We start from the raw sequence: 53,497 nt of genomic DNA on the forward strand, positions 1-53,497 counted from the left end.
ACAACGTCCACAGCTCTTCCGGCGCCATCCGCTCGACAAGCGCAGCAGTCATCACCCCAGACTGCCGCAAGATCACGCCAACTGAAATGGCGTCTTAGACACCAGTCCTCCGCGGCTTGAAATCGTTTGTACAAGCTGGGAGTTCGCTGTCTTGGCGGTGGGCCAGTGGCAGGAGGATGACCGGCCGGATCGCCCAGGTGATACGGGTGCTGGCCTGGGTGACTGACACTGTGCAGGGTTCTAAGCGCAGCAGGGCTCGTCGGGTTTCGGCGCGGCCGTCGTGGAGCCAGGCCCAGACCTCGTCCGAGGCGTCGGGGTCGAGTGCGGGTGAGATGGTGCGGAGTGCGATGGCGACCCATCTGTCTGCCTGGGGGGCGGAGTAGGTGTCGAAGGACGCCCGGAGTGCCGGCCACCGCGTCCCGTCCGTGAGGTCCTCGGTCCAGCACTCGCACCAGAAACCCCGCCGGGGCTTGTCCATCAGCACGGGTGGCCTCCCCGCTGGGCGTTCACGAAGAGTTCCACGGTGACCGTGTAGCCGCCCTCGGCGCCCTGGACGACAACCCTGTGCGCGAGAGCGCTGACCATGCCCAGCCCCCGGCCGGCGGAAGCGGGCTCTGGCCTCGGCCGGCGTGATCCCCGAGCGGACGCCGGGCCAGTCGTACGCCGAGCCACGCGAGAACGGCATGCATGCCCTCCGCCACTTCTACGTTTCGGTGCTCCTTGACGCCGGAGAGAACGTCAAGGCTCTCGCCGAGTACCTCGGCCATGCGGACCCCGTCCTCACGCTCCGGGTGTACGCGCACCTGATGCCCTCTAGAGATCTTTAACGGTGCGGGTTACGGCGGCTGGATGTGCCTGAGCGCCTCGACGGCGCGGGTGACGCGGTTGGTCTTGGCGTCGAGTGGCGGCTCTGTGCGCTGGTATGTCAGTGGCGCCGGTTATGTTACTGAGCATGACAAGTTGGATCAACTGCGGCGTCATAGCGTGGCTGGAAGAAGACTGGTGTGGGGACGACGAAAGCGTCCTGGTCTACTTCAAGGGGACCGGCCTGGCCGCCATGGCCGAAGGACTGTCCGCGCACCATCGGCCGCCGTTCGCCTACGGCAACGACACGGCACCCGGTGACTGGGGCGTGATCGTTCACCACATGTTCAACCCGTCCCGCGGCGACTTCGACGAGATCGACTACCGCGAGCTGTGCCCCCAAGGCACTGAGCTGATGGTGTTCGTTCCCAACCCGTCCATTGCCCAGGCCCACCGGCCCAAGGCGTACCACTACAAGGACGGCCAGACATCGTCCTGCATCGACTACGAAGGCCCCGACTACGTCGGAGAATACTGGCCCAACAAGATGGCCTCCCTCTTCACGGCGGCCGGTCTGGACTACGAGAACGAGACCTACGAGGAGCATCTGACCCAGCTGATCTGTGACCACCTGGGGCTGCCCGCACTGGATCGCGACACCATCACGGTGGACCGCGACCTGGTGGCCTCCTACTTCTAGGAGATCTTTGCCGTTACGGAGGTTGGAGGTCGAGCGCGGTTGTGGCGATGAGTCCCTCGATGAGGCGCGGGCGGTACTGCATCCGCTTCAGCCGCGTCTTCACCAACGCGGTGAGCTGCTCGAGGCTGTGTTTGGTCAGGTTGGCCAGAGACTTCTTCAGGTGCGACCACACGCCCTCGACGGGGTTGAGTTCGGGAGAGCGCGGCGGCAGTTGGTAGACGGTCAGCCATAATCGGGCGTCGATCAGCTCGTGCATGGTGCGGCTGACGTGCGTGTTCAGGTTGTCCCACACCAAGACGACGGGGCCGCCGAGCTGCTGGTGCGCGGCATCCTGCACGCGGGCGTAGTCGGTCTCGGTGAAGCCCTTGCGGCGGCCCCTGGCGGGACCACGGTCGAGGTGGATGCGGTAGATCAGCCGAGGCCGATGACCGTCTTTGGTGCAGATCAGTGCTGCCATGGAGACGCGTTTGGTGCCTGCGGCGGTGACGCGCACCACCGGGGTGTGGCCCCGGCGGCCCCAGGTGCGGCCCTTGGGTGGCCTCAGGCCCTGGTCGGCTTCGTCCTCGAATCAGACCCAGGCGCCCAAGTCCGCCGCCCTCTTTGTATGACGGGCCACTGCTCGTCCTTCCAGACGGCGATCTTTGCCTCGCTCCGCTCTGTGGCCTTACGAGAGGGGACCTGCACACTCCAGCCGATGCGGTGCAGCAACAAGTCCAGCCCGGCCAGGGTGTACTCCACGTCGAACCGGCGGCGCGCGACCTCGGCGATCCTCGCCAGCGTCCAGCACTGGTCACTCCAGCCGCACGCTGCCGGGCCAGCATCCAACGCCGTCTGCAAAACGCGGAGTTGTTCCGGGGCGAGCTTGCAGCGGGCTCCACCGGGACTCATGGAAGCCAGGGCCTGCCGACCGCCCGAAGCCAACGCCCGCCGCCAGCGATTCGCCGACATCCGGGTCACCCTGAACCGCCGGGCCACCTCCCAGTCACTGGCCCCGGCTTCGATCAGGTCAGCGGCAGCGAGCCGGACTCTCTCACGACGAGCCCGTTCCTCGGCCGTCAATCCACCGCCATCGGGATACCTCGTCCTCCCGGCATAGCGCGGCCCACGACAACCGTCACGCCTCCGCGTAACCCCCACCGTTAAAGATCTCTAGCCAAGAACGGACAAGAAATACAGTCGCTCAAGCGTACGAGGAATTTGCATTGAAGCTCAGAGCAGATCCGAGCTTCAGGCCCAGAAAGTGAGCTTCAGGCCCACATCTACCTGCCTAGGGAGGGAGCTTCCTAGCTAGCAAGGAAAGATGAGGAAACACCGTGAAAGATGCCTGCAGAACCTTGCTCGCGAGGGAGGTTCTCGCAGTTCAACGCCTTGAATGAACCATTCAACGCATGAAATATCTTCCCTAACAGAGGGTCCATCCTGCGACTTTTCTACTGTAGAAGTAGAAATGCCTGCCCTAGCTGCACGTTTGTCCTGTGACGCAGTGGTGTGCGAAAGTCTCAGCACATGAGAATGCCGCCCTGGCAGGGGCGGCATTCGTTTCCATTTCCGCGTTCGGAAACCCTAGCCAGGAACCGACCACAGATGGAGGCCACATGGTCCCACGCGCAGGTGTCACCGTCGACATCCGTCCCCGTGACCTACCGATCACCCTCATCGGCACAGCCGGCGGCGCGCTCGCCCTCTGGGCCCACGCCCCCGCCATGGTCGCCGTCCCGACGGCCCTGCTGATCGCCCTCGACATCCGTGTCCGCCGCTGGCGCCGACGCGTCTGACGGCCCGGTCGTCCGATCCAGCACCTGACGGCCCACAGGCGGCCCCAGGTCACCAAAATGCCCCTCACCCGCAGAGAAACAGCAGGTGAGGGGCTTCTTCGTGCGGGGTTACTTCTTCTTGCCCTGGGTCTGGGGGGCCCGTTTTTCGGCCCTGGTCAGGGGGGTGCTCACCTCAACCGACCTGCGGTTGAGCCGTCGTTGTTGGTCGTTGTTGGTCGACCGCTGTCGACCTCGGAGGGCCCAGAGAGGGCCCGACAGTGTCGCCCTGGGCCCCAGTAACGAAGAAGAGCAGCCTTAAAGGGAGTACAGGAAGGCTCGAACTTCATTCAAGTCAACGTATTCAATATCATCCGAATGAACTACCACCGTCAGTTTGCGCGACACAACACCTTCTCTCGACCGCGCCACGAAAGAGAGAATGATCATCTTGATTAGGCTCTCGTGATCGAGATTATCCACCTTAGCCAGACCCGATCCCAATACCGGGATGGCCACGGGATTCAAATGCCCATATTCAGAAACCGACGCCCACGTCCCATTGAGGCAGTTCCACAGGTTGTCGACGCTAGATTGAGCCGAAAGATTGTTGCTCATGCGAGAATATGCGACACAATAATACCTCACCGACTGGCGGACCAATACAGCAACCGTGCCGATTGGATACCGCTTACGCTTTCCCCGCGATTTCGCGGCATCACTCTCAACGAATGAAACTCGACGACCACGAAGAGCATCATCTAGCGCACTATTTAGATTTCCCTCGTCCCCGCTGAAGACTCTAGAGAGAAATTGAGCCTGCACACTCTTCGGTGATATGATATCCCCGTCACTCACAGACGTATCAAAGACATCAGTAAATCCAACTATGAGATCGGAATTTACGGAAAATAGGTCTCCAACCTTCACCGTGACCGTAAAATTCGGATGCGAGAATTCGCGACTAAATTCTCTTTTCGGCATGGATTTCATGGATGCCCAAAGAGCCGATAGGGCAGAGACAGCGAGAAGAACTCGCCCTCCTTGCAGCATAGCTACGGGCCGGACTGCAAGGACAAGCTGGACGATACCAGCAAGCGCCGTGAAGGCCACAGCGAAATTGGTGGACACTAATGCCCGCCCTCTAGCTGTACACATGACCGACCACAATCGGCGCACGACTGGAATCATATCTACCCCCAGGGAATTCAATAGAGCCTAAAAGGGTGGATGCGAATACACCTCCACTCCCTCTTCCGACAGGAGGTGGATGCCCGTCGAATTGTTAACCGCCGCATCACTCAAGGCCGACTCAAAGCCCTCGATCCTCCTTACTGCTTGAGCGCTCAAAACTACTTCCGTGCCGTATTTGCCGACTTTGGTACCCAATACGACATCAGGGCCCAGAATATCGTCAATTTGACGTACCGCCGTTACAGCGCGGCGCCTCGCGTCGGCGGATACCTCACGAGCGCTGACAATTTGCCTTCGCCAATCAGCAGTAGGCATCTCCCTAGGTTCGTAGACCGGATACTGCGACGAGGTGATACCAAGAGATTCCACTCTCTTTTCCAGGCTTCCGAGACGGGTGCTCTGTTCCCGAACCAGACCTACCAACTCGTTCAAGATTTCCGAAGTGTGACGTTCAGGGAACTGACCCTTGGGCTGCTGCCCCCGAAGCTCTATGAGACCACTCTCTAGATCACTCCAGAATTTATCAAAGATTGTGCGCAAACGTTCCTGATCAACTTTATTCTCACATTTATCATTTATGGATTTAACCATGGCCCACACGTCTTCCTGGCTCGAACTATCGGTAGCCTGAAACTGAGTTAGCGGGCCCGTAAGATCTTTGATCGGCATGTCTAGCAGAAAGGGGACGAGTGAACTTTCACCCAAAACTCGGGAAATGGCACCGGATTCGAAATTGATCCATGGGGCCGATTGATTTTCGCGCGTGACACACACGACACCAAAGGAACACTCTTGCAGTTGAGTAGCGATGGCGTATAGCCCCCGCTCTCCCTTCGAAATGTCCTGCGACGAGACGAACGGAGTGATCTCCTGATTGATAAAGGGGAGCCAATCCCGAAGGATCTCCGCGCATCGCTTGGAGATATCTCCCGACCAACTGATGAAGACTTGCATGTTATCCATCCCCGCCCTGTGTCACTCCAGTGAAAAGACATGATGCCCCAAACGGCCATGTCTTGGTTGCCTTTTGAGGTGGACTGCTCCCAGAGCGCATCCCTAGCGGGTCGACGACTTCGGCTCGGAAGGCTGGATGCCTGCTCGTCCTGGGTTACGCGTCAGGACGAGCAGCACCAAAGCTGGGAAGAGTCAACCAGTGAAGGCGGCATCAGACGCCTTGCTGTCAGGTTGTGCTCCGGCCCGCTTGAGTCGGAACTTCGATGCGTACGTTGTCGCCACCGCGCCTGTTGTCGGGTCCAACAGACAAGAGATGCTCTGGCAACGACAGCTCACCCGCTGTGCGTCGATGAGCTGGACTTCGAGAGCAACACCCTGCACGTGGTGCAGCAACTCAAGCTGAGTCTGAGCAAGGCCGTGTTCGCGCCCCCGAAGGGCGGGAAGCTCCGTGACGTGCCTCTGCCCGATCCTGTGGTGGAAGCCCTCCGGGAGCACATCAAGCGCTTCCCGCCTGTCGAGGTCACGTTGCCGTGGATGCGGGCGACCGGTCAGCCGGTGACCAAGCGGCTCATCTTCAGCGGGCCCAACGGCGGCCACGTCTGGCGTACGTCGCTGAATGAGGACCACTGGAAGCCCTCGCTCGCCAAGGCGGGCGTCATCCCCAAGGCCAAGAGCCGTGAGCGCTGCCGCGCGGGAGCACGGCATGCACGCCCTGAGGCACTTCTACGCGTCGGTTCTGCTGGACGCGGGAGAGAGCATCAAGGCAGTCAGTGAGTACCTGGGGCACTCCGACCCGGGACTGACGCTGAAGGTGTACGCGCACCTCATGCCCAGCAGCCGGGACCGCGCCCGGAATGCCATCGGGAGCGCGCTCCGGCCGCAGGATCCGGGGCACTGAGGGCCCACAGTGGGCCCAGGTCGTGAGAATGCCCCCGCACCGCGCCGTTTGCGCAGGTCGGGGGCATGATCACAAACCCTACTTCTTCTTGCCCTGGTTCTTGACCGCCTCGATGGCTGCGGCTGCCGCGTCCGGGTCGAGGTACTGGCCGCCGGGGGTGAGGGGCTTGAAGTCGGCGTCGAGTTCGTAGGCGAGGGGGATACCGGTCGGGATGTTCAGGCCGGCGATGTCGGCGTCCGAGATGCCGTCGAGGTGCTTGACGAGGGCGCGCAGGCTGTTGCCGTGGGCGGCGACGAGGACCGTGCGGCCGGCCAGGAGGTCGGGGACGATGCCGTCGTACCAGTAGGGAAGCATGCGGACGACGACGTCCTTGAGGCACTCCGTGCGCGGGCGCAGCTCCGGGGGGATGGAGGCGTAGCGGGGGTCGGCCGACTGGGAGAACTCCGAGTCGTCGGCGAGCGGCGGGGGCGGGGTGTCGTACGAGCGGCGCCAGAGCATGAACTGCTCCTCGCCGAACTCGGCCAGCGTCGCCGCCTTGTCCTTGCCCTGGAGGGCGCCGTAGTGGCGCTCGTTCAGGCGCCAGCTGCGGTGGACCGGGATCCAGTGGCGGTCGGCGGCTTCGAGGGCGAGCTGCGCCGTGCGGATCGCCCGCTTCTGGAGGGACGTGTGGACCACGTCGGGGAGCAGGTCGGCGTCCTTCAGGAGCTCACCGCCGCGGACTGCCTCCTTCTCGCCCTTCTCGTTGAGGTTGACGTCCACCCAGCCGGTGAACAGGTTCTTCGCGTTCCACTCGCTCTCGCCATGACGGAGGAGGATCAGCTTGTACGGTGCGTCGGCCATGGGACAGAGCGTAATCCACGGATTCGGGGCGGCGGGCGGGCGCCCGCGGGGCGTCCCAGGGGGCGGACAGTTGACTGCATCTGTTAATTGACTGGCTCAGGCGAGCGGGGGGTGAGTAAGTTCCAGTTGCGGCGGGGGGCACTTACATCCGCTGCGTCCGCACCCGCTCACGCCTGCCCTGGGGGAACCATGCCGTCCGCCGCCCTGCGCCGCGCCGCCCGGGAGACCGTCTCCGGTCTGCCCCGGGAGTTCTGGTGGCTGTGGACCAGCACCCTCGTCAACCGGCTGGGCGCCTTCGTGGCCACCTTCATGGCCCTGTACCTGACCCTCGACCGGGGGTACAGCGCGTCGTACGCCGGACTCGTCGCCTCCCTGCACGGGCTGGGCGGAGTCGTCTCGTCCCTGGCGGGTGGGGTGATGGCCGACCGGCTCGGGCGGCGGCCGACGCTGCTCGTCGCGCAGGGGTCCACCGCCGCGGCCGTCGCGTTGCTCGGGTTCGTCAGCGACCCCGTCGCCATCGCCGCCGTCGCCTTCCTGGTCGGCGTGGCCTCCAACGCCTCCCGGCCGGCCGTGCAGGCGATGATGGCCGACATCGTGCGGCCCGAGGACCGGGTGCGGGCCTTCTCGCTCAACTACTGGGCGATCAACCTGGGCTTCGCGGTGTCGTCCATGGGAGCCGGGTTCATCGCCGAGGTGAGCTACCGCGCCGGGTTCCTGATCGAGGCGGGGATGACCGCCGTCTGCGCCGTCCTCGTCTTCCTGCGGCTGCCCGAGTCGCGACCGCAGAAGGCCGCCGCGGAGGCCGCCGGGGACGACGCGGTCAGCCTGCTGACCGTGGTGCGCGACGGGCGGTACATGGGCGTCGTCGGGCTGTCGTTCCTCGTCGCCCTGATCTTCCAGCAGGGGTCGGTCGGGCTGCCGGTGGCGATGGGGGAGGCCGGGTTCTCGCCCGCCGACTACGGCATGGCCATCGCGGTGAACGGCGTCCTCATCGTGGTGCTCCAGATTCCGGTGACCCGGGTCATCCAGCACCGGGATCCGCGCTCCCTGCTCGTCGTCTCGTCCCTCCTCGCGGGGTACGGGTTCGGGCTCACCGCGTTCGCCGGGTCGGTCGGGGTGTTCGCGCTCACCGTGTGCGTGTGGACGCTCGCCGAGATCGTCAACGCGCCCACCCAGACAGGACTGGTGGTGCAGCTCTCGCCGGTGCACGGGAGGGGCAGGTACCAGGGGATGTACACGCTGTCCTGGTCGGCCGCCGCGCTCATCGCACCGCTGATGTCCGGTGTGGTCATCGACCGGTTCGGGGCGCGGTGGCTGTGGGGGGGTGTGCGCGGTCGTGGGGACGGCGGCGGCTGCCGGGTACGGGCTGCTGATGCGGCGGCTGCCGGCGGAGCGGCCGGTGGCCGCGGGCCTGGCGGGGGCGGAGGCGGAGGCGGGGGCGGAGACGAACACGGGCACGGACGCGGGCACGGACGCGGGGGTGCGGGCGACCTGAGCACGGTCGGGAGCCGCCCCTGCCCTCAGCACGGTCGGGCGCCTGCCCCAGCACGGTCGGGCCCCTGCCCACGCAGGCCGAGGGCAGGCGCCCGACCGCCGGGACGGCTCAGTCCGTGCAGCCCGTGAACGTCAACGGGGCACAGTTCGTCGGGATGTTCCGGGTGATGGTGGAGTCCCTGAGCGTGATCGCGACGTTCGTCCGGACGCCGCCCGGTGCCACCGTGGAGGCGTTGTTGCGGACGGTGCTGTGGTCGAGGGTGACGGTTCCGCCGGTGTTGTAGATGCCGCCGCCCACGGAGCTGCCGCCGCCGTTCGCGCTGTTGCGGAAGACGTCGGTGCTCTTGAGGTAGAGCCTGCCCGAGTTGTAGATGCCGCCGCCCTGGCCCGAGGAGCCACCGACGACGTTGCCGCTGACCTCGGACTTCGTAAGCTTCAGGTTGCCGTTGTTGTAGATCCCGCCGCCCGCGGTGCCCGTGTCGGTATTGTTCGTGATCTTGCTGTCGACGATCTCCGTCAACTGGCTGCCTGCGATGTGGACGCCGCCGCCGCTCGCGGACCCGGCCGCGGTGTTGCGCCGGATCACGCTCGTGCCGATGAAGGTGCTGCCGGTGGCCTGGTAGATCCCGCCGCCGGAAGTCCGGGCGTGGTTGCGGGCGAACTCGGAGTTCTCGACGGTCACGGTCCCCGCGGTGTAGAGGCCGCCGCCGTTGCCCGCGTTGTCGAACGCGACGTAGCTGCTTCTGATGTCCGCCGAGCCGCCCGACTCCACCGCGATGCCGCCGCCGTTGGCCACGGCGGTGTTGTCGACCACGTCGACCTTCGACAGCCTGAGCGCGCCGCCGTTGACGCGGATGCCGGCGCCGTCCCCGGAGGTGGAGGTGGCGGTGAGATATCCGCCGCGGACGGTGAGGTCCTGAAGGCGCAGGTTCCCGTTCGAGTTGATGTCGAAGATCCGGAACGGGGAGGCGGTCGTCCCGTCCCGCAGGATCGTCGCGCCGTTGCCCCGGATCGTGAGGTCCTTGCCGACGGTCGGCAGAGCGGCGCTCAGGAGGTAGGTGCAGTCGCGACGGAGATCAATGGTCTCGCCGTTCCGCGCGGTGGCGATGGCGAGGTTCAGCGCCGTCCCGCTGCACGGAACACGGTCGGAATCCCCGGCACTCGCCGGTCCGCCCGTCAGGCACGTGACGATCGCTGCCGCAACCGCGGCCACACTGCAGACTCTGATGTATCGCATGACTGTCACATGCGACATCCGACCCCGACCGCAACAATTACGATGATCGGATCACTCGGTCACCGAACGGGATTCCTCCGGTCGGGCGAAGAGGCGGATCGGCGGATCACGGATGCATCCGCGCCCCCTTCAGCACCTTGTCCACCCCGTTCCGCGGCCCGTACACCGCGAGCCCCACCAGGTCCAGCTCCGCCGTGGGCACGGCACGGACCGCCGCCCGGTTGTCGCGGTCGTTGCCGGTCGAGAACAGGTCCGCGGTGAAGACGGCCCGGGGCAGGGCGCGGCTCAGCGTCCGCTCGTGGGCGGCCTTCAGGGTCTCCTTGGCGCCCTCGAAGACCAGTACCGGCTGCCGGAACATCGGCAGGTAGGCGACGCCGTCGGCGTCCTCGTACGGCTCCCCGACCACCTCGGGGACTGTCGCGCCCAGGCCGCTGACCAGGAACGCGGTCACGTTCAGGCGCTGCCAGGGCTCCAGGTCGTCCCGCAGCAGCACGGCGATCTTCGTGTCGAAAGTGCTCATGCCCCGAGCCTGCCGGGCGTCCTCCGGCCGGGTCTTGTACGTTCTTTGCATGGCCGCCCGGCAGTCCGTCACACAGGAAGTCACCGCCTGGCGCCCCCGGGTCCCGGGCGTCACCGAGGTCTTCCACGCCCGCTTCACCGAGTACGCCTACCCGATGCACGTCCATGACGCCTGGACGCTGCTCATCGTGGACGCCGGCGCCGTCCGGTACGACCTCGAACGCCACGAGCACGGCACCCCGGCCGACACCGTGTCCCTGCTGCCCCCGCACGTGCCGCACAACGGCTCCCCCGCCACCGCCGACGGCTTCCGCAAGCGCGTGGTCTACCTGGACCAGAGCATCCTCGGACCGGATCTCATCGGGCCCGCCGTCGACGGGCCCGACCTGCGGGACCCGCTGCTGCGGCAACGGGTCGGACTGCTGCACACCGCCCTCGTCCGCCCCGGCGACGAGCTGGAGGCCGAGAGCCGGCTCACCCTCATCGGCGAGCGGCTGCGGGACCTGCTCCGCCCCCGGCCGGCGACCGGACGGCCGCCCGACCCGGCCCTCGCCCGTTCCCTGCGCGAACTCCTCGACGAGCGGACCGCCGACGGACTCGCCCTGGAGGAGGCGGCCCGGCTGCTGCACGCCCACCCCGCCCACCTGGTACGGGCGTTCAGCGGCGCGTACGGCATCGCCCCGCACCAGTACCTGATGTCCCGCCGGGTCGGCCGGGCCCGCCGGCTGCTGCTCGACGGCCTGCCGCCCGGCGAGACGGCCACCGCCACCGGCTTCTACGACCAGGCCCACCTCACCCGGCACTTCAAGCGGCTGGTCGGGGTGACCCCCGGGCGCTACCGGAGCGGCAGCGCGCGCTGAGCCTCGTACAGGTTCGGCGGCCGTACCGCGTCCCAGGTGCCGTACAGCTCCAGGCGGGAGTTCAGGTCGCCGGTGAAGTCCGGTACGTCGATCTGGTCGAAGTCGGTGACCGTGTTGAGGCCGACCGTGGCGGAGCACGGGGCCAGTCCGTCGAGGCGCATCAGGCCCGCGCGGCCGTTGGTCACCCGGACGTTCCAGTGGGTGAAGCGGGCGCCGAACAACGGTCCGGCGTTGGCGTCGCCGCCGTGCCGGCCGTTGTTGTCCACGGTGATGTCGGTGCGGACGTTGGCGAAGGGCAGGCCGCGGTGGGAGTCGAAGGTGCCCATCTGCATCTCGCCGCGTGACCAGACGTTGTGGGAGGAGAGCCCCTCGACGTTGATGCCGTGCAGCTGGGTGTCGGCGGGGGCCGGGACCGTGCGCTGCTCGACGGTGAAGTCCTCGATCAGGTTGTCGTGCGAGCCCTCGCGGCAGAAGTAGGGGTGGTGCTCGCCCCGGCCGCCGACCCGGGTGCGGCGCAGGGTGCAGGCGGAGGCGGCGACCAGGCCGAAGCCGTTGTCGACGTTGCGGACGGTGACGTCGTCCACCCAGCAGTCGTACGCGCATTGCAGGACGACCCCGTTGTAGCCCTTGTCGAGCAGGTGCGGGGACTGCGGGGTCTCCATGACGTCGAGGGTGAGGCCCTCGACGCCGGAGCCGGTCAGCTCGCGGACATGGGTGGTGAACTGGGGGTTCCACTCCGGGCGGAGGTCCAGCGGCAGCGGGCGTTCCAGGGTCACCCGGTGGCCGCGCACCGCGGTGACCCGGACGGGCCACTCGTAGGGGACGTACGACAGCAGCTTGGTCTTGTCCTCCCAGTAGTACGACGCCGGTCCCGGGCCGCCGCCCGACATGTGCTGGAGGAGGGTGTGGGCGGGGTCGTCGGCGACCCGGAGCAGGACCAGGCGGCCGGGGCGGAGGCGGGAGGGGTCGGCGACGGTGACCGTGCGGTCGCCCTGCCGGGCCGGTGCGACGGGCGTCAGCTGCTCCCACTCGTCCCGCTTGTTGCCCGTCCAGCCCTCGAAGGGCCAGGCCTGCGCCCTGATCGCGGCGACCAGGGAGTCCCAACGGGACTTCGGTGCCAGCCAGATGAGCCCGCCGGCCCAGGACCACGCCGACTTCGTGCCGCCGTAGCGGGAGCCGTACGGGCCGATCAGCTCGGTGAGGTTCTTCGTCGCGTACAGGGTGGTACGGCCGCTGCCGGCGCCGCGCAGCACCACGTTGTCGTGGCCGATCAGGATCAGGCCGTCGATGCGGAAGGTGCCGGGCGGGATGGTGACCGTGCCACCGCCGGCCCTGGCGGCAGCGGCGATGGCACGGTTGATCGCGGGGGCGCAGTCGGTGACGCCGTCGGCGACGGCACCGTACGCGCGGACGTCGGCGACGACGGGGAGGCGGCGGATGCGGGCCGCTCCGGCCCGGCCGACGTAGGGGATCTGCGGGTGGGTGAAGGGGGTGCGCCGGAACTCCCGCCAGAGGGAGGGGACCTGGCCGTCGGAGGCGTGCGCCGTGCCGCCCGCCACGGCGGTCGCGGCCACCGCCGTGGCGCCGGCGAGCAGGGCCCGTCTGGTCATGCCGGCGGCCGTACCTGCGCTCATACCTGCGCTCACGCCGTGGTGCGTGCTGCCCATGCCGTACGTCCTTCCCATGGCGGCTTTCATGGTTGTGAACGACGTTCATATGCGCGTCGGGCGTGAGCATGCCACGGCACTCCCGCACCTCGAAAGAGTCGTGCAGGTCTTAATCAGGTATGGACCTGAAGTCAGTCAGCGGGACGCTCGATCAGGTGCGTGAACGCGTCCAGGTTCCGCGTCGACTCGCCCCGGGACACCCGCCACGCGTACTCCTTGCGGATCGCGGCGGCGAAGCCCAGCTCCAGGAGGGTGTTGAAGGCGCCGTCCGCGGCCTCCAGGACCTGGCCGAGGAGCCGGTCGAGGTCGGGGGCGGTGACTGAGGAGAGCGGGAGGCGGGCGGTGACGTAGATGTCGCCGAGCCGGTCGACGGCGTAACTCACGCCGTACAGCTTGAGGTTGCGCTCCAGGAGCCAGCGGTGCACGGCCGGTTCGTTCTCGTCCGGGTGCCGGATGACGAAGGCGTTCAGGGAGAGGGAGTGGCGGCCGGCGATGAGGGAGACGGTCGTCTTCAGCTTGCGGGTGCCGGGGAGCTGCACGACGTAGGTGCCGGACTCGGGGCTCTCCCACTCCAGTTCGGCGTCCTTCAGGACATCCTCGATGACCTGCGCGGCCTGCCGTTCCTGTGCACCATCACCCATGGGCCGAGCGTACGCGACGGCGGTGGGACTGGGTCGCGGCCAGGTAGACGTCGGCGGTGGCGGCGGCGGCCGTGTCCCAGCCGAAGGACTGGGCGTGCCGGGCGGCGGCGCCGCCGAAACGGTCCGCCAGAGTGGCGTCGTCGGCGAAACGGCCCAGCACGCGCGCGTAGTCGGCGGGATCGTGGCCGCGCACCAGGAAGCCGGTCTCGCCGTCCCGCACGGCCACCGGCAGGCCGCCGACGGAGGCCGCGAGGACGGGCGTCCCCGCCGCCTGCGCCTCTATCGCCACCAGGCCGAAGGACTCGCTGTAGGAGGGCATGACCAGGACCGAGGCGGCCCGGAACCAGTCCGCGAGCTGTTCCTGACCGACCGGCGGGCGGAACCGGACGACGTCCGCGACACCGAGCCGCGCGGCCAGCTTCTGGAGGCCCTCCGGCTTGGCGAGACCGCTGCCGCTGGGGCCGCCGACGATCGGCACGAGGATCCGGGAGCGGAGCTCCGGGCGCTCGTCGAGGAGCACGGCCACGGCGCGGAGCAGCACGTCGGGGGCTTTGAGGGGCTGGATGCGGCCCGCGAAGAGCGGTATCAGGGCGTCCTGCGGGAGGTCCAGACGGGCGCGGGCCGCCTTCCGTCCGTCCGCCGGGCGGAACCGGTCGAGGTTCACGCCGGGGTGGACGACGGCGACCTTGCCGGGGTCGGCGCTGTAGTGCCGTACGAGCTCGTCGGCCTCCTCGGCGGTGTTCGCGATGAGGCGGTCGGCGGCGGCGACGATCTGGGTCTCGCCGATGACCCGGGCGGCGGGCTCGGGGGTGTCGCCGTCGGCGAGGCTGGCGTTCTTGACCTTGGCCATGGTGTGCATGGCGTGCACCAGGGGGACGCCCCAGCGCTGGGCGGCGAGCCAGCCGACGTGGCCGGAGAGCCAGTAGTGCGAGTGGACGAGGTCGTAGTGGCCGGGGCGGTGGCCGGCCCAGGCCTGCATCACGCCGTGCGTGAAGGCGCACAGCTGGGCCGGGAGGTCCTCCTTGGCGAGGCCCTCGTACGGTCCCGCGTCGACATGCCGGACGAGGACGCCCGGGGCGAGCTCGACGGTGGGCGGGAGGCCGCCGGAGGTGGCCCGGGTGAAGATCTCGACCTCGATGTCGATCGCGGCGAGGCGCTGCGCGAGCTCGACGATGTAGACGTTCATGCCGCCGGCGTCGCCGGTGCCGGGCTGGTGGAGCGGAGAGGTGTGCACGGAGAGCATGGCGACGCGGCGCGGCCGGCGGGCCCGGCGGAGCCGGGAGGCAGCCGACGGGGAGCGACGCCCGAGCCTGCTGACGTACTGGCTCACGTGGCGGTCCTCTCTCGGTGCGGGCATGCCGTCGGGTGGGCATCGAGTGCCCTCCAACGGGGTGCAACGCGGAGGGAGGGATTCCCATTCCGGGGTGGGCGATTTTGCCGACACATTGCTTGTCGTCGCTCAACCGTTCGAGGGTGGGATGCGTGGGGGCGGTGCGGCCGCGGGGTCGGGTGCGGGTCGGTGGGGGCTGAGCGCGCAGTTCCCCGCGCCCCTACGGGGCGCTTTACTCTCGTAGGCATGAATACCCGCGCCGCTTCCCGCCCCGTGGGGACGGTGACGCGCGGGACCACCAATCCCAATCGGCTGCGGCGGATGGACCGGTGGATCGCCGCCACGCACGGGGGCGTGCTGCGGCGGGCCGTCGATCCCGTTGCCGTCGACCTCGGTTACGGGGCGGCGCCCTGGACCGCGGTCGAACTGCTCGGCAGGCTGCGGACCGTCGCGCCCCGCACGCGTGTCGTCGGGGTGGAGATCGAGCCCGCGCGGGTCACCGCGGCCGGGCCGTACGAGCGCGAGGGGCTCACCTTCCGGCACGGCGGGTTCGAGATCCCGGTCCCCGGGCGGCCGTTGCTCGTCCGCGCGGCCAACGTGCTGCGGCAGTACGACGAGGGCGAGGTCGCCGAGGTGTGGTGGCGGCTGTGCGGGCGGCTCGCGCCGGACGGACTGCTGGTCGAGGGGACCTGCGACGAGATCGGGCGGCGGCACGTGTGGGTCGCGCTCGGGGCGGAGGGGCCGCGGACGGTGACCTTCGCGGCCCGGCTCGGCTCCCTGGACCGCCCGTCCGACCTCGCGGAACGGCTGCCCAAGGCGCTCATCCACCGCAACGTGCCGGGCGAGCCGGTGCACGCGTTCCTGCGGGACTTCGACCGCGCGTGGGCGGCAGCCGCGCCCTACGCGTCGTACGGCGCCCGGCAGCGGTGGATCCGGGCGGTGCGGGACCTGACGGCCGACTGGCCGGTGACGGACTCGGCGGTGCGCTGGCGGCAGGGCGAAGTGACGGTGACGTGGGGGGCCTTGGCGCCCAGGACCTGACGGGCGGGGCCTGACGGGTGGGGCGGGAACGATCTCGGTGAGTCGTTCGTCACAAAGGCGGGGAGATCGTCATGCTCGGGGGGGAAACCGGGGAGGAACCCACCTGCCGTCACCTCTGTCGCTTTGCGGCGCACCGTGGCACGATCCTCCACGTGCCATAAGTTACTGACGGTTAATCAGTTGTGGAGGGTCGGGTCATGGGACCGGACATGCACACCGTCCGGGCGGGCGGGCGCGGGATCCTGGCGACGGCGGTGACCGTGGTCTGCGCGGTCACGGTGCTCGCGGCACCGGGCGCGGCGTTCGCGGCACCCAAGCCGACCCCCTCACCCGGCGCGTCGGCCTCCGCCGGCACCTCCGCCTCCGTGACCGTCGTACCGGACAAGGACCTCGGAGCCGTCCGGGACAAGCTGGACAAGCTCTACCACGACGCGGCCGTCGCCACCGACGCGTACAACGCCGCGGAGGAAGCGGCCCAGAAGCAGTCCGCCGAGATCGTCGGCCTGGCCAAGAAGATCGTCAAGGGTCAGCAGAGGCTCGACGAGCTGAAGGAGCGGGCGGGCCGGGCCGCCGCCGCCCAGTACCGCACCGGCGGACTGCCGGACTCCGCCAAGCTGATGCTGAGCGACAACCCCTCCGAGTTCCTGGACGGGGCCGGGCGGGTGCTCCAGGGCGAGCGTGCGACCAAGGCCCTGATCAGGGAAGTGACCAGGACCCAGCAGGACTTGAAGCAGTACGCGGCGGACGCGGCCGACCAGTGGAACCGGCTGGAGGCGGGCCGCAAGGCGAAGGCCGCCGCCAAGAAGAAGATCACGCAGCGGATCGCCGCCGCCGAGAAGCTCGAGTCGACGCTGGAGAAGAAGCAGAAGGAGCGTCTCGCCGAGCTGGAGCGGGAGTCGGCCTACCAGGCACAGACCGCCTGGCTGGACACCGGGATACTCGACGACATCCACAGCAAGGCCTCCGCGGCGGGGAAGAAGGCGGTCGCGTTCGCCACCGCCCAGCTCGGCAAGCCGTACGTGTGGGGCGCCGAGGGCCCGGACTCGTACGACTGCTCCGGGCTGACCTCGCAGGCCTGGGCGAGCGCCGGGAAGCCGATCCCGCGCACCTCCGAGGAGCAGTGGAAGCAGCTCAGGCACGTCGACGTGAAGGACATGCGCCCCGGCGACCTGATCATCTACTTCGACGACGCCAGCCATGTCGCGATGTACATCGGGGACGGCGCGATCATCCAGGCCCCGCGCCCGGGGCGGACGGTGTCGATCGGCGGCGCGGGGTCGATGCCGATCCTCGGGGTGGTACGGCCGGACGCCTGAGCACCGCCGGAGGTTTCAGGCGTGATGTCCCTTTCGTGAGCCGGGTCATGTGACCCAGTACACCGCAACGCCCGCTCAAACCCGGGCCCCACGTGACCTTCGTCATCCCCGCCGGGCGGCCCGCTTGTCCAACTGCGGTACGGCACGCGGCATATGACACTGGCCTGAGACAGAGCGACGCGGCTCACACCATTCCGTTGCGGTGGCCAGTAACGCTATGGTCCCCGTCTGGTGGGTCGAGGTCCCTCGCCCCGCCATGCCCTCGGGGGGAGGGAAGGAACCCAACACGATGCCCGTACCCGTACCGCGGCAGAGAGCGATCCCGGCCGTGGAGAGTGGTCAGGCGCCGGCCGTCGCGCCCGCACAGGGCGGCGGCCCCCTCAAGGAAGAGGCCAACCGCACGGAAGCCGTCGCCCAGAACGCCGGCGGCACCACTCTCACCCTGCTGCTGATCGAGGACGATCCGGCCGGTTCACCCGTCCTGCCCGAGCTGCAGGACGCCTCCGGCACCTCGATCCGCGTCCGCACCGCCCGCAACCTCACCGAGGCCGAGCGGCTGCTGACCGACGACGTCCACTGCATCCTGCTGGACCTGGCGCTGCCGGCGCCGGGCGGCAAGGGTACGGAGGGCGAGCTCGGCGTGCTCAAGCACGTCCTGGAGCTCGCGCCCCGGCACGCCGTGCTGGCCCTCACCGCCTCCGGTGACGCCGAGCGCGGCACCGAGGCCGTGCGCGTCGGCGCGCAGGACTACCTCTTCCGGGACGAACTGGACGGCCGGCTGCTGAGCCGCGCCATCCGGTACGCCGTCGAGCGCAAACGTTCCCTCACGACCGAGCGCAAGCTCGCGGAGGGGCGGCTGCGCGCGCAGGAGAACCGCCGTCTTGAGCGGGGCCTGCTGCCCACGCCCCTCCTCGACGGCTCCTCGCTGCGCTTCGCCGCCCGCTACCGCCCGGGCCGCTCCCGTGCGCTGCTCGGCGGCGACTTCTACGACACCGTGCGCACGCCCGACGGGACCGTGCACGCGATGATCGGTGACGTCTGCGGGCACGGCCCGGACGAGGCCGCGCTCGGCGTGGAGCTGCGGATCGCCTGGCGGGCGCTGACCCTGGCGGGGCTGTGCGGCGACGAGCTGCTGTCCACGCTGCAGGAGGTGCTGGAGCACGAGCGCTCCGACGAGGAGATCTTCGCGACGCTCTGCACCGTCGACATCACGCCGGACGGACGCCGGGCCGGGCTCTGCCTCGCCGGGCATCCGGCACCGCTGGTGGCCCGGCCCGGGCGGCCGGCCGAGCTGCTGCCGTACGAGAACAACGGCCCGGCGCTGGGGCTGCTGAAGGGTGCGCGGTGGCCGCGGATGCAGGTGGAGCTGGGCGCCGAGTGGAGCCTGATGCTCTACACCGACGGTCTGATCGAGGGCCGGGTGGGCTCGGGCGGGGAGCGGCTGGGGCAGGAGGGGATGGTCGCGATGGTCCGCCGTCAGCTGGCCTCCGGCCTGAGCGGGGAGGCGTTGCTGCGGGCGGCGGTCAATGAGGTGCGGCAGCTCAATGGGGGCGAGCTGACGGATGACGTGGCCGTCGTTCTTCTGGATCGGGGCGTTTGAGAGCGGCTGCTCGCCGTTTCCGGTTCGGTGGTCGGCCGCCCGCGGGTGTGTGGGTGGCTGATCGCGCAGTTCCCCGCGCCCCTTACGGGGCGCTGCCGACGGGGCGCTTCAGCGACCGCCGTTGTACGGGCCGTACGGGCCGTCGCTGCTGCTGCCGCCGCGGCGGCCTCGCCAGCCGCCGCCACCGCCGGACACCTGCTTGACGGCGGGGCGGACGTCGACGAGGTAGACGATGCTCGCCACCAGGCCCGCGATCGGGAGGATGGAGAGGATCGAGAAGAGGTAGCTGACGACCAGGGCGATGGCCAGGATGATCAGCCAGAACATCTTGTTCTGCTTGTCGGCGGCGCGGAACGCGTCCTCGCGCCGGAACACGGCGTCGACCAGCCCGAACGCTGCCAGGGCCATCAGGACGATCTTCAGCAGTCCCAGGAACCCTGCGAATCCCAGCATCAGCATGCCGTCACCACCCGCTCTCTCCCGATCCCTACGCGGCCACCGTACCCGTAGAACGGACCGGGCACCCTCATGGTGCCCGGTCCATACGTTCTGCTGACGCGTGCGCCGGTTACTTGGCCGGCGGAGTGGACTTCCTGGCCGGGGTGGCCTTGCGCGGGGCCGGGGTCTTCTTGGCGGCCGGGGCCTTCTTCGCGGCGGCCGGCTTGGCCTCGGCGGCCTTCGGCTCGTCCGCCTTCTTCCCGTCCTCCTTGACCGCGACCGCCTCGGGCTTGCCCTCGACGGCGATGGCCAGGTCCTCGATCTCGTCGGCGGCCTCGCCACGCCAGGTCTTCACCGCCTGCTCACCGTGCTCGGCGACCTTCTCGTAGGTCTCGCGGGCCTTGACGGCGTACTCGGCGGCCACGCCGACCTGGCGCAGCGCGAAGTCCTGGGCGGACTCGCCGAGCTTCTTGAGGTCGCCGTCGAGGGAGACGATGAAGTCGTTGACCCTGGTCTGGAGGCTGGCCTGCGCCTCCTTGGCCTTGACACCGGCCTCCTTGGCGCGGGCGGCGGCCTTCTCCTGGACGGCCTTCGGGTCGGCCTTGCGGACCGCCTCGATGCGGGCCGGGGCCTCGGCACGCAGCTGCTCGACCAGGCCGGGGACCTTCTTGGCCTGCTGGAGGGCCAGGTCGGCGGTGCCGGCGGCGAAGTAGAGCGGAGTCGGGTCGCTGAGGGTCTTGCGCAGGTCGTCGGTGATGGCCATGGTGATGGTCCTCCCGTATTAAAGTTCGGCTGAGGGTTTTGTGGTCCGCGGCGTGGCGGCCGGCGCGCTTGGCCGGCTCATCCGGCCGTCCGCCGTGGACCGGTCTCACTGTCGTCGCTGTCGTCGCTCTCGCTGCCGACATCGCTGCCGACATCACTGCCGGCGCCGCTGTCGGCGTCGCCGTCCGACCCGAAGCCGTTCTCTTTCCTGAACGACTCGTAGATCTGCAGCAGCACCTGCTTCTGCCGCTCGTCGAGGGTGGGGTCGGCGAGGATGACCGCACGGGTCTCCACCTCGTTCAGATCCCGCTCGGCGTCGAGGATTCCGGCGCGGACGTACAGCGTCTCGGCGGAGATCCGCAGGGCCTTGGCGACCTGCTGGAGCACCTCCGCGCTCGGCTTGCGCAGCCCGCGCTCGATCTGGCTCAGGTACGGATTGGACACCCCGGCGGCATCGGCGAGCTGCCTGAGCGACAGCTGCGCGTTGCGCCGCTGTTCACGCAGATACTCACCGAGATTGCCGACGTTCAGCGATGCCATACCTCCACCCTGCCCCACCCTCGCTAACAATTGCAAGCACCTGCTTGCAAAAGTGTGCCGCGCCATACCCGGATGCCACCCGGACGGCCGAACGGACCCGGCGCCGGCTGTCCGGTCTCGGGCCACCTGCTCCGATCTCACCGAAGCAGGTCCGATCCGGCTCCACGCCCCGCCGAACCTGCGCCCGTATGGACGCGGGCCGTATCCACGGCATGATGCGTGGATGCACGGTGTGGAGGACCGCAGTGGCGGTGAGGGTGCGGAGATCTCGTCGGCGAAGGGGGCCGCGGACGACGCGCTGGTGTTGGCGTTCGGGCGGTTGCAGGGCGCCGCGAACCGGCTGGAGTACATCCTGGGGCGGGCCCTGGAGCAGGAGTGCGGGATCAGCCATCTGATGTTCGAAGTGCTGCTGATCCTGGGGCGGGCCGGTGAACCGGGGCTGTCGATGCGGGCGATCGCCCAGGAGCAGGTGCTGACCACGGGCGGGGCGACTCGACTGGTGGACCGGATGGAGGCGGCCGGGCTGGTCGAGCGGGCCGAGGACCCCGGCGACCGGCGCGGTCGGCTGGTGCGGCTCACCCGGCTCGGCGAGGAGACGACCGTACGGGCGTCCCGGCTGCACGTGGAGAACATCCGGCGCCATTTCCTGGAGCCGCTGCCGCCCGAGCACCGGGAACGGTTCGCCGAGGACCTGCGGATCCTGAGTCACTCCGCGCGGGAAGAGCTGCCCCGCCTGCCCTGACGGCCCCGCCTGCCCTGACGGCTCCTCCCGGGCCGCGGCCGGGCGGGGGTGCGCCGGTGCACCGACCGGTGAAGAGCGGATGTGGCGGCCGTCACATCCGCGGGGAAATATCTGACGAGTCAGTTACTGTTCTGTCAGGTGAATCGCTCGCACCAGGCGGGCACCACACCCCTTGCCGAGGTCTTCGATGCAGCTCGTCTACGTCTTCGACGCCTACTGCGGCTGGTCCCACGGGTTCACCCGGACGCTGCGCGAGGTGGCCGCCCGGCACCCGGACCTGCCCGTCGAGGTGGTCTCCGGCGGCCTGTTCACCGGCCCGCGCCGGGTCCCGATCCGGGAGTTCGGGTACGTGCAGGGCGCCAACGCCCAGATCGCCGAAGTGACCGGCGCCGAGTTCGGTGAGGGCTACGAGCGGCTGATCGCCGACGGCTCGTTCGTGATGGACTCCGAGGCCGCCGCGCGGGGCGTCGCCGCCCTGCGCCAGGCGGCCCCCGACCGTGCCGCCGAGCTGGCCGGCGCCCTTCAGCAGGCCTTCTACGCCGACGGTCTGAGCCTGTCCGACCCCGCGACCTACCGGAAGGTCGCCACCGCGGCCGGACTGGACGCCGACGCCGTGGTGGCCGCCTTCGAGTCCCCCGCGGCCCGCTCCACGGCGGCGGACGACTTCCACCGCGCCGCCGAACTGGGCGTCACCGGCTTCCCCACCCTCCTCGCCGTCCACGGTGACCGGGCCGTCCCCCTGGCCCGCGGTCACGCCACCGCCGACGAGGTCGACCGGCGGCTCGCGACCCTCTCCTGACTCCGTCCTCCTCTCACCCCACCGCAAGGAGCCAACGATGAGCACCCTCTCCTTCAAGGTCCTCGACCTCGACTTCCCGGCCGGCAGCAAGAACAAGACAGCCACCCTGGTCACCGGCGAGAGTGAGGCCCTGCTGGTCGACGCGGCCTTCACCCGCGCCGACGGCCACCGCCTCGCCGCCGAGATCCTCGACTCCGGCAAGACACTGACCACCGTCTTCGTCTCCCACGCCGACCCCGACTTCTACTTCGGTGCCGAGGTGATCGCCGACGCGTTCCCCGACGCGCGGTTCGTCGCCACGCCGATCGTCATCGAGCACATCCAGCACTCCTACGAGGGCAAGCTCAAGGCCTGGGCCGCGCTCGGCCCGAACCTGCCCACCCGCCTGGTCGACATCGAGCCCCTGACCGGCGACCTCACCCTGGAGGGTCACACCTTCCAGCTCAAGGGCGGCCCGGACGCGCTGCCGGACCGCCACTACCTCTGGCAGGCCGAGCACCGCGCCCTGCTCGGCGGCGTCCTGCTCTTCCAGCAGGAGCACGTCTGGGTCGCCGACACCGCCACCCCCGAGGCACGCGCCGCCTGGATCGGGCAACTGGACGAGATGGCCTCCCTGGAGGCGGAACTGGTCGTCCCCGGCCACCGCCTGCCCGGCACCCCCGCCGACAGCTCCGCCATCAGCGCCACCCGCGCATACCTGCTCGCCTTCGAGGAGGAACTGGACAAGGCCGCCGACGGCGCTGCGCTCAACGACGCGCTCGTCAAGCGCTACCCGGACAACGGCATGCTGATCGCCGCCCAGATCGGGGCGAAGGTCGCCAAGGGCGAGATGAAGTGGGGCTGACCATGACCGAGTTCACCACCTCCGCCGCACCCGCCGACGTGGTACGGCGCCAGTACCTGGCCTCCGCCGCCGGTGACCTCACCGCCTTGCGCGCCACTCTCGCCCCGGACGTGGAGTGGACGGAGATGGCCGGCTTCCCCCTCGCCGGCACCTACCGCACCCCCGACGGCGTCACCGCGAACGTGATGGAACAACTCGGCAAGGAGTGGGACGGCTGGACCGCCCACGACGACACCTACGTCGTCGACGGCGAGAACGTCGTCGTCCTCGCCCGCTACACCGCCGTCAACAAGGCCACCCGCAAGCCGATCGACGTCCGCGTCGCCCACCACTTCGTCGTACGCGGCGGACTCATCGTCCGCTTCGAACAGTTCGTCGACACAGCCCTGGTCCGGGACGCCACGAAGCACTGAGCAGCACCCACGGCGAGACGGGAGGATCCGGGTGTACGACTACCAGCCCGAGGCCGCCGCCCTCCTCGGCGCGAGCTAGGTCCAGCACAACCCCGAGGCACAGGACGGGGCGCGCTCCTTCGTCGGCCAGGTGTACTGGCTGCGCGGGCAGTTCCCCGACCTGTGCCTGGTATTCCCGGACCGGGCGCGGCAGGGCCGAGGGCTGTCCTAGAGACCGGCGAGGAATTCCAGCAGCGCCTTGTTGAGCTCCTGCGGCTTCTCGTCCGGAAGCCAGTGGCCGGCGTCGGGGATGACGATCGGCTCGCGCGCCTGCGGGGCGACCTCCGGGAAACGCTCCATTGCCGTGCGTCCCCACAGCGTGGCGATGTCGCGGCCTCCGCCGACGAACAGCGCCGGCACCTGAAGCGGCCTGCCCTCGTAGGGGGCCAGCAGCTCCCAGTCGAGGTCGAGGCAGTGGTAGTAGTTGAGCGGGCCGGTGAAGCCGGTGCGTTCGAACTCGGCGACGTAGAAGTCGATGTCCTCCCGGGTGAGCCAGTCGGGCAGCTTGTCCGGCATCGGCGCCATGCCGTCGCGCATCCCCACCCCCGGCGGCAGGCACACGGCTTCGCGCAGCATTGCGGCCAGCGCCTGGTCGGAGAGCCGGGTGAAGTCGACGGCGACCGCCTCGGGCGGCTGGGGTGCCGAGCCCGAGAAGCTGTAGAGCGCGCCCGTGAGCCAGCCGGCCGGGTCGGCGTGGAACTCGCGGTCGGCGACGCCCGGCGAGGTGAAGTACTCCTGGTACCAGAGCCGGTCGGGCCCGGCGATCTCCCGCTCGACCTCGGAGGGGCGGCGCTCGCCGAACGGGTTGCCCGGCAGGGCCATCAGCCCGCGCCCGCCGAAGGGCACGCTCACTCCCACGACGGCGCGGAAGACGTCGGGCCGCGTCCATGCCGCCGACCAGGCCACGGCGGAGCCCCAGTCGTGGCCGACGATCACGGCCTGCGTCTCGCCGAGCGCGTGCACGACGCCCACGCAGTCCGCGACCAGCTCGGTGATGCGGTAGTCGTGGATTGCCGCGGGCTTGGACGTACGGCCGTAGCCGCGCATGTCGATCGCGACGGCGCGGTAGCCCGCGTCCGCCAGCGCGCGCAGCTGGTGGCGCCAGGAGTACCAGGACTCGGGGAAGCCGTGGGCGAGCAGCACCAGCGGCCCCTGCCCGGCCTCGACCGCGTGGATGCGGATTCCGTTGGCGGACAGCGTGCGCTGCCTGAACCGCTCGTCGTCCAGGGCACCGGAGGTGGACGTTGTGCTCATGGCGTTCTCTTTCCTGGCACCGGCCGTGAGGCCCGGTACCGGCATGGGTGACGTGGGGGCCTCTCGCCCGGCCCCTCGAAAAACTGTAACCATGCCAGTTACACTGTAGTCAAGTTGGTTACACTTTAAGATGGGATGAAGGAGCACACACCCCGCACAGCGACAACCGACGGAAGGAAACCGCAGGTGAGCGCGAACAGCCGGATGAGTCTGGCGGTGCACGTCCTGACCTGGCTGGCCTACGACAGGCGCGGCACCGACGCGGAGATCGGGACGTCGCAGCAGATCGCGACCAGCGTCAACACCAACCCCGTCGTCATCCGGCGCTGCCTGGGCCAGCTGCGGGACGCCGGACTGGTCACCGTCAGCCACGGCAGGAACGGCGGGTGGGACCTGGCCCGGGACGCCGCCTCGATCACCCTGCTGGACGTCTACCAGGCGATCCCGGACGAACCCGTCTTCGGACTGCACTCCTCGGAACCGAACCCCGAGTGCTGCGTCGGCTGCAACATCCAGCCGGTCCTCACCGACGTCTACGACCGCGCGACCGAAGCCCTGCGCAGGTCCCTGGCGCAGACCTCCGTCGCCGACGTACTGCACGACACGCTCGCGCTCCTGCCCTCCGGCAGCACCCCGCGCCTGGCAACCCGGACAACGGCATGAACACGCCGCGACTCGGAGCTCGCTGACTCACCAGGCCAAGTCGCCACGTTCGATTTCGCTCAAACCGCCGGCGCCGCCTCAGTCCCGCGACCGGCCGGGGTCCGGAGCGAGAACGGTGCGGCAGGCGGACCGGGCCGGGCGGCTCAGCAGGGGGCCGAGGCGGGTGAGGAGGGTGAGGAGGGCGGGGCCCCACTGCTCCCGGAAGGACGGGTCGACGCGGGCGAGGTCGAGTTCGTTGGCGGCCGTCAGTTCGGCGAGGTCCCGGCGCGGCCGGGGTCCGGGGACCCGGGCGTCTCCGGTGAAGCGGTCGCGGACGGCCCCGCCGGGGTCGGCCAGCGTCGGGTAGGCGGCCCTGCGGTCGCACGAGGCGTACAGATAGACGATCGCCTCGGCCTCCGTGCCGATCACCGCCGCGAGTTCGGTGCGGCGGTCGAGGGGCAGCAAGGCGGTGGGAAAGCCGTCGGTGCCGTAGAACGCGTGGCACAGGCCCGCGAGCTGGAGCGCGGGGCGGGCGCCCCAGGCCGCGAGTTGCTCCTGGACGCGCAGGAGGTGCACGAGGAGCGTGCCGCCGGGGTGGGCGATCCCGTCGGCACCGAGAGCATGCAGGAGCGCGACGGCCCGGTCGGAGGCGGGTGAGGAAGCGGAGGGGGCGGGGGAAGCGGACACGAGGCGGTTCCTTCCGTCGCTCGGGTCGGCACCCGTCCGTGCCTCCGCCCGGGTCCGGACCCCTGCGAAGGCGCCGGACGGGTTGCCGCCCAGGGCCCTGCATCGATCATCGCGAGAGCCGTAACCCCAGTCAATCCTATGGATTTCTCCGTAACTCCAAGCTGTAGCTTGGAGACATGACTCTGGACGACCTGCGTGTCTTCGTGGCCGTGTGCCGGGCGGGCAGCCTCAGTGCCGTCGCGCGGGAGCTGGCCTGCACCCAGTCCGCGGTCAGCCAGCACGTGAAGCGGCTGGAACGGGAGACGGGCGTGAGCCTCCTGGAGCGCCGGCCCCGAGGCGTCGTACCCACCCACGCCGGACGCGTGCTGTGCGACGCCGCCGCCGACGGCATCGCCGGTCTGGACTCGGCCCTGCGGCGCCTGGGCGATCTCGTCAACGGCGACAGCGGCACGGTACGCGTCACCACGGGCGGGACGACCGTACGGCACTTCATGGCCGAGGCCGTCGTCGCCTTCCGGCAGCGCCACCCGAGGGTGAACCTTGAGTTCCGGACGGAGACCTCCAGCCGCAGCTGCTTCGACGCCCTCGCCGCCGGCCACCTCGACCTCGCCTGGGTCACCCTCGGCGGTCCGGTGCGCGGCATAGAGCAGCGCCGGGTCGTGGACCTGCCCTGGGTACTCGCCGTCCGCACCGACGACCCGCTCGCCCGCAGAGCCCATGTCGAGGTGGCCGATCTGGCCGGCATCCGCCTCATCCGGCTGCCGCAGAACTCCACCTCGGGTGCCCGCCTCGACGCCGCGTTCACCGAACTGGGCGTCCGCAGCAGCTCCGACACGAGCGTCGCCGACTGGGACACCGCCCTCCTGCTGGCGGAACTCGGTCTCGGCCACGCGGTCGTACCCGCGCTGCCCGGCCGCCGTGTCCCCGACGACGACGGCCCCCTGCGGCTCATCCCCGTGCCCAGTCTGCCGCCCCTCTCCGTCGGCTGGGCGGTGCGCCGCTGGGACGCGCTCTCCCCGCTCGCCCGAACCTTCGCCGACACCGTGGCGGATTCGGTCGCGGATTCGGTCGCGGACCCCGTAGCGGATTCCGTCGCCGCGTCCGCCCCGCGGCGCGGGTGAGCGGTCAGCGCTCGACCGCTGCCAGCCAGTCCTCCAGCACCCTGAAGTCCGCCTCCGTCAGGCCGAACTCGTGGTCGACGCGGTGCAGCAGGGCGGGCCGGTGATGGTGGGTGGCGACCCAGGCGCGGTCGGCCTCGGTGATCTCGTCGTCGAGCCAGATGAACGGCCGCTCCCCCGCCCACGCCACCAGTGGCCGGGTCTTCCAGTGCAGCAGGGCCGACGGCTTCTCCTCGTCCGGCCACTCCACGACGGGCAGCGGGGGCAGGCCCAGCCAGGGGGCGACGCAGTCGTTGGCGTCGTCCATCCAGGTGGTGGCCCACACGAGGTCGCAGCGGAGGGCGCCCAGGCGGGGGCCGAGGTCCGGGTCGACGCGGTTCAGCAGCGGATGGGAGGGGGCGATCCCGGTGTCGTAGACCGGGTAGGGGTGGTCGGCGGGGGCGCCGAAGGGGATGAGGGTTCCGTCGATATCCAGGAAGAGGAGCATCGGGGACAGGATCGCAGAGAGCGCCGGGAGAGGTCGGTGAGCGGCTGCGGGTGAGAGGCTGCCGGTCGCGCGATTCCCCGCGCCCCCGCGACCCGCGCCCCGCGCCTTCGCGTCCCCGCGTCCCCGCGGGGCGTGTTGTAGCCGGCCTTCTCAGAAGGGCAGCGGTCGCGCGTGCACCACGTCCAGTCTCGACACCGCTCTTGTCAGGACCACGTACAGCCTGTGCAGACCCCGTTCCTCCCCCTCCGCGACCGCCGCCGGTTCCACGGCCACCACGTGGTCGTACTCCAGGCCCTTGACGACGCTCGCCGGGACCACGGCCACCCGTGCGCCCAGTTCGTCCGGGCCCGCCGGTTCGATGCCGGCGGCGGTCAGCGCCTCGCGTACGGCGGTCACCTGTGCGTCCGCCGCCACGACTCCCACCGAGCCCTCGTGGGCCAGCGCCTCCCGCACCGCGATGACCGTCGTCGCGGGCACGTCCCGGGTCGGACGGACCGTCACCTCGCCGTCGCCGCGGTAGGACGTGGCCGGGGGTACGTCCGTGCCGAGGCGGCGCAGCAACCGGTTGGTCAGCGCCACGACCGCCGCCGGGACCCGGAAACCCGTGGTCAGCGGGATGACGGACGCCTCCGGCTTGCCCAGGTGGCCCAGTACGGCGGCCCAGTTCCGCGCCGACCAGGGCGTGGTGGCCTGGGCCAGGTCGCCGAGGACCGTGAGGGAGCCGAAGACCGCGCGGCGGGCGATCGCCCTGCACTCCATGGGAGACAGGTCCTGGGCCTCGTCGACGACGATGTGGCCGTAGCCCTCGGGGTGTTCGACGAGCCCCGCGACCTCGTCGAGGAGGACCAGGTCGGCGGCCGACCAGCGGGCCGACTTGTACGAGCGCGGCGGCCGGGCCCAGCGCAGCTCCCGCTGTTCGCCGGGGGTGAGGAGCCCTTCGGCGGCGGTCGCCAGTACCTCGGCGTCCGTGAGGAGTTCGGCGACTACTTCCTCCGGGCGCACCTTGGGCCAGACGGTGTCGAGCCAGGCGCTCATCGCCCGGGAGCGTTCCAGGCGCCGGGTCCAGGCGCCGGGCTGCGGGCCCGCCCGCCGTTCGGCCTGAAGCTGTACGGCCCGCATCGCCCGCCCGCGCACCCGTTCCCGTCCGACGGCGTACGGCGGTTCCTCGTCCCGTACCGCCTCGACGATCTTCGTCAGCGTGGCGGCGGAGACCCGCCAGGTGTACGTGCCGTCGGCGAGCGAGAGCGGGCCGACGGCGTCGGTGCGGACGTGGGCGTACAGGGCGCGGCGCAGCACCTCGGCCATCCGCGGGTCGTGCTTGAGCGCGGCGGTGCGGTCCGGGTCGGTGCCGGTGACCGGGTGGCGGCCGATCTCCTCCGGCAGGGTCGTCTGCCGTACGCCGGTCTCGCCCAGGGCCGGGAGGACCTCGGAGATGTAGGAGAGGAAGGTCCGGTTGGGGCCGAGGATCAGCAGGCCGGAGCGGCGGATGCGCTGCGGGTGGGTGTAGAGGAGGAAGGCGGCGCGGTGCAGGCCGACGGCGGTCTTGCCGGTGCCCGGGGCGCCCTGCACGCAGACGGAGTCGGCGAGGCCGGCGCGGACCAGGTCGTCCTGGTCGGGCTGGATGGTGGCGGCGATGTCCCGCATGGGCCCGACGCGCGGCCGTTCGATCTCGTGGGTGAGGATGCTGCTCCCGGTCCCGGGCTCCCCCGTGCTCAGCTGCTCGTCCTCCATCCCCGTGAGGTCGGCGGAGTCGCCGCGGCTGCCGGGCGCCCAGCCGAACCGGCGGCGTACCGCCACGCCCTGCGGGTCGTCGGGGCCTGCCTGGTAGAAGGCGCGGGAGACGGGGGCGCGCCAGTCGACGACGAGGGGCGGGGCGGTCGGCTCCTCGCTGATCCGCAGCCGGCCGATGCGGTAGCTCTGCCCGGCGTGCTCCCCCGCCTCGAAGTCCAGCTTGCCGAAGAACAGCGGGCCCTCGGGCAGCTCGCGCATCTCCTTGGCCCGGCTGCGCAGCCGGTACCCGAGCACTTCGGCGTCGGCACCGGACGCGGAGACGTCCTCCCCGGTGACGACGTGCTCGACGGCGCCTTCGACCATGCGGGCGAGGGCGGCTCGGCAGGTGTCGTGGTAGGCGCGTTCGCGGTCGAGTTCCTGCTGCATGGAGACAGGGTAAGGGAGAAACTGTGACCTGGTTACGTTTTTTACCGTAACTCAAATCATCAGGGCCCGCTCCAGCCGCCCGAACGCCTCCTCCGCCGCCCGCACCGCGTCCTCCCGCACGTCCTCGACCCGTTCCCCGGCCGCGATCCGCCGCCAGTTGTCCTGCGCGAGGATCCGCTGTACGGCGATGATCTGGCCGGCCGCCAGCCTGGCCTCCAGGGTGCCGCCGAGGGCCTCGGCGAGCGCGGCCTCCGACCGCTGGAGGTAGGCGTACTGCCGGGCGACCAGGGTGGGGGTGCTGTTGAGCAGGGTGTGGAAGGCGAGCACCTGGGGATGGTCGTTGAGGCCGGTGACCGGGTCGTTGTGGGCGAGCCCGGAGAGGAAGCGGGCGCGCAGCACGCCGACCGGGGACTCCGCGCCGGAGGCGCCGGATGCGTCCGAGGCGTCCGAGGCGTCCGCGACCAGCCGTGCCGCCTCCGTCTCGTGGTCGGCGATCCGGTGCAGGACCAGGTCCTCCTTGGCCGGGAAGTACCGGAACAGCGTCGGCTTGGAGATCCCGGCCGCGGCGGCCACCTCGGCGACCGACACCGCATCGAACCCCTTCGCCAGGAACAGCCGCACGGCGACGTCCGACACGTCCTCGTACATCCGCCGCTTCTTGCGCTCGCGCAGGCCCATCTCACCCATGGGCCCGAGCCTACGCAGCGCGGGTCACGCCGACGGGACCTGTCGCCACTGCGGGAGCTTCGCGAGGCTCCCCTCCCTGGACCACACGTTCAGGTCGGTCCTAGGCCAGAGCACGGGCAAGATGCGGATTCGCGGTTGCCCGGACCGGCAGGCCCAGGGAAGCGATCGCCGCTGCCAGTGTCATGGGGTACGAGTCGACGGCCCGGCGGACGTTGGGGGCGTCCAGGCTCGCTCCGGTGACCAGCCGGTCCAGGTCGACGTAGGCGGAACGGACGATCTCGATCCACCGGTAGACCCGCCAGTCCTGCTGCCAGGCACGGGTGTAGGCGGCCGGCAGCAGGCGCTCCCAGCGGCGGAACATCCGGTCCCGGATCTCCGGCCGGGTCGGGGTGAGGTGCATGTGCCGGACCAGGTCGTACAGGGGGTCGCCGACGACCGCCATCTCCCAGTCGATGATGGTCAGCGCCATGGCGTCGTCCCGGCGCACCAGGTTCCAGGGATTCAGGTCGCCGTGCAGGAGGATCGGTCTGCGATCAGTCACCTGGTGCCTGGCCAGTATCTGCCGCAGCCGTCCGGCATCCGGCAGGCCGAGTTGCCTGGCGAGTTGCTGCGACTCCTTGGGCAGGTTCTTGACGAGCAGGACGAGTTGTTCGCTCAGATAGCCGTAGAAGCGGTAGCCCGCCTCACCGGCGGCCGGGTCGAGCCCGGTGTAGTCGACGTCCTTCAGCGCGCTGAGCTGGTCGACGAGCCGGTCCGCCTCGTGCGGCAGCAGGCCGTGGACCGGATGGTTGGGCGGCCGGTCGATGTCGAGCGGTCCTTCGTAGGTGTGAATGGAAAAGAGGTCTTTGCGGTACTTCCCGAGGTAGCTCTCCCCGAGAGCCAGGAGTCTTGGTGCCGCCACCGGAACACCCGAATCCTCGATCGCCACGAGCACGGCATGCTCACTGAGAAAGCTGCGTTCGCGGCGGAACACCTTTTCCACCTTGCGCCGCACCACGACAGGGAATTCGATACCGGGAACCCGCACCACGGAATTCAGGTGAGCCGTCCCCTTGAACACCCGACCGGCCGGGGCGGCACCCTCGGCATGAAGTGCTCCGTGTACCGCCAGATAAGAGAAGTCCGGGCGTTCCGGAACACGTCTGTCCGGTGTCCAGGGTGCGGTGCCGAAGCTGGAGAAAAGCCCCTTACGTGCCTTCCCCCGGGAAATCTGCCACCGGAACAGAACGCTCTCGATCTCGGCTTCGTTGGGCAGCTGCCGCAGCCGCAGGGGTGCCTGCGCCACCTCCAGGGCGCGGCGCACCGACGACGTGGCCTCGTCCAGGGCCTTCTGGTCGAACGATTCGTCCAGGGAAGTGGCGGCCCGCATCACATCCGGGTAGACGGACTGCGCCTGCTCGAAGGCGAGGTAGTGACGCAGGTCCTTGCCCACTCCGTTGACGGCTCCGGGCCGGGTCCAGTCCATGGCCCGGGCCCAGGCCTCGACCACCTCGTCCCACTGGTGGCCGGGGTACTGCATGCGCACCAGGTGGGTCGCCAGGTCGTGAAGAGGGTCGCCGTAGGTGGCGAGTTCCCAGTCGACGCAGATGAGCGAGGGATGACCGCCGTAGGTGACGATCAGATTGTCCCGGTGCAGGTCTCCGTGGAGCAGGCTGTACGGCCGTCGGGCCATCACCGGCACCCGCTGCGCGAACTGGGTGAGCGCGTCCTCCGGAATGCCCAACGCGGCGAACAGTCCGCCGAAGTCGCGCAGGTTGGCGCGTCGGATCTGCTGGTCCGCACAGTGCGCCAGCGCCTGCAGGAAACTCTGCCCGTCATGGCCATTGCTGGGCCAGGCGGCCGGCAGAGCAGGGAGCGTGCTTCTGCGCACCTGGGTCATCTGCGCGAGAAGCCAGGCGATTTCCCCGATGAGCAGTGTGTCGACGGGTTTGCCGTTGCCGCAGACGCTGGACAGCGGCACTCCTTCCACATAGCTGTGGATGGCGAAGCCGTCTCCCTCGAAGAGGCATTCCGGAACATTCGGCAGCGCGGCCCGGACGGCCCTGAGGATCTCCGCCTCGTTCTGCCAGGTCCTGATCACCACCGGCAGCGCGTCGGCACGCCGGATGCGCACCGTCGCCGACAGGCCGGGCTCACAGCGCAGCAGCATCGCCATGGGACCGGTCAACGGCAGGACGTAGTTCTTGTTGTGGTGCCCGCTGTGCGCCTTGCCGTGGTCCATGGCATGGCGCATGATCTGCTGGTAGAGCGCACGACCTGCACCGGGTTTGGCGCGTTCCCCAAAAGACATGGAGGGAACAGAAGATGCGCCCACTGGCCGCTCCGGGATTGCTAGCGCTGGCTGGAAAGTACGGCAAACGGTAAACGCGACGGACTGCCCGCACGACCAGAGGCGCAATCGAGTAGCCACAACGGGTGGGTTTGGTACCCCGCTGCGTCAGGTCGTTCTGAGATCGGTGTGCTTGACCATCTCATACGTAGGAACCGGAGCTGTTGCTCAGACAATGCGGGCATGCTAGCGCACGTTGCTTGCTCCGACCTTGGTCGGTCCAGGACCTGCCAGAAGTGCTACTCGGCGAGCAGGTTCCACACCGATTCGAACCAGGTCCGCATCTTCACCACGAAGACCGATCCCGGCGAGTCCGGGTCGACGTCCTCCACGTGGTGCGTCAGCATCGCGCCCAGCCCCAGCACGTCGAGCGCGTCTATCTCCTCGCCCGTGTCCAGGATGATGGGCCGTTCGATGACCTCGTAGAGGCCGTGCAGCACCTCTGTCCTGTTGATGACGTAGAGCTTGAAGGCCGGAGTCAGCCGCACATGCCTGACCTGCACGTCGACGGACGGCACCAACCGCTCTGCCTGAAGGTCCCGCAGCGCGGTGCGCAGCGACTCCGTGTGCCGGTCGGTGATGGCGCGCAGCCGCTCCCGCAGGCGCGGATCGTCCTTGTCCTGCCTGACCACGGGATACGGCAGGTCGAGCTGGGCGTCGGGCAGCAGCAGCCGTACGGCGATGCTGCCGGGGGCGATGGCACCGGCCCGGATCCGCTCGGCCTGGAGCCGGATGTGGGTGTCCAGGGACTCGGAGGTCAACGTGAAGACGTCCAGGGAGACTTCGGGCTGCTCGAACGCCTCGCTTATCAACGGCTGCAACGTCATCGCCTGCCGTGACCTGGTGGCTTTGGCCGTGGTGGACTGCACGCGCTGTACCTTGACGACCCGGGCCGGGCTGCCCTGGCGGGATTCGATCCACCCCTCGTTGCCGAGTTCGCGCACCACCCGTTGGACGGTGTCGCGGGACACCCCGAACTCCTTGGCGAGCCTGCCCTGCGCGGGCAGTTCGGCACCCAGCTGGTACGTCCCGTCCAGCATCCGGGTCCGCAGCGCCTCCGAAACCTGCCGGAACGCCTTGCCACCGCCGTCACGTGCCTGCCTGGCCGCCATACAGCAAACGTTCCTCCCCCGGCCGCCGTGCAAACACGATCCGGTCAGGCAGGAAGCCGGGCGTTCTGCCGGTTAACGGATCAACCTGCCCGGGCATGCCTGATATTGACCGGCAACCAGGCAGGTGGGCCCGGTGCCGCACGGTCGACCGGAGCTTTCAGGGGGCGGACGCCATGGAGTTACGGGTACTCGGCGTGACGATACAGATCGACGTGTGGGAAGTGGCCGTCACCGTGATCGGTGTCCTGGCGGCATTGCGTCGCAGGCGCGCCGCCCGCCCGGACACCCCGCACCAGCCGGACGCTCCGGCGCTGCCTAGTGCCGGAGTATCTCCAGCAGCGGCCACAGGGACCCCACCACGTACTCCGCGCCGGCCTCGGTCAAAAGCTTGGCTTTCCGTGCGTTACGCGCGTAGCCAAGGAACGGGACCCCGGCCGTCCGGGCCGCCTGGAAGTCGGTGGGCGAGTCGCCGATCATCAGGGCCGCGCCGGGGGCGGCGCCCATCGCGTTGAGGGCGCGGTGGAGGCAGTGCGGGTCGGGCTTGAGGCGGTGCAGGTCCTGGGTGCGGCCGTAGATGTGGGGGGCGAAGCAGGGGGTCAGGGCGCGGTCGTCGAGGTAGGCGCGGACCACCCGGGGGGAGTTGTTGGTGGTGATCGCCATGCGGGCGCCCCGCGCTCGCCAGGTCTGGATGAGGATGTCCGCGAACGCCGTGGGCATCGCCGTCGCCGTGGCCCGCAGCTCCTCCTTGGTGAGACGTTCCTCCAGCTCCGTGACCAGGTCACTGCCGGGGTGGCGGCGGTCCACGGCGCGCAGGACCAGGTGCGGGTCCAGGGAGTCCCGCTCGGTGTCCGTGACCAGGCCGTGCAGGCCCCGCACGGCCAGCCAGTCGACCAGTTCGCCGGCCACGCCCGCCGCCGAGTGTCCCGCGAACAGCCGGCAGATCGGCCCGTCGAAGTCCCAGAGGACGACACGGGCACTTCTGACCAGTTCGGCGATCTCTTCGGTCGGGTCCTTGCTCTTGGCTGCCACCAGTTCAGTCTGCGTCGTATCAGAAGTCACTAAGAGAGTGTCAGGTCCGTCGTGATGGTTTCCCAGAGGGCGTTGAACCACCTCTGCGATTGCTCCACGAACGCGCCGTCCCGCTGGCCGGTTCTCTTCTCGAAGGAGAAGAGGAGGGACTCCGAGCCGACGGCGTCGTACATGTCGAGCAGGCCGTCCTCCGTCTGCTCCTCGCGGCGGGTGACCGTGTAGTACGCGAACAGCGCCTCCGCTTCGTTGAGCAGGTACAGCTTGATCGGCGGGGTGAACGGCAGGGCCCGGAAGGTGACGTGCACGTCGATGCCGTGCGTGGCGCGCAGGCCCTGGAGGTTGTACTGGAGGACCTGGCCCTGGGCGTTGCGCATGCCGAGCCAGCGGTTGTGGACCGTGTCGTCGTCGCCGTCGACCGCCGTCGGGAAGGCGAGGGCGATGTCCCGGCTGGGGAGCAGGACGCGGACGTCGATGCGCTCCGGGCGGAGCCGGCCCTCGTGGATCATACGCAGGGGCTCGGCGAGCGCCGGCAGCAGGCTCTGTGCGGTCAGGCAGGCGGCGTCGATACGGACGTGCGAGGCGGCGAACGCCTCCGTCATGCGGGGGCCGAGGCCGACCATCGTCGGCTGGGGCCCGTCCAGCGCCGCCGGCCGCGGCTCGGCGATGCGCGGCGGGCTGCCCTTGCCGACGTCGACCAGGTAACCGTCGTCCTGGAGCGCCCGCACGGCCTGGCGCACCGTCCCCCGCTCCACGCCGAACGCCTCGGCCAGTTCGGCCTGGGTGGGCAGGCGGTCGCCGGCCTTGAGTTCGCCCGAGCGGATGCGCTGCCGCAGGGTGTCGGCGATCTCCTGAGGTGTGCTGCCGGCGTTCACTGCCACGTTCTCCTGAGTCACGACCAAACGCTACAACTTTGATCCATCTGGCGGGAGTTGTTTGAAGGTTGTTTATAACTAGTAGCCAACTGGGGACAACTTAATCAGAGTTGGTCACCAACTTGGTTGAGTTGGCGGAAGCCTTGCTTCCTGACTGATGGGGGAACCACCATGCCTGCCGCCCTCGCTCTCCTCTCCGCCGCCTTCGTCGTCGGCTTCGAGCAGATCGTCCAGTCGAAGTACGGTGCCACTGGCATTATCGGCCTGCTGTTGCTCACCGTGGGCATCAAGGCCAAGAGTCCGGCGTTCAGCTCCGCCGGCGCGGTCCTGCTCGCGCTGATGCTCGCCGGACCCGCCCTGTAAGAGTTCTGCAATGTAAGAGTTCCGGGGGCTGCCTACGACGTCAGGTGCAGCTCCGAACTGATCGTCTCCCACAGGGCGTCGAACCATCGCGTGGACTGGTCCACGAACATGGTGTCCCGCAGCCCCGCGCCCTGTTCGAAGGCGAAGAGCATCGACCGCGTGCCCTCGGCGTCGTACGTCTGCAGGTGCTCGTGGTCGATCTCCCGCTCGTGGCGCGCCAGCGTGTAGTACGCGAACAGCGCCTCCGCCCCGTTGAGCAGGTACAGCTTGACCGGCGGGGTGAACGGCAGCGCCCGGAAGGTGACGTGCACGTCGATGCCGTGCGTGGCGCGCAGCGCCAGCAGGTTGTGCCGCAGCACCTGGCCCTGTGCGTTGCGCTGGGCCAGCCAGCGGTCGTGGACCGCACCCTCGGCCGAGGCGTCGGCCGCCACCGCGGTCGGGAACGCGAGGTCGATGTCCCGGCTCGGCAGCAGCACCCGGACGTCGATCTTGGCCGGTTCCAGCCGCCCCGCGTGGATGAGCCGCAGCGGCCCGCCGAGCGCGAGGTTGAGCGAGACCGAGGTCAGGCAGAGCGCGTCGATCCTCACGTGCGAGGCCGCGAAGGCCGCCTCTATGCGCGGGGTGAGGCCCACCATGGTCGGCTGCGGCGGTGGCGCCGAGCCCACGGCGAGCCGTAGCGGGCCCGGACCCGGGGCCACCGTCGCCGGAGCGCCCTTCGACACGTTGGTGAGCAGGTGCTCCGACTGGAGGATGCGCAGCGCCTGCCGCACCGCCCCGCGTTCGACGCCGAACTCGTCGGCCAGTTTGGCCTGCGTGGGCATGCGCTGGCCGGGCCGCAGCTCCCCGGACCTGATCCGGGTGCGCAGCTCGTCGGCCACCTCTCGGTGTGACGCCTGAGGCCGCTGTGACCTCTTCCGTCCATTGACGGAGGCGTGTTCCGGGTCCACGGACAAACAGTACAACTTCCCGCCATCTTTCGGCAGTTCACGGGAAGGTGGTTATGAGTCGCATCCAAGTGGAGATAAGTACTATGGAGTTGGTCACCAACTCCAGCGACATGGTCATACTTCCTCGGCGGTTGGCCAGCCGGGTTCCCTTCCGGAGGGGAGCCGGGAGCCCGGTCCACCTGGGCCGGCCGTCGGGGCGCGCGGCCAGCACCACCGGCACAGTCACAACTGAACACCGACAACCGAACACAGGCAGACCCGCACAGCCACAACTTCACAGCTCGCTACGGATGAGCAGCACAGCACGGCTCAGCACAGTCACAAGTGAACACAGGTGATTCAGGCACCGTCCCCGGGAGGAAGGAGCACCTCAGAAGATGTCCGGGCACCAAGGACGCCCGGACGCGCGCAACAGGGCGTCGGCCTCCCGGGCGGCGCCCACTCGCTCTTCCTGGACCCGTCCCAGGGCGTGCAGCCGCGCCACGGACTGGTCTCCGAGCCAGACGCTCGCCAGCTCGGCGATGTCGAGGGCGAGGTCGGGGGTGTCGGTGGTCGGGGTGCAGGACGCCCCATCGGGGGAGGCGTCCAGCCGGAACCGGCCGCCGGCCAGCCCCTGCCGGTCCACCACGTCGAGGACCACAGAGCCCGCCCTGTCGTACGTCCGCGCCTCCAGGGCCCGTACGACGTCCAGGATCGGCACCCACAGCCAGTCCGCCTGGTTGGTGACCCGTGCGGCGCGCGGGTCGGGCAGGTAGTGCGGCAGCAGGTCGTCCGGCGACCGCCAGCCGCTCTTCACCCTGGTGATCCAGTCGATCGAGCACAGGTAGTGCCACAGCGCGCGCTCGGCCGCCGGGGTCGCGCCGAGCAGCCACTGCACCTCGGCGGTGTTGTACGGCTGCTTGCCCTGCCAGTTGTCGTCCGACTCGTAGGACGCGATGCCCTCCACCTCGCCGGCCGCCGAGCGGTACACCGCGAAGTAGGGCTCCTTCCACTCCTCCTCGAAGCGGACCACGCCGGTGCGCAACTGCCACCACAGGTCGCTGCGGCTGACCGCGCCCGGGGTGCTGCGGCGGATGCGTTCGTGCAGGTCGGGGCCGAGCTTGCGGATGTCCTCGCCGTCGACGAGATCGATCCGGCCGCCGTCCTCGGGGCGCGCCCAGCGCGGGTCGAGGCCGGTCCGCGGGACCTCGACCGTCCACTCCGTCAGCGTGGTCGCCGGGCCGAAGCCGTAGCGGCCGTAGATCCGGTACTCGGCGGCGATCAGGGTCGCGACCGCGTCTCCGCGCTCCTTCGCCGCGGCCAGGTCCTGGCTCATCATGCGGGTGAGCAGGCCGCGGCGGCGGTGGGTGGCGGTGACCGTGACGTTGGAGATGGCATCCGCGGGGAGGATCGCGCCGCCGACCGCGGTCAGCTCCTGGTCGAAGGAGCGGAACGTCGCGACGCAGCGGGGGCCGTCGAAGGCGCCGAGAAGTCTGCCCGGCACGAATTGCCTTCGGCGGGCGTCGAGTTGGTCGGGGGTGAGGGTGGGGCGCTGGAGGAAGCCGGTGGACAGGGCGCGGTGCCAGTCGGCGAGTTCGGGTTCGGTTATGGGGCGGACTTCGACGGCGTCAGTCATGACAGCACGGTATGCGTTCGGTTCCGTGGTGCCGATTCATTTTCGGGTGCGGGCCGGTGGGGGCTGGTCGCGCAGTTCCTCGCGCCCCTGAAGACAAAGAACAGGGGCGCTTCGCCTCACGTCAGTAGGTCGTCGACCTGGGCTTCGCCCTCCCGGTAGCGCCTCGTGATCTCGCCGCTGGAGTCGTCGGCCGTTCGCTGGAGGCGCTGGCGTCGGCGTGAGACCTCCTGCTCGTAGCGGACCAGGCGGCCCATCGCCGACGTCAGTTCCGGGTCCGTGCGGGCCTGGAGGTCGGAGAGTTCGACCTCGGCCAGCATGTCGGCCGCCAGCCTGCCGTACTCCTCGTTGTGCGGGGTGCCCAGGGTGACGTGGCGGGCCGAGGAGCGGTGGCGGGCCGGGGCGTCCGTGAGGATCTCCGGGAGGCGGTCCACGACGGCGGCGGCACCCGCCGGGGAGCGGCGGGCCAGTTCCGCGCGCAGGATGTCGATACGGCCCTGGAGCAGCCGTCGTACGTAGCTCAGGTCGGCCTCGTCGCGCTGTGCGTCCCGGCGCAGGACGCGCAGTTCGGGCAGGCTCAGCCGGGCCAGGTCGTGCTCCGGCGGCTCAGCGGGCAGCGGGATGTCCTCCCCGCGCTGTGCGGGCGGCCGGGGCAGGCTCTGCACGCTCTGCGTGCCCTGCGTCTTCAGTCGCCCGGTGCTCGGTGTGCTCATACGTCTCAACCGTCCCCTCGACCGGCGTGTGGAAGCATGGTGCCACCCCAAGTGGCCGCAATGTGACCGAGTGCCCCCGAACGGCCCTAGTTGGGCCGTTAAGGATCAATAATGGGCCGCTGTGGGAGGCATGCGGGCACCGGGCATGATGGTGCGCATGCGAGCGGTGGTACAGCGGGTGGACGGCGCGAGCGTCGTCGTGGACGGCGATACGGTGGGCGCGATCGAGGGCGAGGGCCTGTGCGTGCTCGTCGGGGTGACCCACGAGGACACCAGGGAGAAGGCGGCCCAACTCGCCCGGAAGCTCTGGTCGATCCGCATGCTGGCGGACGAGCGGTCGTGCAGCGACGTCGACGCGCCGCTGCTCGTGATCAGTCAGTTCACGCTGTACGGCGACGCCCGCAAGGGACGGCGGCCGACGTGGAACGCGGCGGCGCCCGGCGAGGTCGCGGAGCCGCTGGTGGACGAGGTGGTCGCGCAGCTGCGGGCGCTGGGGGCGACCGTGGCGACCGGGCGGTTCGGGGCGCAGATGCGGGTGTCGCTGACGAACGACGGCCCGTTCACCGTGCTGCTGGAGATGTGAGCAGCGCCCGGCAGTCCCGGGCCAGCGCCGCCATGCCGAGCTCCTCCGCCGTGCCGAGCGCGGTCCGGGCCAGCGTCTGGGCGGCGGCCCGGGCGCCGGGCGAGCGGGTACGGAGCCGGGCACGGGCCTCGTCCAGGCGGAGCCGGGCCATCTGCGCCGGGTAGCGCTGCGCCGGCCGTACGGCACGGGCGAGGTGCCCGAGCGCGGTCTCCGGTTCGCCGGCGACGAGCGCGAGCAGGGCGCTGAAGCGGGCCGCGGGGCCCAGCAGGACGGTGGGCCAGCCGGCCAGGACCAGTTCGTCGCCGTGCGCGTCGAGGATGGCGCGCAGCGGCGGGACGTACGCCGACAGCTCGGCACGACGGCCTGTGTTGTCGGCGCTGCGGGTACTGCGGGTGCGGTCCGTGCCGTCCGCGTGCTCGGCCAGGGCGGCGCAGACCAGGGCGAGGGTCGCCGCGGTGGGCAGCGCCCAGCCGCTCGGCGGGAACCGGGTGAAGCCGTCGGCGTCGGCGGCGAACGCCCGGAGCTGGTCCGCGGCCTGTTCGTGCAGGCCGGTCTCGCACAGGGCCAGGGCGAGTCCCGCCCGCCACACCGGGAAGTAGCCGCGGCGCTGGACGCCGGCCATCCGCGGGGAGGTGAACAGCTCGGCCAGGCGCCCCTGTTCGTAGCGCAGCCAGAACTCCTGGCCGAGGACGGTCTGGCTGAGGGTGTCCGCGGGCATGGCGAGCCCCGACTCCATCGCCGCCGCGACCTTCCCGGCGTCCCCGAGGATCCACCCCTCGGCGGCGGCGAACTCCCCGCGCCACAGGCTCATCAGGGCGTCCAGCGTGCCCTGTTGCCAGTGGGCGAGCCGGCTGCGGTGCCGGGCCGCGAACTCGCGGTGGCGGCTGAGGGTCGCCTCGGCGGCGGGCACCCGGCCGGTGCGCAGCTGGTCGATGGCGAGGGCGACCAGGGCCTCGCCCTGGAAGTGGGCGGACCGGGACCGGACGGCGAGGTCACGGAGTTCGGTGGAGAGGGCGAGCAGGCTGCGGGCGGGCTCGAAGTCGTACAGGGCCCAGCGGGTCTCGGTCAGGACCTCGGAGCGGGCCTCGTCGCTCACGCCTTCGCCCTCGGCGGCACCGGGGGTCCGGCGAGCGCGTTCGCGCAGCTCCGCGAGCGTCTGGCGGGCCAGCCGGGCGCCGGTGCGGGGTTCGGCGCCGGTGACCGCGGTGTCGTCGCCGATGGACATGGCGAGCTTCTTGGCCCGGTGGGCGGTGAGCTGGAGCCGCAGCTCCACCGCCCGGGTGTCCTCCCGGCCGGCCAGCGCGGCCAGGCAGGCGTCGATGCGGAAGAGCAGGTCGCGGTCGACCTGTCCGGGGTCCGACCAGCGGCGGGCGCTGCGGACGACGGCGTAGGCGCGGGCCAGTTCGTCGCCGCCTGCGGCCTCGTATGCGGCCTGGTAGTGGCGGTCGGCCTCGTACATCTCGCCGAGGAGGTGGCGGGTGTCGCCGCGCCGGATGTGCTGGTCGAACGCGGCACCGTAGCCGCTCGGCCGGGCGCCCGGGGAGAGCGCGGGGTCCGGGTCCGGGCGGCGGCGCGTCCCGCGGACGGACCGGGCGGCGGCGCCCTCCTGCCTCCCGTCCGGCTGCCTCCCGTCCGGCTGTCTCCCGTCCGGGCTCTCGTCCCGTCTCTCGTGCTGCTCGGAGCCGGGCGGCAGCAGGGCGAGCAGGGCGCCGTCGGCGCGCAGGGCGGCGTCGCAGCGCTCGGCCAGCAGCCGGCCCGCGGGCCGCAGGCCGTTCTCCACCCGGCTGAGGTAGCTCTTGCTGTAGTGGACCCGGCGGGCCAGCTCGGCGAGGGAGAGCTCGGCGGCCTCCCGGCGGACGCGCAGCGCCTCGGCGAACTCCTCCTGCGGTGTCACCGCGCCTCCCCCCGGGGCACGCGCGCATCGGGTCGAACACGTGCACAGCGTGTCCAAGCGGTCGCCGCCCGTTGCCAATTATGAACTGGCAACGGCATGTCCCGCAGCGCGGTTCCGGAGATCCACAGCTTGTGGAGAAAGAACGCGCGAGGACAGACGGAGGGACTAGGGCTCGACGATCACTTCCTGTGCCGCGGCCGTCTCCCCCGCGACCAGCCGGGCGTCCACCGGGACGTTCCGCTTGACCAACGCCAGGGCCACCGGCCCCAGTTCGAAGTGGCGCACGGACGTCGTCACGACGCCGATCCGCCGGCCGTCCTCGCCGTCGTCGGCCACCCGGATCTCGGTGCCGTGCGGCGGCAGGTGGACGTCGCTGCCGTCCAGGTGGAGGAAGACCAGGCGGCGCGGCGGCTTGCCGAGGTTCTGCACCCGGGCCACGGTCTCCTGGCCGCGATAGCAGCCCTTCTGGAGGTGCACGGCGGTGCCGATCCAGCCCAGCTCGTGCGGGATGGTCCGGTGGTCGGTCTCGAAACCGAGCCGGGGCCGGTGGTGCTCGACGCGCAGCGCCTCGTAGGCGAGCAGCCCGGCCGCAGGGCCCGCCTTCTCGGCGTACGCCTCCAGGCCGGCGCGGGGCAGGAAGAGATCACGGCCGTACGCCGTCTCGCGGACGACGGCGTCCTCCGGGGCCTCGGCGATCGAGCCGGCCGGCAGGTGGACGACCGCGAAGTCGTCGGTGCGGTCGGCGACCTCCACCCGGTAGAAGAACTTCATCGACTCCAGGTAGGCGATCAGCGCCTCCTGGGTGCCGGGCTCGACGTGGGCCCAGACGGCCGTGCCGTCGTCGACCAGGTACAGCGCGTGCTCGATGTGGCCGTGCGCGGAGAGGATCAGCGCCTCGGTGGCCTCGCCGACGGGCAGGTCGCTGACGTGCTGGGTGAGGAGCAGGTGCAGCCAGCTCAGCCGGTCCTCGCCGGTGACGGCCACGACCCCGCGGTGGGAGAGGTCGACGAAACCGGCGCCGTCGGCGAGGGCGCGCTGCTCGCGGAACAGGTCGCCGTAGTGCGCGGCGACACCTTCGTCCACGCCCTCGCCGGGGACGGCGCCGGGCAGGGACAGCAGAGGGCTCTTCATATGCATAAGCCTACGACTCGGTAATTGAACTCTGGACGGATGCGGACGCAGACGCAGACGCGGAGGCGGCGGACGGCCCCTTGGCTCTCTTCAGCGCGCAGTCCTTGCAGCGCCCGAAGATCGCGAAGTGTTTCATGTCCGTCTCGAAGCCGAAGTCACGCCGCAGCTTGGCGGTGAACTCCGCGGCCACCGCCACGTCCGCCTCGATCACGTTCTCGCAGTCGCGGCAGACCAGGTGGATGTGGTGGTGCCGGTCGGCGAGATGATACGTCGGCGCACCGTGCCCCAGATGGGCATGGCTGACCAGCCCGAGCTCCTCCAGGAGCTCCAGGGTCCGGTAGACCGTCGAGATGTTGACCCCCGACGCGGTCTTCCTCACCTCACCGAGGATGTCGTCGGGGGTCGCGTGCTCAAGGGTGTCCACGGCTTCGAGCACGAGTTGCCGCTGCGGCGTCAGCCGGTAGCCGCGCTGCCTGAGGTCGCTCTTCCAGTCGGTGCTCACCACACCGAAAGTCTAGAACTACTTCCGAATTCCAGAACTACTTGAAGAACGCGATGCCGTCGTCCGGCATGTCGTCGGGGAGGGCCTTGGCCCAGCGCTCGACGTCCTCCGGGGTGACGACCTTCTTCAGGTGTGCCGACATGTAGGGGCGCAGCTCGACCTCGGGGGTCTGCTTCTCGCCGACCCACATCAGGTCGCTCTTGACGTAGCCGTAGAGCCGCTTGCCACCGGTGTACGGGGCGGAGGCAGCCGTCCGGGCCACGGCGTCCGTGACCAGGTCGATCTGCGGCTTCTGGTCGGCCATCTCGCCGTACCAGATCTCGATCACGCCGTCGTCGCGGACCATCGTAATCTCGACCTTGCGCTGGGCGTCGATGCGCCAGAAGCCGGACTCCGACTCCAGCGGGCGGACCTTGTTCCCGTCGTGGTCCAGCACCCAGGTGTGGGAGTGGTACTCCAGGAAGTCCCGTCCGTCGTGACTGAAGGTGACTTCCTGGCCGAAGTTGCACTTCTCCGACCCCGGGAAGTCGTGGACGCCGGCGCCGGCCCAGCTGCCGAGCAGGAAGGCCAGCGGGACCAGGTCCCTGTGCAGGTCGGACGGAATCTCGATCATGAGTGGTGGTTCCTAGGCTCGGGCTCGGACTCGGTTCAGCGCTGGCCCTGGTACAGCTTCTTCACGGTCAGCCAGGCGAAGGCGAGGACGCCGACGCAGACCAGGACCAGCAGGGTTTCGAAGAAGGCTTCCACGGGTGCTCCTTGAGCGAGGGCGGGCGTACGTACAAGAGCCGGGCCCCAGCTTACGCGGCCCGGGCCCGGCGCTCCTGGCGAGGTACACCCCCGCGGGGTCACTCCGGCCTGCCGGGTGCCGTACGGCTTGAGCACCCGCTCGGCGGCGGCGACGGTACGGACCGTGGCCCGGTTCTCCACGATCCGTGCGCCACAGGAGACTCATGGTCCGTTCCATGAGTTGTACAAGGATCAACCACGATCAGGACACCGCCGCGAGCCAGGCAGTCGCCCCCGCCGCGAGCAGAAGCGTGAGGTTGAGGGCCACTTGGCGGTCCCCCGTCCTCAGGTGGACCCCGACCGCGCCGACCTGGAGCACGGCGAACCCCACGGCGGCGGCCAGGCCCAGCCAGGGCGCGACACCGGTCAGGCGCGGCAGGACCAGGCCGGCCGCGCCGAGGATCTCGACGCCGCCGATCGCCCGCACGGCCGGCATCGGTGTGCCGTCCACCCACGCCATCATCGGCAGCAGCCGTTCCCTGCTCCCCACGGCCTTCAGCCCGCCCGCGTAGAGGTAGAAGAGGGCGAGCAGACCGGCGACGATCCAGTAGGCGACGCTCATGAGCCGGTGGCCGGTTCGGTGGCGTAACGGCTCATGATCCCGGCGCTCGCCCGCGGGTCCGGCGCCTCACCGGTGGCGAACAGGTCGCGCAGGTCCCGGAAGTACTGCACGTACAGGTCGGGCGTGAACGTGCTGACCATGACGGCCGGTTCGCCGGTGACGTTGGCGAAGGTGTGCGGGGCGCCGGACGGCACCATGACGAGGGTTCCGGCGGTGGCGTCGTGCTCCTCGTCCCCGACGGTGAAGCGCACCGAGCCGGAGACGATGTAGAAGCCCTCGTCGTGGCGGGCGTGCCGGTGCTGCGGCGGGCCGGGGGTGTGCGGCGCGAGGACGGACTCGGCGAGGCCGAGGCGGTGGCCGGTGGTACGGCCGTCCTCCAGGACCCGCATCCGGGTCGTGCCGAGCATCAGCACCTCGCCGTCGCCGGGCCCGACGACGGATACCGCGGGACGGTCGTTGCTGTCGTAAGTCGTCATGCTCCGATTCGACGGCCGGGGCGGTCCGGCTGTCCAAGACCTGTTCCGCCGCCCCGATACCCGGTCGGTATCGTTGCTGTATGGAGCGTATGGAGCGCATGGACCGGATAGAGCTACGGACGTTGCGTTATTTCGTGGCGGTCGCCGAGGAACTCCACTTCGGCCGGGCCGCCGCACGGCTCCATATGAGCCAGCCCCCGCTGAGCCGCGCCATCAAGGCGCTGGAGACCGAGACCGGCGCGCTGCTCTTCGAGCGGTCACCGGCCGGGGTCGCCCTGACCCCCGTCGGGACCGTCCTCCTCGACGAGGCCCACGCGCTCCTCGACCACGCCGACCGGCTGCGCGTGCGGGTCGCGACGGCGGCCGAGAACGCCGTGCTGACCGTCGGCCTCATGGGCGACTGCCGGGATCCGGGCGTACGGCGACTGGCGCACGCGTACCGCGAACGTCACCCGGGGGTCGAGGTCCACATCCGCGAGACCGACCTGACGGACCCCACCTGCGGGCTGCACGCCGGTGCCGTCGATGTCGCGCTCACCCGCGCGCCGTTCGACGGAACAGGGCTGGTGGTGACGGAGTTGCAGGCCGATCCGGTGGGGGCGCTGCTCCGCGCCGACGACCCGCTGGCCGGCCGGGCGAGCCTGCGACTGGCCGACCTCGCCGACCGGCGGTGGTTCCGGCTCCCGGAGGGCACGGACCGAACGTGGCAGTCCTACTGGCACGGCGGAGAGGTACGGGAGGGGCCGGTGGTGCGCACGGTTCAGGAGTGCCGACAGGCGGTGGTGTGGAACGGCACGGTGGGCATGACCCTGGCCGGCCATGCGCCGGTGGAGGGACTGGTGGTGGTACCGGTGGACGACATGCCGCCCAGCCGGGTGGTGCTGGCCTGGCGGGACGGGGACGGGAATCCGTTGCTGCGGTCGTTCGCGCAGGTGGCGGCCGAGGCCTACGGCTGATCGGGGTCAGAGGAAGACGCGAGCGATGTCGAGCCACTTCCGCGCGTCCTCGCCGACCGCGGTGAGGCCGGTCTCGGCGAGGGACCTGCGGTGCGTGACCCGGAGACAGAAGTCGAGGGCGCTGCCCCGGACCCGCTGCACGGCGTCCTCGGGACCCCACCCCCAGGCCTGACCGTCGGGACCGGTCAGCTCGACCCGGAACGGCTCGGCGGGGAGAGGCAGTTGGGCGGCGTAGAAGGACAGCTCGCGTCCGATCACGCCCAGCGAGGCGATGTGCCGGAGCCGGTCCGTCGGGCGGTGCGGGACGCCGAGGGTGTCGTAGACGTCCTGGCCGTGCGCCCACGTCTCCATCAGCCGGAGCGGCACCATGAGCGCCGCGGTGAGCCGGGAGCCGTACCAGGGGAAGCCGCGGTCCAGTGCAAAGTCACACAGCGCCGCCGCCACCTCGGCCCGCCCCGCCCGCCACTCCTCCAGCAACGCCGACCGGGGCCTCGCCGCACCCTCGGCGGCGTCGCGATCGGCATCGTGCCCGCCCGCGTCGAACGCGTCGGGCTTCCGTACGGCGACCAGGACGTTCGCGTCAGCCGCCGCGAGGTGAGCGATCTGGTGGGCGATCGTCCAGCCCTCGGCCGGCGTGGGCAGCGACCAGTCGTCCTGCGCCGACACCAGCGCGTCCAGCGCGTCGCCTTCGGCCACCAGGTCGGGCAGAGCGAGGTCCGGCTCTAATCCCGAGGTGTCGAGACCGTAGTCCAACATCAGCGCCCCACCCGCTCGACGAAGGCCGCCCAGGCGGAGGCCTCGAAGAGGAGGGTCCCGCGGGAGGGGTCCTTGCTGTCACGGACGGGGACGAGGGAGGGGATGTCGGTGGCGACTTCGAGGCATTCGCCGCCGTCTTGGTTGCTGTAGCTGCTCCTGCGCCAGGTGATGTCGCTCAGGTCGATGACTCGCATGGCGCTTCCTCCAGCATCCGCTCGATGAACTGCCGTGACTCGTCCGGGGATAGGGACAAATCACGTACCCGATCGTATCGGAGCTGAAGGTGTTCGACGGCGGCTGTTTCTTGCACGAGTTCGCCGGAATAGCCGGTCTCGACCCAGGCCACGGTCTGCCCACTGGGACCACGCAGGAACATGGTGTGGGTGTTTGTCAGACCATGAAGACCAACGGACATCGGCAGCACCTGGATCGTGACGTTGAGCCGGTGACTCATCAATTCCAGGTGCTCCAACTGCCCCTGCCACTCGTCGCGTTCCTGTAGCGGCGTGCGCAGTACGGCTTCGGAGAGAATCGCGCGGAACTGGGGGCAGTCATCCCTCAGCAGCGCCTCACGTCGGCCCATACGAGCCTCGACCTGCGCTCCCAGTTCGTCACCCTTCAGCCCACCCTGCCTCAGCAACTCCGTCGCGTACTCAGGAGTTTGCAGCAGGCCCGGGAGGAGGCTCGGCGAGTACTGCCACATACTCACCGCCTCCGCCTCCAGCACCATGTACCGCCGGTACCGCTCCCGGAACTGCGCGGGATCCGCCATCGCCAGCTCCCACAATGCCAGCAGCAGCCCCGGCGTTCCGTAGAACTGGTCCAGCGCCTGGACCACCTCGGGGCCGCCCAGCGTGTGCCCGTTCTCCAGCTTCCCGAACTGGGACGGGTCCCAGCCCAACCGCTCGGCCAGCTCCCGTAAGCTCACCCCCTTCTCCGCCCGCAGCAACCGCAGCTCCTCCGCGAACCGCTGCCTCGGCTCCTGGCTGCGTCCCGTCACCACCCGCCTCTGCGGCACCGGACCCCTCCCTGACTCCCCGTGGAATTTGTGGAATTAGCGCCGCCAGACGGGGAAGAACCGGTCCTTCTCGGCGCGCCGCCCCCACCTCATGGCCATCCTCGTAGCAGCCTCGACACGCAGAGTAGTCCAACTCTCGCATTTCGTATAGATGTTGGACAAAAGGAGCGAATGCCATGGAGCCCGGAACCCTGCTCTACGACACCGCCACCGACCAGGTCGGCGAGTACCGGGACCGGTCGGGGCCGTACGCGATGCTGCGTCCCGTGGGGGGAGGGAGAGAGTGGCAGGCGCATCCGTCGACGCTGCGGCCGGCCACCGACAGAGAGCGGCTCAGCGCGGGCGTGCGGGCGGCGAACGACCGTACCTGGGCGGTGCCGCCGGTCCCCGAGGACCTCGGCCGCCCGCCGTGGCCGGTGCCCGGCTGCGCCGACTGCGCGCACCTCGACGGCCTGCGGGAGACCGCCCGTGCCGCTTACGACCACAGCGCGGCCACCGACGCGAACGTGCTGCTGCGCCAGCACCAGCGGGCGGAGCACTCGTGACCCGGCACGCGTTCGCGGCCCGCGCGGCGCTCAGCCCCGCGTGATCGCCCGGGCCGTGCGGGCGGCCTTCTCCTCCGTGTCCGCGAGGGCGCCGCTGCCCACGCCGAACAGGCCCTGGCGAAGGAAGACGGCGAGGCCGTGTGCCGCACCGGCGACGCGGAGCAGCAGGTCGTACGCGTCGTCCGGGTCCGGGGCCAGCCGGCGGGCGACCGGCAGCAGGAGAGCGGTCAGCTCGTCGCCGGCGGAGGCCAGCTCGGCGAACCGGGACTTGTCCAGGCCCGCGTGGAAGGTGATGTCGAAGAGGGCGGGTTCCTCGGCGGCGAACCGGACGTAGGCGGCGGCGAAGGCGGCCAGCTGCTGGACCGGGTCCGCGCTGCCGGCCAGCGCGCGGGCGAAGCGGTCGCGCTGCTCGCGGTAGCCCCGCGTGGCGAGCTCGGCCAGCAGGGTCTCGCGGTCGGCGAAGTGCTTGTAGGGCGCCGCGACGCTGACGCCCGCCCGGCGGCTCGCCTCGGCCAGGGTGAAGCCGTGCGGGCCCTTCTCGCCGACCAGTTCGAGGGCCGCGCGCAGCAGGGCGTTGCGCAGGTCTCCGTGGTGGTGGCCGGTGGAGCGCCGCTTGACGGGAGAGCTCATGGGGTTAAGGTTAACACCACTTACCAGGTAAACGGCATTAACCAGTGCCGTTGCCCAGTGCTGCCGCGCTGCCGCGCAGTCGACCATGGGAGTCGCCATGCCCTCCGCCCGTTTCCACCACGTCAGCCTCTCCGTCGCCGACCTCACCGCCCAGGAGGCCTGGTACGGCAGCGCCTTCGGGCTCACCCACGTGGACGAACGCCTGGAACTGCCCGAGGCGGGCGTCCGTACCGTCGTCCTCAGCGACGGGGACGGTCTGCGCGTGGAGTTCGTGGAGCGGCCCGGGTCGAGCCCGGCCGCGCCCGCCGACCCCTTCGCCGCCACCGCCGTGCAGACCTTCACCCACCTCGCCCTCCAGGTCCCCGACCTCGACGGCGCGTTCGCCCGGCTGACCGGCGAATGCGGCGCGGCCCCGGTGTCGCCTCCCGCCCCCGGGGTCAGCGCGGGCATGCGGTACGCGTACGTCGCCGACCCGGAGGGCAACCTCCTGGAGCTGATCGGGACTTCGCGGACAGGTCCGGTCTAGAGCCGGCCGGCGTCGCGGGCCCGCCCCTCCTGCGGCGGTCCGAGCCGCCAGGGCCGGAGCTTCTCCGGGTTCCGCACCGCCCAGATGCGCCTGATCCGGTCGCCCGCGATCTCGAACGCGAAGACGGTCGCGACGGCGCCGTCCTGCTCCGCGACCAGGCCGGGCAGACCGTTGACCGTGCACTCCAGGAACGTCGTACGGTGGCCCGCCACGCGCGCGATCTCGGCGTACGCACGGGCGATCCGCTCGCCGCCCACGATCGGGTCCAGGTGGGTGACGGCCAGCCCGCCGCCGTCGGCGGTCGCGGTGGCGTCGGGGTCGAGCAGGCCGACCAGGGCGTCGATGTCCTTGGCCTCCCACGCGGCCCGGAACCGCCTGACGATGCCGGCCTGCCCGGCGCCCGGCCCCGCCGGGGCCTGCGCGGTGCGGATACGGCGGCGCGCGGAGGACGCCAGCTGGCGGCAGGCCGCCGGGGTGCGGCCGACGATCCCGGCGACCTCGCCGAACGGATAGCGGAAGACGTCGTGCAGGACGAACGCGACCCGCTCGGCCGGGGTCATCGCGTCCAGGACGACCAGGAAGGCCATGGTCACCGACTCGTCGAGGGTGATCCGGTCGGCCGGGTCGGCCCCGCCGGAGCGTGCGGTGATCCACTCCGTGGGCTCGGGCACCGGTTCCGGGATCCAGTCGCCCACATACGTCTCCCGCCTGGCCCGCGCCGAGCCCAGCAGGTTGAGACAGATACGGCTGGCGACCGTGGTCAGCCAGGCGCCGGGCGCCGCGACGGCCCGCCGCTCGGGCTCGGGCATGGCGTACCAGCGGGCGTAGGTCTCCTGCACGACGTCCTCGGCGTCGGCGAGCGAGCCGAGGAGCCGGTAGGCGAGGTTGATCAGCCGACGCCGCTCGCTCATGACCGCCCCGAGGCCCGGATCGCTCTCCGCGCCCTGTTGCTGCCCGCCGTGCCCACCCTGCTCACCCTGCTCGGCTCCCGTGGTCATGGTCCGCCGTCTCCCTCGTCGCCCGCCCGTGTGGCTGTGCCCCTACCCGGTACGACCGGACAGCGCGCCGGATTGTGAGGCCGCCGGGCCACCTCACATTCCGCGGGGCCGTCTTGTCGTACCGGTGAGGACGACGACAACACGTCGACGGTGAGGGGACTTTCATGAACGACTTCCAGGTCGTCGCGGACCGGGACGAGACCGGGGCACCGCGCGTCGGGTTCGCCGAACCGGCCCCGGCCGAACGGCTGGAACGGACGGCCGCCGCGCTCCGCGCCCACGGGTTCGCCGCCGAGATCCTGGACGACACCGCTGCCGCGCGCGCCCGTGTCCGGGAGCTGCTCCCCGCGGGCGCCACCGTGTTCACCGGGGCCAGCGAGACGCTCCGGCTGTCCGGCATCGACGAGGACATCAACACCGGCGACCGGTACGACGCCGTCCGGCCGCGCGTCCTGGCCATCGACCGGGCCACCGGCGCCGACGAGATCCGCAGGCTGCTCGCCAGTCCCGAGTACGTCGTCAACAGCGTCGCCGCGGTCACCGAGACCGGCTCGCTCGTCCTCGCCTCGGGCAGCGGCAGCCAGCTCCCGGCCAACGCGGGCGGGGCCGCCCACGCGGTCTGGGTCGTCGGCGCGCAGAAGGTGGTGCCCGACCTGGACACGGCGCTGCGCCGCGTCCAGGAACACGCCCTCCCGCTGGAGGACGCCCGCGCCCGGGAGGTGTACGGGTCGCCCAGTGCCGTCAACCAGCTGCTCGTCCTCAACGCGGAGCCCCGTCCGGGGCGCGGGACCGTGCTGCTGCTCCGGGAGGCGGTCGGATACTGACCGGTGGTTACGCTTCCGGTATGGCGAAGAAGCTGGTGATCAAGGTGACGGCGGGGGCGGACGCCCCCGAGCGGTGTTCGCAGGCGTTCACGGTGGCGGCGGTGGCCGTGGCGAGCGGCGTCGAGGTGTCGATGTGGCTGACCGGGGAGTCCGCGTGGTTCGCCCTGCCGGGCCGGGCCGCCGAGTTCGAACTTCCCCACGCGGCCCCGCTCCCCGACCTGGTCGACTCGATCCTGGCCGGCGGCACGCTCACGCTCTGCACGCAGTGCGCGGCCCGCCGGGACATCACGGAGAAGGACGTCATCGAGGGCGTGCGGATTGCGGGGGCGCAGGTGTTCGTGCAGGAGGCGATGGCGGAGGGGACGCAGGCGCTCGTGTACTGAGCGCTCCGCGGGGGGCCGCGATGTGCCGTCTCCCGTCCGCGGCGCCGTCGTGGCTGGTCGCGCCCACGCGGCGGAGCCGCATGTGGATACAGCCCCGCGCCCCTAGGGGCGCCGCTTCTTGCCGTCCAGCTCGTCCCACCACTCGTCCGACTGGGGGTCGCCGGAGGGGTCGTCCCACCAGCGGTCGTCGGGACCGCGGCGGTTCGCGACCATCGCGGCGACCGGCGGGATGACCATGGCCACCACGCACATCCCCACGGCGGCGGGGACGGACCAGATGCGTACGACACCCCACGCCAGGACGAAGAGACCGATGCAGATCCCCATCATGACGAAGTAGACGCGACGGCGACGGGCCAGCATGCATCCAGGGTAGGTCGGCACAGCGACTCCGGCGCCACGACGGAACCCCCGGGCCTACGCCCACCACAGAACCGACGGACGGAGTCCGGCGCAGCGGCCCCGAAGCCTGCGAAGCAGTGCGAGGGACGCGTCAAGAGGGGGCGACGCGACGGCGACGGGCCAGCATGCATCCAGGGTAGGTCGGCACAGCGACTCCGGCGCCACGACGGAACCCCCCGGACCTACGCCCGCCACAGAGCCGACAAGGGCCGCGCCTTCCGGTCCGGGGACTGGGAGGCGCGGCCCTTGCGGGGTGTGCTCAGACCGCGATCGCGACCTCGGCGAGGCCGCCCTGCTGGGCGACGACCGTGCGGTCGGCGGTGGCGCCGGGGACGAGGGCGCGGACGGTCCAGGTGCCCTCCGCCGCGTAGAAGCGGAACTGTCCGGTGGCGGAGGTGGGGACCTCCGCGGTGAACTCGCCGGTCGAGTCGAGCAGGCGGACGTAGCCGACCACGGGCTCGCCGTCCTTCGTCACCTGACCCTGGATCGTGGTCTCACCGGGCTTGATCGTCGAGGGGTCCGGGCCGCCGGCCTTCGCTCCACACATGCTGATACTCCAGAGGTCTTGAACGGTCGGTCTGAGGGGACTTGCGGGGTCCTACTTGTTGGCGCCGAGCTCGATCGGGACGCCGACGAGGCTGCCGTACTCGGTCCAGGAGCCGTCGTAGTTCTTGACGTTCTCGACACCGAGCAGCTCGTGCAGGACGAACCAGGTCAGGGCCGAGCGCTCGCCGATGCGGCAGTACGCGATGGTGTCCTTGGCGAGGTCGACCTGCTCGTCGGCGTAGAGCTCCTTGAGCTCGTCGTCCGACTTGAAGGTGCCGTCGTCGTTGGCGTTCTTCGACCACGGGATGTTGCGGGCCGAGGGCACGTGGCCGGGGCGCTGGGACTGCTCCTGCGGCAGGTGGGCCGGGGCGAGCAGCTTGCCGGAGAACTCGTCGGGGGAACGGACGTCGACGAGGTTCTGCGCGCCGATGGCCGCCACGACGTCGTCGCGGAAGGCGCGGATCGCGGTGTTCTGCGGCTTGGCGGTGTAGGTGGTCTCGGTGCGGTCCGGGACCTCCTCGACCAGCTCGCGGGCGTCCAGCTCCCA

59 protein-coding genes and 4 pseudogenes (1 of these 63 cut by a window edge) are annotated in these 53,497 nt (G+C 70.3%); 22 read left to right on the forward strand and 41 right to left on the reverse strand.

Annotation, left to right across the window (positions count from 1 at the left end; genetic code table 11):
* Positions 1–94 precede the first annotated feature (94 nt).
* Positions 95–478, reverse strand: coding sequence for a hypothetical protein (locus tag AB0D74_RS39950; protein ID WP_362598645.1), 384 nt, complete (start codon positions 476–478; stop codon positions 95–97).
* Positions 478–600 (reverse strand): annotated as a pseudogene (locus AB0D74_RS39955) (ATP-binding protein); the annotation flags it as partial. The gene AB0D74_RS39950 and the pseudogene AB0D74_RS39955, both read right to left, overlap by 1 nt.
* 5 nt (positions 601–605) lie before the next feature.
* On the opposite strand from AB0D74_RS39955, the pseudogene AB0D74_RS39960 reads away from it, so the two are divergent.
* A pseudogene (locus AB0D74_RS39960) lies at positions 606–827 on the forward strand (tyrosine-type recombinase/integrase); the annotation flags it as partial.
* Between the two features lie 125 nt (positions 828–952).
* Positions 953–1,504, forward strand: coding sequence for a hypothetical protein (locus tag AB0D74_RS39965; RefSeq protein WP_362598314.1), 552 nt, complete (start codon positions 953–955; stop codon positions 1,502–1,504).
* 13 nt (positions 1,505–1,517) lie between these two features.
* Here AB0D74_RS39965 and AB0D74_RS39970 read toward each other — a convergent pair whose 3' ends face one another.
* Together AB0D74_RS39970 and AB0D74_RS39975 are read right to left on the reverse strand one after the other, a co-directional pair.
* Positions 1,518–2,048, reverse strand: a complete 531-nt coding sequence (locus AB0D74_RS39970; RefSeq protein WP_362598648.1) for a transposase — start codon at positions 2,046–2,048, stop codon at positions 1,518–1,520.
* On the reverse strand, positions 2,045–2,641 hold the full coding sequence (locus tag AB0D74_RS39975; RefSeq protein WP_362598317.1) for a winged helix-turn-helix domain-containing protein: 597 nt from the start codon (positions 2,639–2,641) through the stop codon (positions 2,045–2,047). The genes AB0D74_RS39970 and AB0D74_RS39975 overlap by 4 nt, the downstream gene beginning before the upstream one ends.
* 458 nt (positions 2,642–3,099) lie before the next feature.
* On the opposite strand from AB0D74_RS39975, the gene AB0D74_RS39980 reads away from it, so the two are divergent.
* Positions 3,100–3,279, forward strand: a complete 180-nt coding sequence (locus tag AB0D74_RS39980) for a hypothetical protein (protein WP_362598320.1) — start codon at positions 3,100–3,102, stop codon at positions 3,277–3,279.
* Between the two features lie 294 nt (positions 3,280–3,573).
* Here the strand turns inward: AB0D74_RS39980 and AB0D74_RS39985 are convergent, their stop codons facing one another.
* Entirely contained in the window at positions 3,574–4,368 is a 795-nt protein-coding gene (locus AB0D74_RS39985) for a macro domain-containing protein (protein ID WP_362598323.1), read from the reverse strand.
* A gap of 105 nt (positions 4,369–4,473) precedes the next feature.
* Positions 4,474–5,403 (reverse strand): TIR domain-containing protein, encoded by a 930-nt coding sequence (locus tag AB0D74_RS39990; protein WP_362598326.1) that lies wholly within the window; start codon positions 5,401–5,403, stop codon positions 4,474–4,476.
* Positions 5,404–5,748: 345 nt separating this feature from the next.
* Here AB0D74_RS39990 and AB0D74_RS39995 point away from each other — a divergent pair.
* Positions 5,749–6,301 (forward strand): annotated as a pseudogene (locus AB0D74_RS39995) (tyrosine-type recombinase/integrase); the annotation flags it as partial.
* Positions 6,302–6,379: 78 nt separating this feature from the next.
* Here the strand turns inward: AB0D74_RS39995 and AB0D74_RS40000 are convergent.
* Positions 6,380–7,141, reverse strand: coding sequence for a phosphoglyceromutase (locus tag AB0D74_RS40000; protein WP_089101793.1), 762 nt, complete (start codon positions 7,139–7,141; stop codon positions 6,380–6,382).
* A gap of 189 nt (positions 7,142–7,330) precedes the next feature.
* On the opposite strand from AB0D74_RS40000, the pseudogene AB0D74_RS40005 reads away from it, so the two are divergent.
* Positions 7,331–8,636 (forward strand): annotated as a pseudogene (locus AB0D74_RS40005) (MFS transporter).
* Positions 8,637–8,744: 108 nt separating this feature from the next.
* Here the strand turns inward: AB0D74_RS40005 and AB0D74_RS40010 are convergent.
* Both AB0D74_RS40010 and AB0D74_RS40015 read right to left on the reverse strand, forming a co-directional pair.
* Entirely contained in the window at positions 8,745–9,872 is a 1,128-nt protein-coding gene (locus AB0D74_RS40010; protein WP_362598330.1) for a hypothetical protein, read from the reverse strand.
* 106 nt (positions 9,873–9,978) lie between these two features.
* On the reverse strand, positions 9,979–10,443 hold the full coding sequence (locus AB0D74_RS40015; RefSeq protein ID WP_362598333.1) for a DUF2000 domain-containing protein: 465 nt from the start codon (positions 10,441–10,443) through the stop codon (positions 9,979–9,981).
* On the opposite strand from AB0D74_RS40015, the gene AB0D74_RS40020 reads away from it, so the two are divergent.
* The gene (locus tag AB0D74_RS40020; protein WP_362598336.1) at positions 10,442–11,251 is read left to right on the forward strand and encodes an AraC family transcriptional regulator; all 810 of its coding nucleotides are present in this window, start codon (positions 10,442–10,444) and stop codon (positions 11,249–11,251) included. The genes AB0D74_RS40015 and AB0D74_RS40020 overlap by 2 nt on opposite strands.
* On the opposite strand, the gene AB0D74_RS40025 is transcribed toward AB0D74_RS40020, so the two are convergent.
* From AB0D74_RS40025 to mshA, 3 genes are all read right to left on the reverse strand, one after another.
* Complete coding sequence (locus tag AB0D74_RS40025; RefSeq protein WP_362598338.1) at positions 11,227–12,918, reverse strand: glycosyl hydrolase family 28-related protein; 1,692 nt, start codon at positions 12,916–12,918, stop codon at positions 11,227–11,229. The genes AB0D74_RS40020 and AB0D74_RS40025 overlap by 25 nt on opposite strands.
* Before the next feature lie 131 nt (positions 12,919–13,049).
* Positions 13,050–13,559, reverse strand: a complete 510-nt coding sequence (locus AB0D74_RS40030; RefSeq protein WP_362598340.1) for a YbjN domain-containing protein — start codon at positions 13,557–13,559, stop codon at positions 13,050–13,052.
* Positions 13,552–14,889, reverse strand: a complete 1,338-nt coding sequence (gene mshA, locus AB0D74_RS40035; RefSeq protein ID WP_362598343.1) for a D-inositol-3-phosphate glycosyltransferase — start codon at positions 14,887–14,889, stop codon at positions 13,552–13,554. The genes AB0D74_RS40030 and mshA overlap by 8 nt, the downstream gene beginning before the upstream one ends.
* 246 nt (positions 14,890–15,135) lie before the next feature.
* On the opposite strand from mshA, the gene AB0D74_RS40040 reads away from it, so the two are divergent.
* The 3 genes from AB0D74_RS40040 to AB0D74_RS40050 all read left to right on the forward strand — a co-directional run bounded on the left by AB0D74_RS40040 (position 15,136) and on the right by AB0D74_RS40050 (position 18,846).
* Positions 15,136–15,930 carry a class I SAM-dependent methyltransferase gene (locus tag AB0D74_RS40040; RefSeq protein ID WP_362598345.1) on the forward strand — a complete coding sequence of 265 codons (795 nt, stop codon included), beginning with the start codon at positions 15,136–15,138 and terminating at the stop codon, positions 15,928–15,930.
* A 197-nt stretch (positions 15,931–16,127) separates the two neighbouring features.
* Complete coding sequence (locus AB0D74_RS40045) at positions 16,128–17,246, forward strand: NlpC/P60 family protein (RefSeq protein WP_362598348.1); 1,119 nt, start codon at positions 16,128–16,130, stop codon at positions 17,244–17,246.
* A 289-nt stretch (positions 17,247–17,535) separates the two neighbouring features.
* Entirely contained in the window at positions 17,536–18,846 is a 1,311-nt protein-coding gene (locus tag AB0D74_RS40050; RefSeq protein ID WP_362598351.1) for a fused response regulator/phosphatase, read from the forward strand.
* Between the two features lie 108 nt (positions 18,847–18,954).
* On the opposite strand, the gene AB0D74_RS40055 is transcribed toward AB0D74_RS40050, so the two are convergent.
* The 3 genes from AB0D74_RS40055 to AB0D74_RS40065 all read right to left on the reverse strand — a co-directional run bounded on the left by AB0D74_RS40055 (position 18,955) and on the right by AB0D74_RS40065 (position 20,586).
* Positions 18,955–19,305 carry a DUF2516 family protein gene (locus AB0D74_RS40055; RefSeq protein WP_362598354.1) on the reverse strand — a complete coding sequence of 117 codons (351 nt, stop codon included), beginning with the start codon at positions 19,303–19,305 and terminating at the stop codon, positions 18,955–18,957.
* A 109-nt stretch (positions 19,306–19,414) separates the two neighbouring features.
* Positions 19,415–20,047, reverse strand: a complete 633-nt coding sequence (locus tag AB0D74_RS40060; RefSeq protein WP_362598357.1) for a hypothetical protein — start codon at positions 20,045–20,047, stop codon at positions 19,415–19,417.
* A gap of 77 nt (positions 20,048–20,124) precedes the next feature.
* Positions 20,125–20,586 carry a helix-turn-helix transcriptional regulator gene (locus AB0D74_RS40065; RefSeq protein ID WP_362598360.1) on the reverse strand — a complete coding sequence of 154 codons (462 nt, stop codon included), beginning with the start codon at positions 20,584–20,586 and terminating at the stop codon, positions 20,125–20,127.
* 223 nt (positions 20,587–20,809) lie between these two features.
* On the opposite strand from AB0D74_RS40065, the gene AB0D74_RS40070 reads away from it, so the two are divergent.
* The 4 genes from AB0D74_RS40070 to AB0D74_RS40085 all read left to right on the forward strand — a co-directional run bounded on the left by AB0D74_RS40070 (position 20,810) and on the right by AB0D74_RS40085 (position 23,384).
* Entirely contained in the window at positions 20,810–21,328 is a 519-nt protein-coding gene (locus AB0D74_RS40070; RefSeq protein WP_362598363.1) for a MarR family transcriptional regulator, read from the forward strand.
* A gap of 187 nt (positions 21,329–21,515) precedes the next feature.
* Complete coding sequence (locus tag AB0D74_RS40075; protein ID WP_362598367.1) at positions 21,516–22,127, forward strand: DsbA family protein; 612 nt, start codon at positions 21,516–21,518, stop codon at positions 22,125–22,127.
* Between the two features lie 37 nt (positions 22,128–22,164).
* Positions 22,165–22,971, forward strand: a complete 807-nt coding sequence (locus tag AB0D74_RS40080; protein ID WP_362598370.1) for an MBL fold metallo-hydrolase — start codon at positions 22,165–22,167, stop codon at positions 22,969–22,971.
* Between the two features lie 2 nt (positions 22,972–22,973).
* Positions 22,974–23,384, forward strand: coding sequence for a nuclear transport factor 2 family protein (locus tag AB0D74_RS40085; protein ID WP_362598373.1), 411 nt, complete (start codon positions 22,974–22,976; stop codon positions 23,382–23,384).
* A gap of 207 nt (positions 23,385–23,591) precedes the next feature.
* Here the strand turns inward: AB0D74_RS40085 and AB0D74_RS40090 are convergent, their stop codons facing one another.
* Positions 23,592–24,677, reverse strand: a complete 1,086-nt coding sequence (locus AB0D74_RS40090; protein ID WP_362598376.1) for an alpha/beta hydrolase — start codon at positions 24,675–24,677, stop codon at positions 23,592–23,594.
* Between the two features lie 186 nt (positions 24,678–24,863).
* Between AB0D74_RS40090 and AB0D74_RS40095 the strand changes: the two genes are divergently transcribed.
* A complete protein-coding gene (locus AB0D74_RS40095; RefSeq protein WP_362598379.1) occupies positions 24,864–25,340 on the forward strand; it encodes an Rrf2 family transcriptional regulator in 477 nt (158 codons plus the stop codon).
* Between the two features lie 78 nt (positions 25,341–25,418).
* Here the strand turns inward: AB0D74_RS40095 and AB0D74_RS40100 are convergent, their stop codons facing one another.
* Entirely contained in the window at positions 25,419–26,006 is a 588-nt protein-coding gene (locus AB0D74_RS40100; RefSeq protein WP_362598382.1) for a DUF6817 domain-containing protein, read from the reverse strand.
* A gap of 176 nt (positions 26,007–26,182) precedes the next feature.
* Here AB0D74_RS40100 and AB0D74_RS40105 point away from each other — a divergent pair, with 176 nt between their 5' ends.
* Positions 26,183–27,127 carry a LysR family transcriptional regulator gene (locus AB0D74_RS40105; RefSeq protein ID WP_362598385.1) on the forward strand — a complete coding sequence of 315 codons (945 nt, stop codon included), beginning with the start codon at positions 26,183–26,185 and terminating at the stop codon, positions 27,125–27,127.
* Between the two features lie 4 nt (positions 27,128–27,131).
* Here the strand turns inward: AB0D74_RS40105 and AB0D74_RS40110 are convergent, their stop codons facing one another.
* The 7 genes from AB0D74_RS40110 to AB0D74_RS40140 all read right to left on the reverse strand — a co-directional run bounded on the left by AB0D74_RS40110 (position 27,132) and on the right by AB0D74_RS40140 (position 35,824).
* The gene (locus AB0D74_RS40110; protein ID WP_362598388.1) at positions 27,132–27,611 is read right to left on the reverse strand and encodes an HAD domain-containing protein; all 480 of its coding nucleotides are present in this window, start codon (positions 27,609–27,611) and stop codon (positions 27,132–27,134) included.
* A gap of 150 nt (positions 27,612–27,761) precedes the next feature.
* Positions 27,762–29,768 (reverse strand): AAA family ATPase, encoded by a 2,007-nt coding sequence (locus AB0D74_RS40115; RefSeq protein ID WP_362598391.1) that lies wholly within the window; start codon positions 29,766–29,768, stop codon positions 27,762–27,764.
* Positions 29,769–29,819: 51 nt separating this feature from the next.
* A complete protein-coding gene (locus AB0D74_RS40120) occupies positions 29,820–30,455 on the reverse strand; it encodes a TetR family transcriptional regulator (protein WP_362598394.1) in 636 nt (211 codons plus the stop codon).
* A 100-nt stretch (positions 30,456–30,555) separates the two neighbouring features.
* A complete protein-coding gene (locus AB0D74_RS40125; RefSeq protein ID WP_362598397.1) occupies positions 30,556–32,688 on the reverse strand; it encodes an aminoglycoside phosphotransferase family protein in 2,133 nt (710 codons plus the stop codon).
* A gap of 335 nt (positions 32,689–33,023) precedes the next feature.
* A complete protein-coding gene (locus AB0D74_RS40130) occupies positions 33,024–33,896 on the reverse strand; it encodes a winged helix-turn-helix domain-containing protein (protein ID WP_362598400.1) in 873 nt (290 codons plus the stop codon).
* A 315-nt stretch (positions 33,897–34,211) separates the two neighbouring features.
* Positions 34,212–34,925, reverse strand: a complete 714-nt coding sequence (locus AB0D74_RS40135; protein WP_362598403.1) for an HAD-IA family hydrolase — start codon at positions 34,923–34,925, stop codon at positions 34,212–34,214.
* Between the two features lie 29 nt (positions 34,926–34,954).
* On the reverse strand, positions 34,955–35,824 hold the full coding sequence (locus AB0D74_RS40140; RefSeq protein WP_362598406.1) for a GntR family transcriptional regulator: 870 nt from the start codon (positions 35,822–35,824) through the stop codon (positions 34,955–34,957).
* Positions 35,825–35,968: 144 nt separating this feature from the next.
* Between AB0D74_RS40140 and AB0D74_RS40145 the strand changes: the two genes are divergently transcribed.
* Entirely contained in the window at positions 35,969–36,160 is a 192-nt protein-coding gene (locus AB0D74_RS40145; protein ID WP_351703347.1) for a hypothetical protein, read from the forward strand.
* A gap of 32 nt (positions 36,161–36,192) precedes the next feature.
* Here AB0D74_RS40145 and AB0D74_RS40150 read toward each other — a convergent pair whose 3' ends face one another.
* The 3 genes from AB0D74_RS40150 to AB0D74_RS40160 all read right to left on the reverse strand — a co-directional run bounded on the left by AB0D74_RS40150 (position 36,193) and on the right by AB0D74_RS40160 (position 39,432).
* Complete coding sequence (locus AB0D74_RS40150) at positions 36,193–37,113, reverse strand: winged helix-turn-helix domain-containing protein (protein WP_362598410.1); 921 nt, start codon at positions 37,111–37,113, stop codon at positions 36,193–36,195.
* Between the two features lie 364 nt (positions 37,114–37,477).
* Positions 37,478–38,722 (reverse strand): GNAT family N-acetyltransferase, encoded by a 1,245-nt coding sequence (locus tag AB0D74_RS40155; RefSeq protein WP_362598413.1) that lies wholly within the window; start codon positions 38,720–38,722, stop codon positions 37,478–37,480.
* 116 nt (positions 38,723–38,838) lie between these two features.
* A complete protein-coding gene (locus AB0D74_RS40160; protein ID WP_362598416.1) occupies positions 38,839–39,432 on the reverse strand; it encodes an aerial mycelium formation protein in 594 nt (197 codons plus the stop codon).
* Positions 39,433–39,589: 157 nt separating this feature from the next.
* On the opposite strand from AB0D74_RS40160, the gene dtd reads away from it, so the two are divergent.
* Positions 39,590–40,015, forward strand: a complete 426-nt coding sequence (gene dtd / locus AB0D74_RS40165; RefSeq protein ID WP_362598419.1) for a D-aminoacyl-tRNA deacylase — start codon at positions 39,590–39,592, stop codon at positions 40,013–40,015.
* Here dtd and AB0D74_RS40170 read toward each other — a convergent pair.
* The 6 genes from AB0D74_RS40170 to AB0D74_RS40195 all read right to left on the reverse strand — a co-directional run bounded on the left by AB0D74_RS40170 (position 39,993) and on the right by AB0D74_RS40195 (position 45,366).
* Entirely contained in the window at positions 39,993–41,909 is a 1,917-nt protein-coding gene (locus tag AB0D74_RS40170; RefSeq protein WP_362598422.1) for a helix-turn-helix transcriptional regulator, read from the reverse strand. The genes dtd and AB0D74_RS40170 overlap by 23 nt on opposite strands.
* 165 nt (positions 41,910–42,074) lie before the next feature.
* A complete protein-coding gene (locus AB0D74_RS40175; RefSeq protein ID WP_362598424.1) occupies positions 42,075–43,040 on the reverse strand; it encodes a folate-binding protein in 966 nt (321 codons plus the stop codon).
* A gap of 10 nt (positions 43,041–43,050) precedes the next feature.
* Positions 43,051–43,545 carry a Fur family transcriptional regulator gene (locus AB0D74_RS40180; protein ID WP_362598427.1) on the reverse strand — a complete coding sequence of 165 codons (495 nt, stop codon included), beginning with the start codon at positions 43,543–43,545 and terminating at the stop codon, positions 43,051–43,053.
* Between the two features lie 34 nt (positions 43,546–43,579).
* Complete coding sequence (locus AB0D74_RS40185; protein WP_362598430.1) at positions 43,580–44,155, reverse strand: FABP family protein; 576 nt, start codon at positions 44,153–44,155, stop codon at positions 43,580–43,582.
* A gap of 375 nt (positions 44,156–44,530) precedes the next feature.
* Positions 44,531–44,890, reverse strand: a complete 360-nt coding sequence (locus AB0D74_RS40190) for a DoxX family protein (protein WP_362598433.1) — start codon at positions 44,888–44,890, stop codon at positions 44,531–44,533.
* Positions 44,887–45,366 (reverse strand): cupin domain-containing protein, encoded by a 480-nt coding sequence (locus tag AB0D74_RS40195; protein ID WP_362598436.1) that lies wholly within the window; start codon positions 45,364–45,366, stop codon positions 44,887–44,889. Before AB0D74_RS40195 ends, AB0D74_RS40190 begins: the two co-directional genes overlap by 4 nt.
* Before the next feature lie 107 nt (positions 45,367–45,473).
* On the opposite strand from AB0D74_RS40195, the gene AB0D74_RS40200 reads away from it, so the two are divergent.
* Positions 45,474–46,322 (forward strand): LysR substrate-binding domain-containing protein, encoded by an 849-nt coding sequence (locus AB0D74_RS40200; RefSeq protein WP_362598651.1) that lies wholly within the window; start codon positions 45,474–45,476, stop codon positions 46,320–46,322.
* A gap of 6 nt (positions 46,323–46,328) precedes the next feature.
* Here AB0D74_RS40200 and AB0D74_RS40205 read toward each other — a convergent pair whose 3' ends face one another.
* From AB0D74_RS40205 to AB0D74_RS40215, 3 genes are read right to left on the reverse strand one after another with little or no spacing between them, the layout of a single operon-like run.
* On the reverse strand, positions 46,329–47,078 hold the full coding sequence (locus AB0D74_RS40205) for a maleylpyruvate isomerase family mycothiol-dependent enzyme (RefSeq protein WP_362598438.1): 750 nt from the start codon (positions 47,076–47,078) through the stop codon (positions 46,329–46,331).
* The gene (locus AB0D74_RS40210) at positions 47,078–47,272 is read right to left on the reverse strand and encodes a DUF397 domain-containing protein (RefSeq protein ID WP_362598441.1); all 195 of its coding nucleotides are present in this window, start codon (positions 47,270–47,272) and stop codon (positions 47,078–47,080) included. Before AB0D74_RS40210 ends, AB0D74_RS40205 begins: the two co-directional genes overlap by 1 nt.
* Entirely contained in the window at positions 47,254–48,096 is an 843-nt protein-coding gene (locus AB0D74_RS40215) for a helix-turn-helix transcriptional regulator (RefSeq protein ID WP_362598444.1), read from the reverse strand. The genes AB0D74_RS40210 and AB0D74_RS40215 overlap by 19 nt, the downstream gene beginning before the upstream one ends.
* Before the next feature lie 176 nt (positions 48,097–48,272).
* Here AB0D74_RS40215 and AB0D74_RS40220 point away from each other — a divergent pair, with 176 nt between their 5' ends.
* A complete protein-coding gene (locus AB0D74_RS40220; protein ID WP_362598447.1) occupies positions 48,273–48,641 on the forward strand; it encodes a hypothetical protein in 369 nt (122 codons plus the stop codon).
* A gap of 30 nt (positions 48,642–48,671) precedes the next feature.
* On the opposite strand, the gene AB0D74_RS40225 is transcribed toward AB0D74_RS40220, so the two are convergent.
* Positions 48,672–49,271 carry a TetR/AcrR family transcriptional regulator gene (locus tag AB0D74_RS40225; RefSeq protein WP_362598450.1) on the reverse strand — a complete coding sequence of 200 codons (600 nt, stop codon included), beginning with the start codon at positions 49,269–49,271 and terminating at the stop codon, positions 48,672–48,674.
* 97 nt (positions 49,272–49,368) lie between these two features.
* On the opposite strand from AB0D74_RS40225, the gene AB0D74_RS40230 reads away from it, so the two are divergent.
* On the forward strand, positions 49,369–49,797 hold the full coding sequence (locus tag AB0D74_RS40230) for a VOC family protein (RefSeq protein WP_362598453.1): 429 nt from the start codon (positions 49,369–49,371) through the stop codon (positions 49,795–49,797).
* Here the strand turns inward: AB0D74_RS40230 and sigJ are convergent.
* Entirely contained in the window at positions 49,794–50,708 is a 915-nt protein-coding gene (gene sigJ / locus AB0D74_RS40235) for an RNA polymerase sigma factor SigJ (protein ID WP_362598654.1), read from the reverse strand. The genes AB0D74_RS40230 and sigJ overlap by 4 nt on opposite strands.
* Positions 50,709–50,959: 251 nt before the next feature.
* Here sigJ and AB0D74_RS40240 point away from each other — a divergent pair, with 251 nt between their 5' ends.
* Together AB0D74_RS40240 and AB0D74_RS40245 are read left to right on the forward strand one after the other, a co-directional pair.
* On the forward strand, positions 50,960–51,619 hold the full coding sequence (locus tag AB0D74_RS40240; RefSeq protein ID WP_362598456.1) for an LUD domain-containing protein: 660 nt from the start codon (positions 50,960–50,962) through the stop codon (positions 51,617–51,619).
* Positions 51,620–51,639: 20 nt separating this feature from the next.
* A complete protein-coding gene (locus AB0D74_RS40245; RefSeq protein WP_046732507.1) occupies positions 51,640–52,002 on the forward strand; it encodes a DsrE family protein in 363 nt (120 codons plus the stop codon).
* A gap of 102 nt (positions 52,003–52,104) precedes the next feature.
* Here AB0D74_RS40245 and AB0D74_RS40250 read toward each other — a convergent pair whose 3' ends face one another.
* From AB0D74_RS40250 to AB0D74_RS40260, 3 genes are all read right to left on the reverse strand, one after another.
* Positions 52,105–52,365 carry a DUF3099 domain-containing protein gene (locus tag AB0D74_RS40250; RefSeq protein WP_362598461.1) on the reverse strand — a complete coding sequence of 87 codons (261 nt, stop codon included), beginning with the start codon at positions 52,363–52,365 and terminating at the stop codon, positions 52,105–52,107.
* Between the two features lie 298 nt (positions 52,366–52,663).
* On the reverse strand, positions 52,664–52,951 hold the full coding sequence (locus AB0D74_RS40255; protein ID WP_093501297.1) for a DUF1416 domain-containing protein: 288 nt from the start codon (positions 52,949–52,951) through the stop codon (positions 52,664–52,666).
* A gap of 51 nt (positions 52,952–53,002) precedes the next feature.
* Positions 53,003–53,497 carry the 3' portion of a sulfurtransferase gene (locus AB0D74_RS40260; protein ID WP_362598465.1) on the reverse strand. Its footprint extends 345 nt past the window's final position, so only the last 495 of its 840 coding nucleotides appear in the window; the start codon falls outside the window, past its right edge — the gene reads right to left on this strand; its stop codon occupies positions 53,003–53,005.

The organism is Streptomyces sp. NPDC048278 (assembly GCF_040652195.1).
Taxonomy (GTDB): domain Bacteria; phylum Actinomycetota; class Actinomycetes; order Streptomycetales; family Streptomycetaceae; genus Streptomyces.

Coding starts and splice junctions, on each gene's coding strand:
- AB0D74_RS39950 (WP_362598645.1), bottom strand. CDS start 478: ATGGACAAGCCCCGGCGGGGTTTCTGGTGCGAGTGCTGGACCGAGGAC.
- AB0D74_RS39965 (WP_362598314.1), top strand. CDS start 953: ATGACAAGTTGGATCAACTGCGGCGTCATAGCGTGGCTGGAAGAAGAC.
- AB0D74_RS39980 (WP_362598320.1), top strand. CDS start 3,100: ATGGTCCCACGCGCAGGTGTCACCGTCGACATCCGTCCCCGTGACCTA.
- AB0D74_RS39990 (WP_362598326.1), bottom strand. CDS start 5,403: ATGCAAGTCTTCATCAGTTGGTCGGGAGATATCTCCAAGCGATGCGCG.
- AB0D74_RS40000 (WP_089101793.1), bottom strand. CDS start 7,141: ATGGCCGACGCACCGTACAAGCTGATCCTCCTCCGTCATGGCGAGAGC.
- AB0D74_RS40010 (WP_362598330.1), bottom strand. CDS start 9,872: ATGCGATACATCAGAGTCTGCAGTGTGGCCGCGGTTGCGGCAGCGATC.
- AB0D74_RS40020 (WP_362598336.1), top strand. CDS start 10,442: ATGGCCGCCCGGCAGTCCGTCACACAGGAAGTCACCGCCTGGCGCCCC.
- AB0D74_RS40015 (WP_362598333.1), bottom strand. CDS start 10,443: ATGCAAAGAACGTACAAGACCCGGCCGGAGGACGCCCGGCAGGCTCGG.
- AB0D74_RS40025 (WP_362598338.1), bottom strand. CDS start 12,918: ATGGGCAGCACGCACCACGGCGTGAGCGCAGGTATGAGCGCAGGTACG.
- AB0D74_RS40030 (WP_362598340.1), bottom strand. CDS start 13,559: ATGGGTGATGGTGCACAGGAACGGCAGGCCGCGCAGGTCATCGAGGAT.
- AB0D74_RS40040 (WP_362598345.1), top strand. CDS start 15,136: ATGAATACCCGCGCCGCTTCCCGCCCCGTGGGGACGGTGACGCGCGGG.
- AB0D74_RS40045 (WP_362598348.1), top strand. CDS start 16,128: ATGGGACCGGACATGCACACCGTCCGGGCGGGCGGGCGCGGGATCCTG.
- AB0D74_RS40050 (WP_362598351.1), top strand. CDS start 17,536: ATGCCCGTACCCGTACCGCGGCAGAGAGCGATCCCGGCCGTGGAGAGT.
- AB0D74_RS40055 (WP_362598354.1), bottom strand. CDS start 19,305: ATGCTGATGCTGGGATTCGCAGGGTTCCTGGGACTGCTGAAGATCGTC.
- AB0D74_RS40060 (WP_362598357.1), bottom strand. CDS start 20,047: ATGGCCATCACCGACGACCTGCGCAAGACCCTCAGCGACCCGACTCCG.
- AB0D74_RS40065 (WP_362598360.1), bottom strand. CDS start 20,586: ATGGCATCGCTGAACGTCGGCAATCTCGGTGAGTATCTGCGTGAACAG.
- AB0D74_RS40070 (WP_362598363.1), top strand. CDS start 20,810: ATGCACGGTGTGGAGGACCGCAGTGGCGGTGAGGGTGCGGAGATCTCG.
- AB0D74_RS40075 (WP_362598367.1), top strand. CDS start 21,516: ATGCAGCTCGTCTACGTCTTCGACGCCTACTGCGGCTGGTCCCACGGG.
- AB0D74_RS40080 (WP_362598370.1), top strand. CDS start 22,165: ATGAGCACCCTCTCCTTCAAGGTCCTCGACCTCGACTTCCCGGCCGGC.
- AB0D74_RS40085 (WP_362598373.1), top strand. CDS start 22,974: ATGACCGAGTTCACCACCTCCGCCGCACCCGCCGACGTGGTACGGCGC.
- AB0D74_RS40090 (WP_362598376.1), bottom strand. CDS start 24,677: ATGAGCACAACGTCCACCTCCGGTGCCCTGGACGACGAGCGGTTCAGG.
- AB0D74_RS40105 (WP_362598385.1), top strand. CDS start 26,183: ATGACTCTGGACGACCTGCGTGTCTTCGTGGCCGTGTGCCGGGCGGGC.
- AB0D74_RS40110 (WP_362598388.1), bottom strand. CDS start 27,611: ATGCTCCTCTTCCTGGATATCGACGGAACCCTCATCCCCTTCGGCGCC.
- AB0D74_RS40115 (WP_362598391.1), bottom strand. CDS start 29,768: ATGCAGCAGGAACTCGACCGCGAACGCGCCTACCACGACACCTGCCGA.
- AB0D74_RS40120 (WP_362598394.1), bottom strand. CDS start 30,455: ATGGGTGAGATGGGCCTGCGCGAGCGCAAGAAGCGGCGGATGTACGAG.
- AB0D74_RS40125 (WP_362598397.1), bottom strand. CDS start 32,688: ATGCGCCATGCCATGGACCACGGCAAGGCGCACAGCGGGCACCACAAC.
- AB0D74_RS40130 (WP_362598400.1), bottom strand. CDS start 33,896: ATGGCGGCCAGGCAGGCACGTGACGGCGGTGGCAAGGCGTTCCGGCAG.
- AB0D74_RS40145 (WP_351703347.1), top strand. CDS start 35,969: ATGCCTGCCGCCCTCGCTCTCCTCTCCGCCGCCTTCGTCGTCGGCTTC.
- AB0D74_RS40155 (WP_362598413.1), bottom strand. CDS start 38,722: ATGACTGACGCCGTCGAAGTCCGCCCCATAACCGAACCCGAACTCGCC.
- AB0D74_RS40160 (WP_362598416.1), bottom strand. CDS start 39,432: ATGAGCACACCGAGCACCGGGCGACTGAAGACGCAGGGCACGCAGAGC.
- dtd (WP_362598419.1), top strand. CDS start 39,590: ATGCGAGCGGTGGTACAGCGGGTGGACGGCGCGAGCGTCGTCGTGGAC.
- AB0D74_RS40175 (WP_362598424.1), bottom strand. CDS start 43,040: ATGAAGAGCCCTCTGCTGTCCCTGCCCGGCGCCGTCCCCGGCGAGGGC.
- AB0D74_RS40185 (WP_362598430.1), bottom strand. CDS start 44,155: ATGATCGAGATTCCGTCCGACCTGCACAGGGACCTGGTCCCGCTGGCC.
- AB0D74_RS40190 (WP_362598433.1), bottom strand. CDS start 44,890: ATGAGCGTCGCCTACTGGATCGTCGCCGGTCTGCTCGCCCTCTTCTAC.
- AB0D74_RS40195 (WP_362598436.1), bottom strand. CDS start 45,366: ATGACGACTTACGACAGCAACGACCGTCCCGCGGTATCCGTCGTCGGG.
- AB0D74_RS40205 (WP_362598438.1), bottom strand. CDS start 47,078: ATGTTGGACTACGGTCTCGACACCTCGGGATTAGAGCCGGACCTCGCT.
- AB0D74_RS40210 (WP_362598441.1), bottom strand. CDS start 47,272: ATGCGAGTCATCGACCTGAGCGACATCACCTGGCGCAGGAGCAGCTAC.
- AB0D74_RS40220 (WP_362598447.1), top strand. CDS start 48,273: ATGGAGCCCGGAACCCTGCTCTACGACACCGCCACCGACCAGGTCGGC.
- AB0D74_RS40225 (WP_362598450.1), bottom strand. CDS start 49,271: ATGAGCTCTCCCGTCAAGCGGCGCTCCACCGGCCACCACCACGGAGAC.
- AB0D74_RS40230 (WP_362598453.1), top strand. CDS start 49,369: ATGCCCTCCGCCCGTTTCCACCACGTCAGCCTCTCCGTCGCCGACCTC.
- sigJ (WP_362598654.1), bottom strand. CDS start 50,708: ATGAGCGAGCGGCGTCGGCTGATCAACCTCGCCTACCGGCTCCTCGGC.
- AB0D74_RS40240 (WP_362598456.1), top strand. CDS start 50,960: ATGAACGACTTCCAGGTCGTCGCGGACCGGGACGAGACCGGGGCACCG.
- AB0D74_RS40245 (WP_046732507.1), top strand. CDS start 51,640: ATGGCGAAGAAGCTGGTGATCAAGGTGACGGCGGGGGCGGACGCCCCC.
- AB0D74_RS40250 (WP_362598461.1), bottom strand. CDS start 52,365: ATGCTGGCCCGTCGCCGTCGCGTCTACTTCGTCATGATGGGGATCTGC.
- AB0D74_RS40255 (WP_093501297.1), bottom strand. CDS start 52,951: ATGTGTGGAGCGAAGGCCGGCGGCCCGGACCCCTCGACGATCAAGCCC.